The following is a 57,671-nucleotide window of genomic DNA, read 5'->3' as shown; positions in this document are numbered from 1 at the left end:
CCCTCTCGCGCATATTTGGTTACTTCGATATGAACTTTGGTCACTAAAGGACATGTTGCATCAAAAACTTTTAAGCCACGACGCTCTGCTTCTTGTTGAACTGCTTTTGAAACGCCATGTGCACTAAAAATAACAATATTATCATCAGGCACTTCGTCGAGTTCATCGACAAAAATCGCACCACGCTGACGTAAATCATCCACCACAAATTTGTTATGTACCACTTCATGGCGGACATAAATAGGTGGATTAAAACATTCAAGTGCACGATTGACGATGGCAATTGCACGATCTACACCTGCACAAAATCCACGTGGATTGGCCAATACAATTTCCATAGAACCCTCAATACTCACTTATATGCTTGGATAAATTTAGCCGATACCACACAAACAAATCATAAAAACCGTTAAAAACTGTTTTGTTTGTGTGCCGTCTACTCTAAAATAGAGAAGATATTTTATCATATCAGGAAAAATATCATGTCGGGTCTATTGTTTGTCGTTTCTGCGGCATCGGGAACAGGCAAAACATCTCTCGTTAAAGCGCTACTTGAACGTGTCAGTAATTTGCATGTTTCAGTTTCTCATACGACTCGTGGTCAACGACCTGGCGAACTCGACGGTGTTCATTATCATTTTACTTCAAAAGAAAACTTTCTTGATCAAGTCAATCAAGGTGGTTTTATTGAATATGCTGAAGTTTTTGGTAATTATTACGGTACTGCTCAAACCACAGTCAAAGAGCAATTGGCAAAAGGTCATGATGTACTTTTAGAAATTGATTGGCAAGGTGCGGAACAAGTTCGTAAGATTTTTCCTGAATCTAAACAAATTTTTATTCTCCCTCCTACACAGTTTGACTTACGTCAGCGTTTGTCTAACCGCGGTACAGATTCTGTCGAAGTGATTGAACATCGTTTAAGCTGTGCCGTTGCTGACATGCAGCAATATGTTAATTTTGAATACATTATTATCAATGATGATTTTAATAAAGCTTTGCATGATCTAGAGTCTGTGATTAACGCCAATCGCTTAAAAATCCAGCAACAGGCAAATCGTCATCAAGTATTGATTGAAAAATTAATCACACCTCAATCTTCACAATCTTAAGTTAGCTGTCGATTAAAACTTGAGTCTATCGTGAAAGCATTTTATACTTCACAGTCTATTTAAAAAATTTGTATTCAAACGAGAATTCTTATGGCACGCGTAACCGTTGAAGATTGTTTAGACCATGTAGACAACCGCTTTGAGCTTGTACTAGTGGCAAGCAAACGCGCGCGTCAATTGGCACGTCAAGGGATCGAACCTACTGTTGAGTGGGACAATGACAAACCAACTGTTGTTGCATTACGTGAAATTGCGATTGGTCATGTGACTAAAGATATCTTGAAGCAACGTGATCAAGATTATCAAACCTCTAGTCTTGACCTTGCACTTTCTGCAAACAATCTCAATCTTGAAGGTTTTTCTTTCCAATAAGTTAAATTTTCTTAAAAAGCCTAGTTTTTATACTAGGCTTTTTTATTGCAAATTTATCGTAAATAATTTTGCCAACGCATCGACAAAATCCTAAATATTTGTTAAAAAAAATAGATATTTTTTATTTCTAGAAATTGACAAGTGACTCAATATGCTTTTCATTAAAGGATTGGGAAAAACAGTTCAAATTCGCAATTAATGATAGGTGTTTTATGCCAGGCCAAGAGGTCAGCCAAGCCAAGCAGCAGCTCAATGTGATTATCGACGCTTACTTAAAACCGAGTGATGTCGAACGGGTTCTTGCGGCTTGTGATTATGCTGATATTGCGCATGATGGCATTACCCGTAAAAGTGGTGAACCTTATATTCTCCACCCTATTGCCGTGAGTTGTATTTTAGCCCATATGCGTATGGATCCTGAAACACTGATGGCTGCATTGTTACATGACGTGATTGAAGATACAGATTTTACTAAAGAAGATATTACTGAAAAGTTTGGTCGAACCGTCGCCGAGTTGGTTGATGGTGTCACCAAACTCAGCCATTCCAGCGATAAAGAATATAATAAAGCAGCATCATTTCGTAAAATCTTACAAGCAACGCTACAAGACCCCCGTGTAATCATTATCAAACTTGCAGATCGTTACCATAATATGACGACACTAGATGCGTTACGCCCAGACAAGCGTGCTCGCATTGCCCAAGAAACGTTTGATATTTTTGTTCCAATGGCTCGCCTAGTCGGCATGAATGAAATGGCGGATAATTTAGAACATCTTTGCTATCAAAATCTTGACCTAGACATGTATAACGATGTGCAAGCATCTTTATTAAAAACCAAGCCTGAACGATGCAAATATCAGTCGATATGGGAACAGAATCTTGTTGATTTATTAAATAATTATAATATTTTGGGTCGTATTAAGAAGAAAAATAATAATATTGAGTTACTGCGCCACTTTGTTAAAAATGAAATTGATCTGCAAGAACTCACACATAGCCACGCTTTTGAAATTATTTTGCAAAGCATCGCTGACTGTGATCGTTTTGTTGATGCACTACGTGAAAATTTTCAAGTTCTCTCTTATGAAGATCATATTCGTCGCCCTCTCCCTGGTGGTAATCAATCTTTAATGATTAAGCTTAAAGGTGAGCGCACAACATTATCATTAACCATTCAAACCGAGCTTATGCGTAAAGCTGCTCGCTTTGGCGTAGTTTTAGGTGAAAATGCACCTCAAGCTTGTCGTTCCGCAATTCAGGCATCCATGAAGAATTTAGATATTCTTGTTGGTGGTGAATGTGCAAAAACTACATTTAATGATTTGCTTGACTATTTACATCAAGAAAAAATTTGGGTTTATACCCCGCATGGTCAACTGCATGAACTTCCTCAAGGTGCAACAGCTGTTGATTTTGCCTATTCAGCCAGTTTATTTCTAGGTAATCATGCTGTGGGTGCTAAAATTAATAATGAAATCAAGCCACTTTCTACACCTTTGGCTAGTGGACAAGTGATCGAAATTATTACCGATGTCTTAGCAACACCAAATCCTGATTGGCTCAGTTTTATTAACACTCAAAAAGCACGTCGCGCGATTCAAAATATTCTGCGAGATCAAGATTTAGAGGAACAACGTTTAGTTGGACAACAAGCTTTAAATCGTGCACTCAAACTCTTTAATCGTTCTGTAAAAGATTTATCAGAAGCAGATTGGATTGATTTACTACAATGGCGTCATATTCAGAATAAAGATACTCTATTTGAACAAATTGCTGTCGGTGACTTACTACCACAATTGGTTGCTAACCATTTATTTGCACAATCACAACCTAGCGACCACACCGTTTCTGAACGCTTAATTCAAGGTACTGAAGGGGTTGATGTTAAGTATGCACACTGTTGCAATCCTGTGTTTGGTGATCAAATTCAAGGACATTTATCACGTCGAGGCTTAATTGTACATCGCGCACGTTGTCACAACCTGATCCATGAACAACACTTACATCCTGAAAATATCATGTCTTTACAATGGACATCAGAACAAGAAGAAGATGTTAACTTTAATGCGTATTTAAGCATTGACCTTGTATTGAACGATGAACAAATCTCAGAACTGATTTATCTATGTCGTAAAGCAAAAACAGGGGTTGAGTCCGTACGTTCCCATGAAGATAAAACTTATGTCAATATTGTGGTGAATAATCGTAAACAGATTGCTCAAATCATTCGTGAGTTGCGTATGCAATTTGGCTTCCCTCGCATTGAACGCTTATCTATGCCGATTGTCATCAATGACAACATTAAAGCTAAAGCTTGTTAATTAAATTTAATCATCAGTTTAATCGATGTCGCTTTCAAGTATCCCCTTCATCCATTATGATGAAATGAGTTGAAATCAAGGAGAAATCAATGTCCCGCCAAGTGATCCACACTGAGAATGCCCCTGCTGCTATTGGTACTTATTCACAAGCTATTTTAGTAGACAACACTTTATATCTTTCAGGGCAAATTGGCTTAGATCCTTACAGCATGGAACTTGTAGAAGGCATTGAAGCACAAATCCGTCGTGTTTTTGACAATATCAAAGCCGTTTGTGAAGCTGCTGGTGGTTCTTTGGCAGATATCGCTAAACTCAACATTTTCCTTACCGACCTTTCACATTTCCAACTTGTTAACCAAATTATGGGTGAATACTTCGCACAGCCTTATCCAGCTCGCGCAGCTTTAGGTGTTGCAGCTTTACCTAAAAATGCATTGGTTGAAATGGATGGTATTGTCATCATTAGCCAATAAGGCTTTTGAACAACATAAAGTAAGTTTATGATTTTCAATATGTTTAAAAATTAATCAAAAATACTACCGATCAGGTGGTATTTTTTTATTCAAAAACCCAATAAAGATAAATTATTTTTTAAATGAATTTTATTGACAAATGGTAATAATTATCAATAATACTAGTTATCGCATTTAACTTTGTGGTTTACTCTCATGTACGTTTGTTTGTGTCGTGGTATTACAGATCAAGATATTAAAGATGCTGTGGCTAATGGTGCAGAAAGCTATCGTGAAATTCGCGACCTTTTAGATTTAGGTACTTGCTGTGGGCGCTGTGCACCAGAGGCAAAAAGTATTATCAATGAAGAATTGGCAGAAATTGCCGCACGCATTTCGATTGCTGCTTAACATTTATAAATCCCTCAAATAATCATAATAAGTTTTACATGATCTTCGGGTCATATTCCTCCCCCGCTTCGACTCAAAGCGGGTTTATTTTTGGTTAAATTAAACATTATTAAAAATATACCGATTGTTTTTGATTGCGATTTTCATTTGCTGTTCCATAAATCACTCGAAACTATTGATAAAGTTGATTAAGATAACAACATGGATTGCCTTAAGTTTTTTTAAGGCACACAACTGAATGGAGCTTTGACCATGAAAGGCAATCGAGACGTTATAAACCAACTTAATCAAGTGCTTTATCATCATTTGACAGCAATCAATCAATATTTCCTACATTCACGTATGTTTAATGACTGGGGAATTGAACAACTCGGTTCAGCTGAATATAAAGAATCGATCCGCCAAATGAAGCATGCCGATAAAATTATTGAGCGTATTCTATTTTTAGAAGGTTTGCCAAACTTACAACATCTTGGAAAACTTTATATTGGTCAGCATACCGTTGAAGTTTTAAACTGCGATGTACGTAAAGTGAAAGAGAATATTGAAGCACTTAAAGCAGCTGTTGATTTGGCTGAAAAAAATCTAGATTACGTCACTCGTGATTTAGTTCAAGAGATTCTTGAAAAAGAAGAAGAATACTGGGATTGGACAACCACTCAACTTGACCTAAGCGAAAGTGTTGGGATTGAAAATTACATTCAAAGCCAATTGTAATCTTAAAATCTCCCCTAACCCTGAGCCATATATGGCGCAAGGAAAAGAGGGGGAACTATTGAGAATTTAAAATAATTTTAGATTCCTTGCGTAGCTGTGCTGCTTATCCCTCCTTTGTCAAAGGTGAGGAGTACACTCCGCAAGGGAGAGGATTTAAAAAGGCCTAACTAATCAGCATTATCCATAAATTGGGGATTTTTATGACCAATTTGCAATTATTTTACTGCTGAAACAGCTAATAAATCTTGATAAGAACTTTCTTGACCATGTAATGTTTTAAGAATCCACAACTGATGTTCAGCTTCAGCCTTTTTACCATTAAATGCTAAAACTTGCGCATATTTATAAATATCGTATTTAGAGGCTAGATTTGCCACCATTCGTCCGATATGTTCAAGCTGTTGATCAGATACTTTGCTATATGGATTAAAACCAATCCACCACACACGTTCTTTAAACTGTGTAAGTAAGAAAATATCCTGCTTCATCACTTGCTGTTGTGCTTCAGTCAACGCTGTTTTCTTATTGATAAAAACACTTTGTTGACGATATAAGACATAGTCACGGTAAATTACCCCGATTAGAACAAAACCGATTACCACAATACTGACGGTCATCGCTGGCTTAAGTTTAATTGTAGGCAAATGAGGGTACTGTGCCTGAATAAAACCAAGGACTAAGCCCAGTGGTAGCAAGAAATAAGCATAATGAATTGGGTATTCCAATAAGGCATGAATCAGAATGGCACACACCATCAAACTTGCAGCAATGGATACAGGATCTTTAACACCACGATTCAACCAAAACAGCCAACACACCACATAAACAATGATCATCGCACCAATTGGAATGCCATTCCAAATCAGTAAATCTAGAACTACGTTATGTGCTGTTTTATACCACTCATGTGAAGGATATAAATCAAAAGCAGCGATTTGCGCCATCCCAGTTTGATTCCAGCCATAACCGAACCAAGGCTGTTGTGTAATCGCAATCAGAGCCTGATTCCACATATCTAAACGCAGATACCCCGATGATGCTCTTTGTACAACTGTCGCTGTTTGAGTGATATCTTGCGCGGTGAATGATGCAAGCCACTGGTTAAACATAGGTAAGCAGGCAATTAATGCAATAAATACACCTACCCAAGCCAATAACTTCGCAAAGCTAAAGCGTTTGCTTTGACCAAATTGTTTAATCGTTAAATAAACAAGGGTAAATATACACACCACCCATGCTGTACGTGATTGGGTCAATGCAATCGTCAGTAGAAAGATAAATGATGTTGGAATTAAAATCATACTTGGCAATATTCTCTTTTCGTAGAAATATAAACAAGCAAATAATCCCATGCAGATAAAGGTGGCTAGGTTGTTTGGTTGTGCAAAGTTTGCATATACCCGATTTTCACGCAAGCGATTCATGAATAAACTAAAATAATCACTCAGCCCCAACCACTGACAAATTGCAATAACACTCGAAAGAATTGCCCCAAAAAATACAACAAGACAAAATATTTTAAAGACCTGCTCCCTTTGTCCTTTTTCACCCACTGCTAAGTTATAACCTACAACCACCATTAACCAAAACATGCTGATATAAGCAGCACACAACAAAGCATTACTAAAATAGAGAATTTCACCAAATCCCCATTGAACCAAGGGAATAGCTAAAATAGGTAAAGCCAACAATTGTGGCTTGGGTATCTTAATGTCTTTATTGATAAATGTTGAAAGCAACACTAGAGCCGCAAGAAAAGTCAGCACTTCACTACCAAAAGTTGTCCATGGCATTTTATGGATTGGGAGAAGCCATGCGAGTAGAAGTAAAATAGCTGAAAGAATATAGGGAGTGGCTTTCATAGATAAAAAAACAAAGAAAAACTGAGCGTATTATACGCTCAGTTTCGGGAGGTTTTGTGTTATTTCAAGAAAAGTCGAATATGAATTATCTAAATTCCATTGCATAAAAAATCATAATTTTCGCCAAGTTAGATTTGTAATTAAATAGATCACTTTAGACTTGAATTGTTATACACTTTATTTAAATATTTTGTATAATCCACAAACTATAGCGTTAGGATTTGATGCTCAATGTATTCACTACAGAATTTAAAAAATATTAAAATAGCAGTTCTTGGTTTAGGATATGTAGGATTGCCTTTGGCATTAGCATTCAGTAAAAAGTTTGACGTTGTAGGTTTTGATATTGATTCTAAACGTATTAGTGAATTACAGCAACATAAGGATCATACACTTGAATTAGAGTTAGAGGAATTAGAGCAACTAAAAAAAATAACAATATCATCAGACACAGAGGAACTATCAAAATGTAATTTTTATATAGTTACAGTACCAACACCCATTGATAATTTTAAACAACCTGACCTAAAGCCTTTAATACAAGCATCAAAGACAATTGCTCAATATCTAAAAAAAGAAGATATCGTTGTTTACGAATCTACTGTTTATCCAAGCGCAACAGAAGATATCTGCATTCCTGTTTTAGAACAATTCTCTCAACTAACTTTCAACGAAGATTTTTTTGTAGGTTATAGCCCAGAGCGAATTAACCCTGGTGACAAAATAAGAAAATTAACTAACATCAAGAAAGTTACATCTGGGTCCACTCCTTCAGCAGCAGAATTTATTGATCAAGTTTATTTACAAATTATTGAAGCTGGAACCTATAAAGCTCCATCTATTAAAATAGCCGAAGCAGCTAAAGTCATTGAGAATACTCAGCGAGATGTCAATATCGCCTTAATGAATGAGCTTTCATTAATTTTTAATAAACTTGGTATTGATACAGAAGAAGTCTTAAAAGCAGCAGGAACAAAATGGAATTTTTTACCGTTCCGACCTGGCCTAGTTGGTGGCCACTGTATCAGTGTTGATCCTTATTATTTAACGCATAAAGCACAATCTATCGGCTTACACCCAGAAATTATTCTCGCAGCTAGACGGTTGAATGATCGTATGGGAGAGTATGTAGCGACACAGCTTATTAAAGCTATGGTAAAAAAACAAATTCAAGTCGTCGGCGCTAATATTTTAGTCATGGGCTTATCTTTTAAGGAAAACTGTCCAGATATCCGTAATACTAAAATTATTGATCTAATCAAAAGTCTTAAAGATTACGACTTAAACTTGGATATTTACGACCCGTGGGTTGATTCAGATGAAGTTAAAAGAGAATATGGTCTACAACCAATTCAGCAGATTAAAGAGAACTATTATGATGCAATCGTGCTTGCTATTGGACATCAAAGATTTATAGAGCTTGGTTATGAGTCGATTAAAAGCCTAGGTCGAGAACAATGTATACTTTATGATTTAAAATATATTTTTGAATTAAATCAATCCGATTTGAGATTGTAGACATAAATATGCTCACAAAAAAACGAAAGAAAGTTCTTATCGTAACTCGTAATCTTCCACCTTTAATCGGTGGTATGGAACGATTGAACTGGCATATTGCTGATGAATTAAGCCAAGTTAATCGTGTCGAAATATTAAGTCATACTGATGCTCGTAATCTTGCACCTAAAGATTGCCTCTTTCATAGTGTTCCTTTAAATCCTCTACCTATATTCTTATTATTTGCCTTTATCAAAACTTTTTGGATTTGCTTAACTTTGCGCCCAGATATACTTTTTGCAGGCAGTGGTTTAACGGCTCCTATTACTGTTTTTTGGGCCAAAGTTTTTAGGAAAAAAAGTGTTGTATATATTCATGGGCTTGATATAGGCACAAACCATAAACTCTATAACCTATTGTGGATTCCATTCATTAAAAAAGCTAATGTATTAATCGCTAATAGCTCAGCAACATATAATATTTGTATAAAAAAGGGAATTAAGTCTACTAAATTAAAAATTATCCCTCCTGGTGTAAGCTTTCCACCTCAACCTAGAAATATGCAATTAATTCAACAATTAAAAGAGCAATACCAATTAAATGGAAAAAAAGTTCTTATTTCAGTAGGACGGCTTACTCAAAGAAAAGGTTTAAATGAATTTATTGATTATAGTTTTCCAAAGATAGTCAAAAATATTCCCAATGTAGTACTAATCGTTATTGGTGACACTCCAAATCAATCCCTAAAGAAAACACTACAATCTAAAGAACTTATTTTATCCACAGCACAGAAACATAACGTTCATGACAGAATTATCTTCATTGGGAACATAAATGATGATCAAATTCTTTCAAGTTTTTATTACTTAACTGACATCCATATCTTTCCAGTCAAATATATTCCTGATGATCCTGAAGGTTTTGGTATGGTTGCAATTGAAGCTGCTGCTCATGGAACCCCTACTATAGCATTTGCAACAGGAGGAATCATTGATGCTGTAGAACATCAGCAAACAGGCTTTCTTGTGGAAAAAGAAAATTATAATGAATTCTCAGAAAAAGTCGTTAAACTTCTACTAGACGAAAGTTTAATTTCACAACCAGAATGTAAAAACTATACAGAACGGTTCTCATGGCCTAATTTATCAAAAAAAATCAATAAAATATTAGAGTAAATTTTATGGATATACTTTTCATTGGTAAACGTTTCTATACAAATAGAGATGCTTATTCTGAGAAATTTGGACGTATTTATCAATTACCGTACCATTGGTCTAAAAAAACAAAAACAAAACTATGGTTAATTGATTACCATACTAAAGAAAAAATTGAAGATACAGATGACCAATTGAAAATTTCTTCAACCGCAATTTTCAGCTTTTCTTTTATATTCAAGCTAATATCTATTATTATATTTGAACGACCTAAAACAATTGTAGCAAGTGGAGATTGCTATATTGGATTATTAGGTTTAATTCTATCAAAAATATGTTTCTCTAAATTCGTTTTTGATGTTTATGATAAATATGATGCATTTAAAGGCTATAGAAATTTTGGTTTTAAAAATTTATTACTATTTTTAATAAAAAACTCAAAAATTAACTTTTTTGCAAGTAAATTATTAGCTAAAGAAATTCATTGTAATATTCCTTACAAAATTATTCCAAATGGAATAAACTATCACAACTTCATAATATCTACAAAAAATTCTACTAGAGAGAAATTAAAGCTAGATCAAGAGATTTTAATTATAGGCTACATTGGTAGTATTGAATATGAAAGAGGAATAACCGATTTAATTCATGCTGTTAAAACAATAAAACAAGAAGACCAGTTTAAAAATTTAACATTACTAATTGCTGGAAAGAACTCGCACAATATCAATTTAGATTATGACTTTATAAAATATTTAGGAAATTTGAATTTCAATGAAGTTCCTTCGGTCTTATCTGCTTGTGATATTTTAGCAATCCCTTATAGACGATCAGAACAAATAAACTACGGTACTTCATGTAAAATTGTTGAATATATTGCCACTCAAAAACCTATTGTAGCAACTGAAAGTGCAAATATCTTAGAGGATTTCCCAGTATATCAAAACCAACTGCCGAATGACTATTTAGCAAAATGCAACAATATAAATAGTCTCATTGAAACAATTAAAAAACAAATAACACAACCTATTATATTAGAGTGTATTATAGAAATGAGCTGGGATACTATTTCTGATAAAGCATTAAATTCTCTTATGGAAGAAAGATAACAAAAACCTTTTTAATATTTTTGATAAAAAAATTAAATACTGGAGTGATTTACATTTTTCTGTCAACAATTGAATTCTAAAAATTTCAGTACAAGTACCAATAATATCTTCAGTACTTACTCCTTGGGTACCAAACTCACCAACAATAGCATCAATAGTCTGCACTATCACTTTATTATTACAACATTTTTTAATAAATAGCTGATCAGCGGCTATAGGAAACTTATTTGAATAAAAACCATATTGGTTATGTAAATTTGTTCTAATCAGAACACCTAAAGCATGACAAGAAATATATGCAGTTTGTGCATACAACCAAGGCCATTTTTCTTTAGAAATAACTTTATGATTATTTTTCATGATTGAAGCTGTTATTAATTCTGAGTTACTTGTTATAGCCTTTTTGTAATCATGAACAGCATTATTAAAAAAAATATCATCAGCTCCAGCAACTAAATAATACTCTCCCGAACAAGCTTTTATCCCCTTATTTAAAGCATCATAAATACCAAAATCAGGTTCGGAGATAATTTTTATATTTAAATCATTTATTGTCTTTAAAATTTCCAATGTTCGATCCGTTGAAGCACCATCAACTACTACCCACTCAAAATCTTTATCTTGTTGACTTCTTAAACTTTCTATTAAATTTCGAATGCAAGATTCAGCATTATAGACAGCAGTAATTACACTAATTTTGTATTTGTTATCTTCTATCATCATTGTAACCTTCCGTACAAATCCTCAAACCGCTGAATATCATCTTCACTTAAATAAGAACCTGTTTGAATTTCTATTAACTCTAATGGGATACATCCTGGGTTTTCCAAAGAATGAATTTCCCCAATTGAAATATAGGTTGATTCATTTTCACTTAGTAAAAAGCTACTATCCCCTTTTCTCACTTTTGCAGTTCCTTTCACCACAATCCAATGTTCCGCTCGATGATGATGCAGTTGCAGAGATAATTTTTCACCTGTATTGACAGTAATACGTTTGACTTGGTAACGAGAACCAACATCTATGCATTCATATTTACCCCAAGGCCTAAAAGCTTCCTGATGTACTGAAACTTCTGTCCGGTCATTTTTTTTCAAAATTTGCACAATTTCTTTTACATGTTGCATATAACTCTTATTTGCAATTAATAGAGCATCTTTTGTCTCTACAACAACTAAGTTTTCAACACCGAGTAAACTAACTAGTTTATTAGTTGCATAAACCAAATTATTTTGACTATAAAGTTGTATCACATCTCCTTTTATTACATTAAAATCTTTGTCTTTTTCTTGAATATCCCAAAGCGCTGACCAAGAGCCAATATCACTCCAACCCGCATCTAATTTCACCATCAGCAAATCTTTCACTTTTTCGATTAATGCATAATCAATCGAAATATCTGGACATTGTTTAAATTCTTTTACGCCTATACGAATAAAATCTAAATCAACTTTGGCCTGCTCATATGCTTTAATACATGTATGCTTTATGCCTTCAGCATACTGATCGATCAAATTTAAAAACCCATCCAAATCAAACATGAACATACCACTATTCCATGCATAATCGCCTGTTTGTAAATATTCTTCAGCTTTTTTTAAGTTTGGTTTTTCTACAAAGCAATCAACTCTGTAAATTGCTTGAAAATCAGTCGATTCACTATATTTAATATAACCATAGCCTGTTTCAGGATATTCTGGCTCTATTCCAAATATAACAATTGAAGAATCTTTGAGATAATTATAAGCTTGCTCAATGTTCTGTTTGAACGCAATAATATCCTGAATTTCATGATCAGCCGAGAGTACAAATAAATTCACCCTCTTTTGTTGATATTTCTTTTGTGCATGTAGTGCTGCAAGTGTGATTGCTGGAGCTGTATTTCGACCTACAGGTTCTAAAATAATATCTGCCTGTTCAATAGCAATTTCACGTAGCTGCTCTGCCACAATAAAACGATGCTCTTCACCACAAATAATAATTGGATCGACAAAAGGTAAATCTAAATTTTTAAGTCTTAAGATTGTATTTTGCAATAGCGAATGTTCATTCAGTAATCTTAGAAATTGTTTTGGGTAGCTACTTCGAGATAATGGCCACAAACGAGTACCAGTACCTCCCGCTAAAATCACAGGAATAATCATCCATTTTCCCCAAATTAGACTTGTCTTAATTGATTTTCATTTTCTAGAAACCAATCATACGTGATTTTTATTCCTTGTTTTAGCCCAATTTTTGATTTCCAACCTAAATTATTTATTTTCTGACTATTTAGGAGTTTACGAGGTGTTCCATCAGGTTGAGTTCCATCAAAAATAAGCTGTCCAGTATAACCAACAATCTCTTTGATTACGCTTGCTAATTGTGAAATAGAGACTTCCTCGTTGGTCCCAATATTAATATGAGACATCATTGGACTGACACATTGTTCATAACTTTCTAAATTCAAATTCTGTAGATATACACAGGCAGCTGCCATATCATCTACATATAAGAATTCACGTAATGGGTGCCCTGTTCCCCAAATGACGACTGAATTATAATGATTCTGCTTTGCTTCATGTATACGACGTATCAATGCTGGAACGACATGACTATTCACTGGATGAAAATTATCATTCACCCCGTATAAGTTTGTTGGCATTACACTTCTATAATCACGACCATATTGGCGGTTATAACTTTCACACATTTTTATGCCCGCTATCTTTGCAATAGCATAGGGCTCATTTGATGGTTCTAAATAGCCAGTCAGCAATTCAGTTTCGGCAATAGGTTGCTGAGCAAACTTAGGATAAATGCACGAAGATCCGAGAAATAGTAATTTTTGCACATCATTCACATGAGCAGCATGAATTACATTATTCTGAATCATTAAATTTTTATAAATAAAGTCAGCAGGGAATTGTGAATTTGCTCCAATCCCTCCTACTTTTGCAGCGGCTAAGTAAATTTGATCAATTTGGTTCTGCTTAAAAAAATGATTAACAGCAAGCTGATCACTCAAATCTAGCTCTTGCTTAGATGCAGTTAAAATTTCACAATCTGAATTTTGTGCAAGCTGTTTAACAATTGCTGAACCTACCATTCCATGATGTCCTGCAACAAAAATACGCTGTGAACTCATATTTTACTTTTCCAAATGAACATCAAGGGTATAACCATGTTCTTTTAATAATGCATTTTTTTGAGCAAGCTTTAAATCATGTTGAACCATTTCAGCACATAATTCTTTTACACTTATTTGGGCTTTCCATCCCAACTCACGTTCTGCTTTTGATGCATCACCCAATAAAGTTTCAACTTCAGTAGGTCTAAAATATCTTGGGTCAACACGCACAACAATTTGCCCTACCTTTAATGCTGGACAGCTTTCAGAACTAAGTGACTCAATAACTCCAATTTCATTGACTCCAAAACCTTCAAAACGCAAATGAATACCTAGCTCCTCAGCAGACCACTCTACAAACTGGCGAACACTATATTGCTCACCGGTTGCAATCACATAATCTTGAGGATGTTCTTGTTGCAACATCATCCATTGCATTTGTACATAGTCTTTTGCATGCCCCCAATCTCGTAATGCATCCATATTGCCTAAATATAAACACTCTTCTAGTCCCACTGCCATATTAGCAAATGATCGAGTAATTTTTCGTGTTACAAAGGTTTCTCCACGTCTTGGAGACTCGTGGTTGAACAAAATTCCATTACAAGCAAACATACCATAAGCTTCACGATAATTGATTGTAATCCAATAGGCATAGAGTTTAGCCACAGCATAAGGAGAACGAGGATAAAAAGGAGTAGTTTCTTTCTGAGGAGTCTCTTGCACTAAGCCATAGAGTTCCGACGTCGATGCTTGATAAAACTTAGTTTTCTTCTCTAAACCTAAAAAACGAATAGCTTCCAATAATCGTAAAGTTCCTAAAGCATCGACGTCTGCGGTATATTCAGGGGACTCAAAACTAACTGCCACATGCGATTGCGCAGCCAAATTATAAATTTCATTTGGTTGTACTTCATTGATAATACGAGTTAAATTTGATGAATCTGTGAGATCACCATAATGAAGTACTAAACGCTGATGATTTACGTGTGGATCTTGATAAATATGATCAATCCGTTGGGTATTAAAGTTTGAAGCACGACGCTTAATCCCATGAACTTCATAACCTTTTTCCAACAAAAATTCTGCTAAATATGAACCATCCTGCCCTGTAATTCCTGTGACGAGTGCTTTTTTCATTGCGGCTCCATAACTTTTTCATATAAAGCTCGATATTTTTCTGCAACAACAGAATAAGAAAAATTATTAACAGCAAATTGTCGTGAATTATTAGATAAAATTTCATACCGTTGATCATTTTCTAAAATCCACGCTATTCCTTTAGCAAAATCATTTATATCGAATGCTTCAGCTAAATAGCCTGTTTTACAATGCTTTACAATATCTGACAGTCCACAAGTATCAAAAGCAACTATAGGAGTCCCACTAGCTAGTGACTCAACACCTGTATTAGGCAAATTGTCTTGTCTCGAAGGAATCAACATAATATCTGCCGCACTATATAGTAAATTTAAACTCACATCATCATATAAATGCCCCATATAATGAATTGGAAAGCCTAAATTAATTGGTTCCTTTGGTTCAAGCTGTCCAAAAACAACCAATTCAATTTCATCAACTTGTTCTTTTAATACTTGCAAAGCCAATAATAATAAGTCAAAGCCCTTTCTTAAATCACTCCATCCTCCCATAGCACCAAATAGCAACAATTTTTTATTTTCTGGTAATGTCAATATTGAACGAGCGTAACCTTTGTTTATAAACTTCCACTGATCTGTATCAATCGCATTAGGAATAACAGTAACTGACCAGCCTTTCATTAAATAACTTGATTTCACACAATCAGCTAACCAATGGCTAGGAGTAACAATATGAATTGGTCTTTTCCAAAACTTACACTTCCTATTCCAAGTCCAACGATTTAAATCAAAACCTTCCTCATTATTAGGTCGATTACATTTTACATACCCATCTTTATAGCGATTATCTTCGGTATAGTGCTCAGCACCACAGAATGCCCACATATCATGTAATGTCCAAACTATTGGTTTGGTTATCTTTCCAATTTCCTTAATTGAAAGCATTTCACCTTGTATCCAATGTAAATGTACAATATCAGCATTACTATTATTAATTTCCCTATCTCTCCCTGATGAAAAAATTGCAGGTGAATGAAGAATAAGGTTCTTTGTTCTTAATAATTGATTTATCATTTTTGATATCAGTCTGTGTATTTTTTTAATTAAATCATAAATTAAACTTTTAGATGTTTCCACAGTCCAATCCTCTGAGACAGCATTATCAACTTGCATTGTTGAATTTATATCAACCATACGTAATGCGTGATGAATACGATAAGCTGCGCGAGCAGCACCGCCATGAAGATCAGATTTATTAAAATGTACAATTTTCATCTACTAATTCTTTTAAAAAAATTTAGGCTTTTCTTTAATATTTCTAGAAAGGGAAATACTAATTTAGATATCAATTCAAATAAACGAATCGTATACCAATTGGGCTGAACAGTTTTAATCTTTTGGTAAATTGTTGCATGACTTCCATCTAATAACCCTATTTTTTTCAATCCTATAAGTTTTGCAAAAAAAGGGAAAGAATATCTTAAATGAAAAGTTCGAGGTAAATGGCATTTGATCATAGGAAAAAAAGCATTGGCTATTACTAAATAGCCACCTTCTTTTACACTACCAACCATCTCCGAAAAAACTTTTAGCGGATCAGGGACATGTTCTAAAACATCTGTAGAAACTAAACAATCATATTTTTTAATTAAATTTTGTATAAATTTAATATTATCAAATTCAGCTATTCTTTTTAAACCAAATTCACTCGGATACGGCTCATAGACATCTACATTTATTTTGGCATCTTTTATTGCAACTAAACGAGCCAAGGTACAAAACCCTCCTCCATAATCTACAATATCAACAAATTCTTGCATAATCATCCAATTACCAATACTATGCCTATGTTCCATAGATATTGGATCTTGTTCAATGAAAAGTCCATTCAATAACCATACAGGATGTGAATAAAAAGCGGTTATATATTCCCAATTTAACTCTTTATTATCACACCTCATGTCATCCCATATTAAATCCATTAAATACCACATTTGCTCTAAATCATTAAGTCCATCTTTTTGTCTAGATAATAATTTACCAATCTCTTCAGCTTCATATGGATTCAAACCACTATTTTGGAAATCAATATTCATTATAAACTCACTAATGGAAATATAAACTCTATATTTACTATTTTATTTTCTACCTAATTTTCTACCTATAGATATTCTAATTTTTTTGATTAGATTTCTCAGGACATCCCTTGAAATAGTATTATTATAATAGTTTCGAATTAATGCAGTTGCTTCTTTCGAACTAAAAATTTCATTCGACCTTATATTTATTCTCTTCAAATTAAGCTCACCTTCTAAATAAGTATTTTCTTTTGTGCAATTAGTGCCTGTACCATCATGCCCAAAATTTTTTACAAATGTTTGCGTAGGATTTAGGCATAATCCGTTATGTTCAAATATTGTTGCATACCAGAAAATAGCCCACGTATCTATTTTCCCTTCCATGTTAGCAAGTATTTGGCTCCAGAATATACCCGAATTATCCAAATCAAATTGTTTAATTTGCACCTCAGACCACTCTTTAATAAGGCGCTCAGGGTTCTTTTCGAAGTTTTCCCATCTGCTTTTCCATGTTGCCCATCCCCAACAATTCATAGTATTCCAAAAAAAGAACTCACCTAATTCGGCTGAATCTATTGGATAATTCCAACCACTTATATGCCAAACTTTGGCTTTATCTTTATAAAAAGATAATGCATCATTCATAAAATATAAAAAATAAGGGCTAGTCAGTAAATCATCCTCAACGACTATGATCTTATTATATTTGTTTATAATATTTGTTACACCATCAATAATTGATTGAGCTAGTCCCCAATTATATTCTCTCTCAATAATTGTAATTTTCTTAAATCCTGTAATAGTTTTAAGATATTCTCTAACTGTTTCTACATCTTTAATATTTTCATCATTTTTTGCCCAATCACTAAAAATAAATAACTCACTTTGATTTGCTAATGTATTATTTTTTAAAGCATCAATAGTTCGCTTAGTATGCTCTGGACGATTATATACAAACAGCGCTATTGGAGCTAATTCATCAATATTAACCATAACGCCTCAATCCATAACATAACGAAATTTCTCAAGCATATCATGAATTCCAATGACCTGATCTTGTGTTAAAGCCTGTTTAATAAAAACAGCCTGTCTACCACTAAATTCTGTCAAACAAGCAAAGCTTTCAACAATATGATATTGAGGTCTATTTATATAATCGTCAAATATAATTACTGTACCTATTGGTGCTTTTAATAGACACGTTAAAAAACAAGCGACTCGAAACCTACCATCAATTAAAACTAAATCAGGTTTTAAATTTTTCCCCCATAGTTGATCTGTATAATCTTTAAAATTCTCTCTTTTTTTATAATCTATTGGTCTTCCCCAATCACCAACAACACCTACATCTATGTAATTTATATCTAGTTTTTTAGAAAAATTTGCTCTTTTTTCAACCAAATCAACCCATTCACTTGAAGAATCGATAGAAATTACAAAACAGTTTGTATTTTTTAAAACATAATTTGTACTTAAACCACATCCATACTCACCATACACTTTACAGTCCTGAATATATTTTTTAAATAATAAAGCATTTTGCTCCCCATCAAAAAGTGATGATTGACTCTTAGCCGCAAATTTCATTATGAAATTAAAAATAATTGGTGGCGTAAATGCTCTAAATAATCGGAATATAAAAACTGGCTTATCATTTACCATATAAATCTCCAAAACCAATACTTAGAATATTAGAACAATTTGCAACAGCACTTTCCCTATGCGCAATGATTACTATTGTCATTTTTCCATTTAGACTTTGAATTGCTTCATTTACCGCTTTTTCTGTTTCCGTATCTAAGGCACTTGTCGCCTCATCCATGAAAATAATTTGTGGTTGCTTATATAATGCACGCGCAATCCCCAAACGTTGTCTCTGTCCACCAGACAATAAGATACCACGCTCGCCAATTACGGTATTGTAACCATCTTTTAAATTTTGAGTAATAAATTCATCGATTTGTGCTAGCTTCGCTGCATTTTGTACAAGATGAAAATCAATTTGTTCTTTTGGAGTACCAAAAGCAATATTTTCAGCCACACTCATATCAGCTAAATATATAAATTGAGGAACATAGCTCACTAAACTTTGCCAACTTTGAACATTCCGTTCATTTATCTCTCTACCATCAATCTTTAATATTCCAGATGTCGGTTGCAATAGCCCTAGCATAATGTCCATTAATGTACTTTTTCCAGAGCCACTTTTCCCTGTAACCCCCAAACTGGCATTTTTTTCTATTTTAATATTAATATGATTTAAAATTTGTTTCTCTGGGTGGTTAGGGTATGCAAAACTTACATCAATCAATTCTATTTGGTGATCAAAATTGATTATATCACCTTTAACTTTTTGACCATTTTTAATTTCATTTAGCTCAAACTCTTGAACGACGCCATTCAGTATATGCTCAGAAAACTTATATGTTGTTATTGCACGATAAATATTTTGTGCAGCAGGTAACATTCTATAGGCTGCTACACCATATAGCCCAATTACTGGTAGGATGACTCCTACACTATGATCTTGTAAAACTAAAAAAATAGCTAAAAGAATTAAACAACCATAACCTATAGTTTCAATTATATGAAGCGGAATTTGTCCTAAAGATTCCTGTGACGCATAATGTCTTGCATATATTCTTGAATTACGGTCAAACCTATCATAATAATAATCATGCGCATGATTAATCATCACATCTTTGATACCACCAAAGACTTCCTGACAACTTTGATATCGCTCTTGGTTAGCTTTTGAGAACTCTTGACTTATTTTCTTCATAAACTTTTTTACAACTAAAAACATCACTGTATAAAAAGTAATGATGACGCCTGCAGTTGTAAATGCCATAAGTGGATCATAAAAAATAAGTAAAACAATCATCGCAAGGACTATCAATCCATAAGATAAAATTGTCAGTAATGGCTTAAGTATGCCCCAAACAACTTGATCTACATCATTCAACAAAATTTTTGTCAAATCTGCGCTATTACGTTGGATAAAAAAACTATAATTTTGTTTTAAATAAATATCGAGTAACCGACTTGCAAAATAGTGCCGCTGTAAGCTTGAAAAACGATTCAGACTATATTGTGTAATAATTTTCAAACATGCTGAGAAAACGACTATTACAAGTGAAACACTTCCCAAGTAAACAATGAATTGATTGGTATTCTCAGCACTCAATAAAATATATATTTTTTTTAATAAAAAATTTTGTTGAGCACTTTCAGGATTTGCCAACACTGACAAAAAAGGCATAATTGAAACTACACCTAAAGACTCAATAATCGTCATAAATATTACAAGTACAGTAACTATACCCAATTTACGCTTATCAAGTGGTGTTAGCATTTTCCAAATATTTGACAATGTATTATTCAAAACAAAACTCACTCATCTTTTTTATACATCAATGCTGTAATTTGCTCTGAAATCAACCCCATTAAAAATATCATGATGCTTCCAGTGTAAAGTAAAGCACTCATATTGGTAAAGCGACTATATTCATACAATGTATAACCATACCAAGCTGTTGCCAATATAAATAACGCTACCGCAAATGGCAAAAACATCTTTAAAGGAGAATACAATGTTGCGATTTTAAAAATAATGAGAAAAAAACGTACGCTATCTTTAATTGGATGAATATGACTTTTACCTATACGTTTTGCTGCATGAATTGGAATATAAGCAACCGAATATCCTGCTCGAAAAAAAGCCATCGTACTTGTTGTTGGGTACGAAAAACCATTAGGTAATAAGTAAATAAATTCTTTAAACTTTTCAGCTCGCACCGCTCTAAAACCAGAAGTCAAATCTTCAACTTTATGGTCTGACATGTAAGTTGCCAAATTATTATATAAACTATTTGCAACACCACGACCCACGCTTGCTTGTGAACCTTTCTGTCTTGCCCCGACAACAAGATCATAGCCCTCTTCAATTTTTGCTATGAGCCTTGAAATATCATCAGGGTCATGCTGTCCATCGGCATCCATAAAAATAATTACATCACCTAAAGCATTTCTCGCCCCAGTTTTAATTGCAGCACCATTACCCTTTGAGTAAGGATGTGAAATAACTATAGCTCCTGCTTGTTCAGCAATCTTCTGCGTATCATCTGTTGAACCATCATTAACAACAATAATTTCATAAATAAAATCTAACTGCCTAATTTTATGAATGGTTTCTTTAATTGCGCCTGCTTCATTTTTTGCTGGAAGGACTACACTATATTTCATTTCCGTACTATTCATCAGGCTCGTCCTTATGCATAGAATCAAAGTGACTATCTACTTGCAAGTCACGCTTCATTGTATTTTTGATCTTTTGTAAACCGACATCATTTTCTAATTGTACTTTATACATAAGTTCAATTTCTGCAATCAATTTCAAGGCCAGAAGTCTATACCCTTTATTACCCAAGTCAGCTGCCAATGCTAACGCTGAGCTAGCATTTTTATATTCTATTGCAGCTTGTTTATATTCTGCATATCCAGAGTCAACTTGGTTTAATGCAATCAATAATTGAGCTCTCAAGTATATAGACAATGGATAAAAATCAGGATAATTTCGATAGTTCTGATTCCTTTCCACTAAGTCTTTTAATAAATTAGATGTTTCTAATGCGTATAATTGCGTTAACTTTTGATCATTAGTAATTTGACCCACTAATCCTCTAAGCCCCCAAACTGAGGCTCCATCTGCTTTTTGATTCAATAATTGCTTTTTGATTGCGGTTAAATCCGAAATATTTCCTTGATTTATAGATATTTTCTGTTGAAACAACTGAATCATTAAACCTGCATCAGGATGACGTTGTATAGCATTTTCTAAGATATAATTAGCTTCATCAATTCTCCCATGCATGAGCAAGATTTCAGCAAAACGGCTTTGTGCTCTTACAGATTGTGGGTTATTTTGCGCCCAATAGATTTGAAGCTTAGTCGTATCAGACCACAATGTTGCACGTTGCCATGTCATCCAAGCCAATAGGGTTATGATAAAACAACTGATAATGATCGCTACCTTAGGATTTACTTTTTCAGATAAAATAAATAACCCTAATGCCAAGGGTAAAAACAAAAAAATTGCTGCAATATAATTACGATGTTCAAAATACAACTCTAAACCAATAAAAGTTGATTCAATCAAATGTGCTGCAAAGAAAAATAAAATTGCCAGTGCATATAAAGGATATTTTTTTCTCAACCATAAAGCTGATAAAAATAAAAAACTCAAAAAGACAAAAGAAGTTAATGTTGTAATGGGTTCCAACCACCCTCTTGAAACAATATAACCATCTTGGAATAGACCATAACCTTCTATTTGTGGAACAAATAACCGATACAAATAATCACAAAGAATACGCCCCTCACTCCATAATCGCTCTATTTGATTAAAATTACGAAATGGCCAAGGATTCTCTGCAAAATTAATTTCACGCATCAGCAGCAAAGCTATAGCCAATGATGGTAACCACAAGCAAATAGCTCTCCAATACCATATTGGTTTATTTATTTTCGTTGGGTTACAAAATTCGATCACCAAGATTAGCAATGGAAGTAAAGCACCATTTTCTTTACTATAAGTTGCTAAAATCGTCGCACAACCAATAGAAATTGTCATAACCACGTACGCTATTCGCGGACGAATTGAAATAGACTCTCTTGCTTTAAAATATCCCAGCATTCCCAATAAACTAAACAATAAAGGAAGCTGCGCCATACGTTGGATGACATACAATGTTGTTGAAACAAAAAGAGGATGTGATAACCAAAAACTACTAGATAAAAGTGCAATCCATACTGCTTTTTTTTCTACATAACCGTAACTTCGCAATATGAGATATGTTACATAAAAAAGTAATACACCACAGACTAAATGAATGAATAGATTCACCAATTTAAAGGAATAAGCACTATGGGGCCAACTTTCAGCTTGAAATATAAAAGTGCCTAAAGCGATTGGACGCCCTGTCGGTCCTGAAAACCCACTAATAATAAATTGTTTAGCATCATTCCATTGGCCTGATTGTGCAAAATGCGTTAATCCACTAAGATTTGGTTTATCATCAAATAAAAAACCACCATTTAAACCTGACCAATAAACCAATGCTGTTAGTAAAACTACACCAAACAGCCCCCCAATAGATAAAATTCGTGAATTTGACATATTTATTTAAATCATTTCTAGTTTGTATATAAAAGCACAATTGAGTGTTCAACAAAATATAAAACTCAAGAAAAAGAGGCTCTTTTGAGCCTCTTTTTAAACATTTAAACTTGATATAAATTATGGCAAGTTAGCTTTTGGTAACCATTTTTTAATACCACCATCATTAGTTACAACGATCGAACCATTTTTATTTGTTTTCGCTACAACCCTCTTACCTTGAACTTGGTCAGCAATACCTGTTGCATATACAATAGTAATTACACATTCACCGTTATTAGGTGCAACATCTGTTACTTTTACAGATGCTGCATATTTACCGTGTGCACTACTACTACCACAAGTACCATTTTGAAGGTCATCTGCGATACTTGTTTTTAAACCGTCTGCCAAAGAAAAACCTTCAGCAGCTTGACCACGAGCAATATAGTCTTGATAAGCAGGGATTGCAAATGCAGCCAAAATACCGATAATCGCAACAACGATCATTAATTCAATAAGTGTAAAACCTTTTTGAACTGATTTCATAACATTTCTCCAATGTTTTAAAAATTTTTATAGCTTTAACAAGCAAATTTATTTGACTGCTTCGTGTGGAAAAAACAAGCAATCATGAGATAACAATTTCATTCTAATTGGAATGTAATGCTTTACAAGATTTTTTTTAATTCTTATTTTTTTACGTAATTTCTCGTTAAAAAGTGACATTTCTTGTCACTTTTTCCGTGACCTAATTCAAAATTATTGGAGTATTTGTCAATTCATTCATTATATCAGCTTTGTTTTGCTCTTGCTGATGATTATAAAATAAATTCAGTACTTTACCGATTTCTATCACCCCATTTTCGAGTGCAGATCGGTATTGTTTACTTTTAAGATCAATAATAATTTGATCACAAATCTGCTGCCATATTTGCTGTGTCGTTGCTTGATTAATCCCACGATCTATCACAATTTCAACAGCTTGCTCACATAAATTTAGATATAACAACACCCCACTATTATATTCGGTATCCCACACACCCAATTCTGCAAAAAGTTGCTGCGCTCTTAAACGTGTATTTTGCCGATAAGCTTGATGGCTCGGAATATGTCCTTCAATCACCACCTGTATTTCGCCAACATGACCTTGCTCGGCTTGTTTAACAGCTTGTGCGATAGCTTGTTGGTCTTGTTTTGAAAAATAACGCTTAGATGCGGGCATATAAAAAAAGTGCTTTAACCAGCGTTTAAAACTCGGTTGCATCTGTTCCTGTAATTTAGGTTCAGTCAAAATTTCTGTTGTTTCAGTTTTCGTTACCATGAGCCTGATGCACCTCCACCGCCAAAACCTCCACCGCCCCCACTATAGCCCCCACCGCCGCCAAAACCACCACCACTGCTTCCACCTCCACGTCCACCACCAGATAAAAACATTTGGAAAATCAGTTGTGCGAATGAGGTTATTAGCAAGAAAAATATTCCAAAACCTAAAACCAAACTCATTCCAATACCAGAACCATAGATGAGTCCTGCTGCAAAAGCTGTCACACCAGCCACAGAAGCGCTTAAACGATTTCCAATAACAAATGATGCAAATATCCCGATAATCAGAATAATCATCGCTGTGGTTAATGTCCTGTCTTTGGCTTCTTGCTCATGAGTCGCTTGAGCTTGTCGCTCTTTCAATTCATCGGCTGCCTGCTTAGCAATCTCAGGATCTAGATTGAGAATACGTTCAATTTCATTTACCCCTGCCTGTAAACCTGATGCATATTGCCCTTGTTTAAAATAAGGTGTGATTTGATTACGAATAATCCGACTCACCACAATATCGGGCAATACACCTTCTAAACCATAGCCTGTTGCAATATGAATTTTATGATCATTTACTGCAACTGCAATCAACAGTCCATTATCTTGTTTCGCTGAGCCTAATTTCCATTGTTCAGCAACACGCATGGCAAAATCAAAAATATCTTCTTGTCCTGTCGTTGGTACAATAATAATGCCGACTTGTGCTTTGCCTTGACGGTAAATATCTCGAATTTGCTGATCTAAATTTTGTTTTTCCGCTGCTGAAAGGATATTGGCTTGATCTACAACAGGTTGATTTAGAGTTGGAATATTTCGAGTTGTTTGGCCCTCTGCCATATCATTACTGACTTGAGGTAGATCCTGAGCACTTGTTGATGGATGGGTATTATTTGCAGCTTGTTGTGACGATGGATTAACTGCGTTCGGTCCAAGCACATTGGGTAAGTGTGTATTTGGAGCAACTTTACCCAAAACAACAGCATCTTGTACGTCTTGATCATCTGTTGCCGTTGCTGTTTCAGCCCAGGCAATCGATTGAACAGAAAAAATCAGTCCACAGAGTACAAGTAAGTATGTACTCAGTTTGTTAAATTCTGATTTTTTTTGCCATTCAATCATACTTTATCCTTATTTTAATAATTCACAATCATGAACGTTCTACCTATGCACAGCAGAACGTCATAAATGTGTAAGCAGTTTATTAGTTAAAATTAACTGTTGGTGCTTTTGATGCGCCTGCTTCTGCGCTAAAGTTTGGTTTTGCTTTCATTCCAATCACTTTTGCAGTCATTGCCTGAGGGAACTGACGTACATAAGTATTATAGTCTTGTACAGATTCAACATAACGCGTACGTGCAGTACTAATACGGTTTTCTGTCCCTTCCAACTGCACTTGTAAATCACGGAACTGTTCGTTGGCTTTTAAATCAGGATAGTTTTCGGTCACAGCCAATAAGCGAGACAAGGCTCCTGTCATTTGTGACTGAGCTTCTTGGTATTTTTTAAATAATTCAGGATCATTTAATACTTCTTTATCAACTTTTAAGCCCGCAACATTGGCACGTGCTTCAGTCACTTCAGTCAGTACTTTTTCTTCATGTGTTGCATAACCTTTTACTACATTAACAAGGTTAGGCACTAAGTCAGCGCGACGTTGATATTGGTTTTCAACTTCTGACCATGCTGCAGTCACAGATTCATCTTTGGCTTGCAATGTATTATAGCCACAGCCTGAAAATGCCAAAGTACTCGCTAGTGTAAGTGCTAATAGGCCTTTTTTCATTGAATTGATCATTTATTTATTCCTTCAAAGCTATTTATTTGTATTTGTTGATTTATCAGCATTCTATACAGTTTTATTCAAAGTTTTGTTTAATTTCTGCTATTTCAGTCACAAATTTGAATTTCATATCAGATCATTAGTAAATATATTTTTATAAATCAATATACTAGATTAACATTTAAATATCTGATCAGAATTAATTTAAGCATTATTGGCGATTGATATAACTTTTGTTTGATTACTATTTTGATAAGAAATTAAGCTTGAAGATGAAGAAACAAAATTTTAGCTACAAAAAAGCCACCCTCAGGTGGCTCATTTTTAGATCAAGAAATTATTCTTCATCTTTTTTTGCTTCATCAGTTTCAGGTAAATCCTTGACTGCTTCTGCAATAAGACCAAACATATAATTACCATATGCATTGGTTTTATCGTAATGGAAACGCAAACGTGGCGTTATGCGTGTTTTAATGCGACGACTCAATTCATGGCGTAAGAAACCTGACGCTTTATTCAAAACATCTAGCGTTTCCTTATTTGCCGCTTCACTTTGTTCATCGCCTAGCTCACGCCCCATAACAGTGACATAAACTTCAGCATAACCCAAGTCTGGACTAACCTTTACCGCAGAGATGGTCACTAGACCACCTAAGCGAGGATCTTTCAGCTCTTGGCGAATCAGTTCAGACAACTCACGTTGTACTGTATCCGCCATCCGCTTAAGACGTTGACTACCCGCCATTAAAGACTCCGTTTAATCAGCTGAACATCATAAACTTCGATTTTATCAAGTGCTTTGATGTCTTTGTAGCCTTTCACTGCAAGACCACATTCCATACCTGCACGAACTTCTTCAACCACGTCTTTATAACGACGAAGAGATTCAAGCTCACCTTGGAAGATAACTACATCATCACGAAGTACACGAATTGGTTTATTACGGTGTAATACACCTTCAAGCACCATACAACCTGCAGCTGCACCAAATTTACTTGAATGGAAAACTTCACGTACTTGCGCAACACCCAAAATTGTTTCACGGTGTTCAGGTGCAAGTTTACCGCTCATTGCTGCTTTAACATCATCAATCAATTGATAGATAATGCTGTAGTAACGAATGTCGATACCATCTGCATCCGCTTTTTGACGTGCAGCACTGTCCGCACGCACGTTAAAGCCAAGAAGTACCGCTTCAGAAGATTCAGCAAGTGTCACGTCAGATTCAGTGATTGCACCTACACCCGATCCAATAACACGAACTTTAACTTCATCAGTTGCAAGCTCAGAAAGAGCCACATGTAATGCTTCTAGAGTACCACGTACATCTGTCTTCAATACGACGTTTACGATAGGCACATCTTTCTTGCCCATAGACGCCATAATATTTTCAAGACGCATTGCACTCTGACGCTCAAGACGTTTTTGACGTTCACGATCCATACGCGCATCGGCCACTTCACGTGCTTTTTTCTCATCGTTTACAACAAGAACTTCATCACCTGCCATTGGCGCTTCTGGAAGACCCAAAATTTCCACAGGAATTGAAGGACCAGCCGATTTAATACGCTTACCATTTTCATCCACCATCGCACGAACACGACCATAAGATGCACCAGCAAGGACTAAATCACCCACATTCAAGGTACCGTTTTGAACAAGAATAGAGGTTACCGCACCACGGCTATTATCTACACGTGCTTCAATAACAACACCTTGCGCCGCACCTTCTTCAGATGCTTTCAACTCTAACAATTCAGCTTGAATCAAAATAAGATCAAGAAGTTCGTCAATACCTTGACCAGAGTGTGCTGAAACCATTGCTACTGGTACATCACCGCCCCATTGCTCAGGTACGATTTCTTTGGTTGTTAATTCATTCAATACGCGATCTGGATCAGCAGATTCTTTATCCATCTTGTTGATAGCAACAATGATTGGCGTACCAGCAGCACGCGCATGATCGATTGCCTCAGCAGTTTGTGGCATTACACCATCATCCGCTGCAACAACAAGAACCACGATATCAGTTGCTTTCGCGCCACGAGAACGCATAGCAGTAAACGCTGCGTGTCCAGGTGTGTCTAAGAAAGTAATAATCCCTTTCTCAGTTTCAACATGGTAAGCACCAATATGTTGAGTAATACCACCTGCCTCGCCTTGAGCCACTTTAGCACGACGAATACGATCTAGAAGTGAGGTTTTACCATGGTCAACGTGACCCATGATTGTTACCACTGGGGCACGTGTTGTTTGTGCACCACGTGCTTCTTCTGCCGCTTCAAGTAAGTTATCTTCAGCTTGAGTATCCGATACACGAACTGGGTTATGCCCCATTTCTTCAACAACAAGTGCTGCAATATCTTGCTCAATCGCTTGGTTTTGAGTAACCAACTCACCCATTTTCATGAGTGATTTAATCACTTCACGAACTTTAACCGCCATTTTCGCAGCAAGATCAGCAACAACAATCGTTTCGCCAATTTCAACATCATAAACTTGTTTCTTAACTGGTTTTTCAAAGCCATGCTTATTTGCTTGGCTGGTTTTTAAACCACGCTTATGATGATTTGAGCTAAAGCTTTGCTCTTCTTGGCCACGACGACCACCTTTCTTCACTGGACGTGTATTGGCTGTATTCGTACCACGTTTGATTTCACGGTCTTCTTTAGCAAATGAGTCTTCATAAGCTTGACCAACAAGACCAGCTGCCAATGGAGAGTCATCTACCACGCGAATCGTCGTCGTTGAATCATCAGAAGAATACTTAGACGCCATTTGACGCATTTGCTCAAGTGTACGTTGTTGAGCTTCTTCTGCAGATTTACGACGTGCTGCTTCTTCTGCGGCTTTCAATTGAGCAGCTTGAGCTTCACGCGCTTTCTTTTGCTCAGGTGTTTCAACTGCTTTTACTGTTGCTTTGGTAATTGGCTTATTTGTTGATTTGCGTTTTACCACAACCGCTGCTTTTGGTGTTTCTTTCGCAGCAGTTTGTTGTTTCGCAGCCGCACGCATTTTCTCTAAATTCGCTTTTGCTGAACTTTCAGCTTTTTCACTATCTTTAGATGCAGTTTCTACTACTGGTGCTTTTTGTGTTGCTTTTACTTGAGCATCTGCTTGCGCTTTTGCTAAAGCTTCAGCTTTAATTTGCTCAGGATCAGGCTTAGTAAACGTATGTTTCTTGCGAACTTCTACGTTAATGGTTTTCGCCTTACCCGAAGTACTGGCTACTTTAGCAGTACTGGTTGTTTTACGTTTCAACGTGATTTGTCCTGCATGTCCTGTGTCTTGGCCATGTGATTTTTTCAAATGGTTGACTAGAACACTTTGCTGTTCAGTAGAAATTTTATCTTCTGCCTTTTTTTGCGGCAACCCAGCTTCACGCACCTGATCAAGGAGCTTTGAAACAGGAAGTCCTACGCTGACCGCTAACTCTTGAATTGACTTATCTGTCATGTATTACCTCCTAGTTAAACCATGATTCACGTGCTTTCATAATCAACTGACCTGCTTTTTCAGCACCTAAGCCTTCGATATCTGCAATATCATCAGTTGCTTGGTCAGCCAAGTCATCGACTGTTACCACACCATGAGCTGCTAAAGCCTGTGCAATTTCAGAAGTCATACCTTCCATCGCAACAAGTTCTGGACTCGGGTCTTGAATATCTTCTTGCTCTTTTAATGCATCAGCTAAAGCAGCTTCTTTTGCACGGCTTTGTAGTAATTCAACAATATCTGCATCCAACTCGATTTCATCGAAGGTTTCTGCAGGTACATAAGCAATCTCTTCTAGTGAAGTAAAGCCCATTTCTACTAAAGCCATTGCAAGATCTTCTTCAATATCAAGACGTGTTACAAACATATCCAAATATTGTTGAGCTTCATTTTGTTGACGAGCACGGTACTCATCTTCAAGCATCATATCTAACTTATAACCCGTTAATTCTGACGCTAAACGAACATTTTGACCTTGTGAACCAATTGCACGGGCAAGCTGATCACTGGTAGCGAAGATAATATCTGCAGTATGCGCATCTTCATCAATCACAATACCCGATACATCTGCAGGCTCTAAAGCACTTGCGATATACTGAGCAGGATCATCCGACCATACAACTACATCAATACGCTCACCATTTAACTCTGATTGTACCGCTTGGATACGTGTACCACGCATACCAATACATGCACCCACAGGGTCAATACGATGATCATTGGTTTTTACAGCAATTTTTGCACGAACACCTGGTTGACGCGCAGCTGCTTTAATTTCAATGATTTCTTCAGAAATTTCAGGAATTTCCTTCTTCATTAAAGCAATCAGCATTTCAGGCTTTGCACGTGACAATAATAATTGTGCACCACGACCTTCACGATTTACATTATAAAGGATTGCATTCATACGCTGTTTTGGGCGAAGAATTTCCTTTGGAATCATCTCTTCACGCGCCAAATACGCTTCAGCATTGTCACCTAAGTCGATGATAAAGCCATCTTTGGTTTGTTTTTTCACTTCACCGTAGATTAACTCACCCACTTTAGACTCATAAGCATCTGCAACCAAAGCGCGCTCTGCTTCACGAATCTTTTGAACAATCACTTGTTTTGCAATTTGAGCCGCAATACGACCAAAATCAATTGAAGGTACTTCGAGTTCACGAATATCACCAATTGACCATTTTGCAGGATCAACATCAGAAATCGCATCTTGACATGCAGGCATTTCATGATCTTCATCAGCAACGACTTCCCATTGACGGAACGTACTGTAATCACCTGTTTTGCGATCAATTTCTACTCGTAACTGAGCTTCTTCCGAATTCGTTCCTTCGTAGAATTTCTTTTTAGTCGCCGCAACCAAAGCCTGTTCTAGCGCTTCGAAGATTGCTTCACGACTCACACCTTTCTCATTACTAACCGTTTCAACGACGGTGAGAATTTCACGTGCCATAAGTCACCTATATATTCAGATTTCTATTTCTGGATTAATCCTGAAAGATCAAATTTGCCTTGTCTATATTATTACTATCAATCTCAATTACTTGCTGCTCAATTTCGACTTGGATGAATTCATTCTCTACATCTACAGCAACCAATTTTGCTTGAAACTTACGACGATTCTCAACCGCAGCGATCAAACGGAATGCAACTTGTTGACCGATATAATTCTGTAATTGAGCCAGTTGAAAAAATGGACGATCCCAACCTGGTGATGACACTTCTAAAGCATATTCACCTGAAATTGGATCATGTACATCCAAAATTGCACCAACTTGCTGAGTCACACGCACACAATCCTGCACACCAATACCACGACCCAACTCCACCTCACCGTCTTCATTCATAACAGGTTCAGCATTTTCTGGAACATCTTTATCAATATAGATACGTAATAAAGACTTTTTGCCTTGAGGAATAAATTCAATTCCCCAAAGTTCTACATTACAAGCTTGCACTGCAGGAGTAATTAAATCTTGGAGTGCTTGAGTTTTATTTGATAGCTTCATTTACTCTCGTCATATTTGTGCGATTCAATCGCTCATTGGACTAATTCAAACTTACTATAGTGAAGCATGTCTTTTTGACCAATTGATGTCCACACTACACGATAAGCCAATAAAAAAGGGCGTAATCGCCCCTATTATCGCACAATAAACCATAGGTTCATTATGCAAAAAGACCCACCTATATGTGAGCCCTTTAAGAAACTTGGTAGCGGGAGCTGGATTTGAACCAACGACCTTCGGGTTATGAGCCCGACGAGCTACCAGACTGCTCCATCCCGCATCAACGTTGCAAAATTATACACAAGAATTAAAAAAATTTCAATCAAACTTGATGTGTTGAAAAATGATTTTCTTGCTTGATTAAGTTGCACCTTAATCAAAATAAGTAGCTTTTCTACCTATTTTTTAAAACTTGGTAGCGGGAGCTGGATTTGAACCAACGACCTTCGGGTTATGAGCCCGACGAGCTACCAGACTGCTCCATCCCGCACCGATACTGCATTTTGTATACACATAAATAAAATTTAAATGCTTTAATTAAGTTGCATCTTAATTAAATTGGTAGCGGGAGCTGGATTTGAACCAACGACCTTCGGGTTATGAGCCCGACGAGCTACCAGACTGCTCCATCCCGCACCGGATACTGCAAATTCACACACAAAATAAATTTTTCAATTTAAATGTTTTTAATTAAGTTGCATCTTAATTAAATTGGTAGCGGGAGCTGGATTTGAACCAACGACCTTCGGGTTATGAGCCCGACGAGCTACCAGACTGCTCCATCCCGCATCAATGTTTTTTAGCTATATACCAACAATCTGGTTCATTGTTGGTGCGGAAGGGGGGACTTGAACCCCCACGCCCGAAAGCACTACCACCTCAAGGTAGCGTGTCTACCAATTCCACCACCACCGCAGCTGTGACGCATTCTAGTAGTTTGTGAGCAAAATTGAAAGGTTTAATTTCAAAAAGCTATTTATTTTGGTGCATTTGGCGAAGTTTCGTTCGCATTTGACTGAACTGGTGCCGCTGGTTGAGTTGTTGTCTGTACAGTTTTTAAGCCATAAGCATCCGAAGTTTGCTGTTTTGCAAACACTGCTAAAGTTAAACTCGTTACAAAAAACAAGGCTGTTAAAATTGCAGTTAATCGCGTCAAGAAACTTGCTGATCCTGATGCACCAAACACGGTAGCAGCACCACCGCCACCAAAAGATGCGCCTGCATCAGCACCTTTACCATGCTGTACAAGAATAAGTACAATCATGAGTACAGCCAAGATGATGTGTACAACCAGCACAAAACTATGCATGCTGAACTCCTATTATTCTGTTTTAGCAAATGCTTGAGCAATTTTATAAAATGACTCAGCATTAAGTGATGCACCACCAACAAGTGCACCGTTGATATCTGGACAAGCGGCTAACTCTACTGCATTTTCAGGTTTAACACTACCACCATATAAAATAGCTGTACGTTGACCTTCTGTTGTAATTTGAGTTAAACCTTCTCGAATTTTAGCATGCATTGCTTGGGCATCTTGTGGAGAAGCGGTTTTACCTGTTCCTATTGCCCATATTGGCTCATAAGCGATCACAATATTGTGCCATTGTTCAGGTTTTACAACCGCAGCTAAGTCACAAATTTGTTGCAATACGATCTGTTCAGCTTGCCCTGCTTCGCGTTGCTCCAAGCTTTCACCAACACAATAGATGATATGAAGATGTGCATTCAAAGCATTGCTAATTTTTGCTTTAATTTTTGTAACATCATCACCAAAGATTTCACGGCGCTCTGAATGACCAACCAATACATAGTCAATTTGGCTGTCTTTGAGTAGCTCTGCACTCACCTCACCCGTATATGCACCTGTTCCAGCCATTTGCGACACATCTTGCGCAACGACTTTTACAGCAGGCGATACATTTTGAAGGGATTGCTTTACTGACAATAAAGCAATAGAAATCGGTGCAACACCAATATGACATTGTTGTTCTGTAATAGGTGCATCTTGTAAAAGCTGTTTTAAATCTTGTATAAGTTGCTGTGCATCAGCCTGCATTGGGTTCATTTTCCAATTGCCGACAACCCAAGGAATAATGTTCGAACCCGACATACATCTAACCTTTTATCGAAAATGTGCACATTCTACACGGAATTTTCAATTTTAAAGCATTTTTTCTTTATCAATTTAAGCATCTCATTTAAAGTCATCGTGTAGAAAATTATAGGAAATATAAATCATTTCATGGATAATGATTAAAATTCTAATTGGCTCAAGTTATCATACAAATATCTTTGTAGAATAATGCGTTTAATTCTAGATATTTTTACTGATAATCGTATAATTTTCGTATTCAAATTATAAAATGAAATTTAAGGTGTTTTGGGGATGTCTATACAGAATGGTTCACTTAGGTTTTCAGGATATATTCGCCGCATAGTGGATGAAGGCTTCTTATCTGCACAGCAAATGAAAGATGCACTGGAAAGTGCTCAAAAAATTAAAATGAGTACTGTTGAGTACCTGATTGAAAAATCAAACCTTAAACCCTTACTCATTGCAGAAATGATCTCCTCTGAGTTTGGAGAGCCTATTCTTGATCTGGACAGTTTTAATCCAGATATGTTTCCCAAAGAGGTTGCAGATAGCAGCTTATTTGCTAAACATCATCTTGTACCACTTGTCCAACGTGGCAATATTCTGTATGTCGCAACCAGTGACCCGACCAATATAGAAGCACTTGACGCCATCCGCTTTAACTGTGGTTTGAGTATTGAACCGATTATTGTGGAATACGATAAATTAGAAAAAGTTTTAAATAAACATTTTACAGTAGAAGAAAGTTTTAACTTTGGCGATGAAGATTTCGATGTTGACATCATTGCAACCAGTGATCAAGAACCCTCAGAAGATGACGAAGAAACATCTGAAGATGAAGCACCAATTGTTAAATACATCAACAAATTATTGATCGATGCAATTCGTATGGGTGCATCAGATTTACATTTCGAACCCTATGAAAAATCATATCGTGTGCGCTACCGTGTAGATGGTGTACTTAGAACAATTACTAACCCACCCTTACAGCTTGCAAATCGTCTCGCTTCCCGTTTAAAAGTCATGTCTAGAATGGACATTTCTGAAAAACGTGTTCCACAAGATGGTCGTATCAAACTAAAACTCTCAAAAACTAAGGCAATCGACTTCCGTGTCAATTCATTACCAACCTTATTTGGTGAAAAATTAGTATTACGTATTCTAGATCCATCAAGTGCCATGTTAGGTATCGATGCTTTAGGATATGAAGAAGCTCAGAAAGCCTTATTTATGGAAGCCTTGGAAAAACCGCAAGGAATGTTATTGATTACAGGCCCTACAGGTTCTGGTAAAACAGTTTCTTTGTATACTGGTTTAAATATCCTCAATACAGAAACATCCAATATTTCAACAGCCGAAGATCCTGTCGAAATTAACTTAGAAGGCATTAATCAGGTCAACGTCAATCAAAAGGTTGGTCTAACCTTTTCTGCTGCATTGAAATCTTTTCTACGTCAAGATCCAGACATTATTATGGTCGGGGAAATTCGAGATTTAGAAACGGCTGAAATTGCAATTAAGGCAGCACAAACGGGTCATATGGTCATGTCAACATTACATACCAACAGTGCACCAGAAACCCTCACCCGTTTACGTAATATGGGCGTACCTTCATTCAATATTGCGACATCTGTAAACCTAGTCATTGCGCAACGACTTGCAAGACGTTTATGTAACCATTGTAAAGCACCCGTTGAAATACCAAAACAAAGTCTGTTAGAACTAGGCTTTACTGAACAAGATTTAAGCAATCCTGATTTACAAATTTTTCAACCTGTTGGTTGCTCAGAATGTCGTGAAGGCTATAAAGGTCGCGTAGGGATTTATGAGGTAATGAAAGTAACACCTGAGATTTCAAAGATTATTATGGAAGATGGCAATGCCTTACAAATAGCGGCTGCTTCTGAAAAATTGGGGTTTGATAATCTCAGACGCTCAGGCTTAGTAAAGGTCATGAATGGACTAACTTCTTTACAAGAAATTAACCGCGTGACAAGTGAATAAATATAATCAATATTCAAGGAAAATCTTATGGCAGCGAAAAAAGCTCAAATGATGCCTACATTTGCTTATGACGGGGTAGATCGTAAAGGGGTCAAAATCAAAGGTGAACTTCCTGCTCGAAATATGGCACTTGCAAAAGTGACTTTGAGAAAGCAAGGAATTACCATTAAAACCATTCGAGAAAAAAAGAAAAATATTTTCGAAGGTTTAATGAAAAAAGGCATTTCAACACTTGATATCACCATCTTTACGCGTCAGCTAGCCACCATGATGAAAGCTGGCGTACCTTTGGTACAAAGCTTTGAAATTGTTGCGGAAGGTTTAGAGAACCCTTCTATGCGAGAAGTGGTACTCGGGATTAAAGGTGAAGTTGAAGGCGGAAATACTTTTGCTGGTGCGTTAAGAAAATATCCACGTTATTTCGATAATTTGTTTTGTTCTTTGGTTGAATCAGGTGAACAATCGGGCGCTTTAGAAACCATGTTGGATCGTGTTGCAATCTATAAAGAAAAAAGCGAATTACTAAAACAAAAAATTAAAAAAGCCATGAAATATCCAATTGCAGTTATTGTGGTTGCAATCATTGTGACCATTATTCTGATGGTCAAAGTTGTGCCTGTATTCCAAGATTTATTTAGTTCTTTTGGTGCCGAACTCCCTATATTTACCCAAATGGTAGTGAATATGTCAAATTGGATGCAAAGCTATTGGTTTATCTTAATTTTAGTAATCGCTATTTTAATCACAGCATTTTTAGAAGCTCAAAAACGCAGTAAAAAGTTTCGAGATTTTCTTGACAGAACTGCATTAAAACTGCCTATTTTCGGGGATTTGGTCTATAAAGCGATTATTGCTCGCTATAGTCGTACACTCGCAACCACCTTTGCGGCGGGTGTGCCCTTGATTGAAGCATTAGAATCGACAGCTGGCGCAACCAACAACGTGGTTTATGAACAAGCCGTGATGAAAATTCGTGACGATGTTGCAACAGGTCAACAATTAAATTTCGCCATGCGCGTCACCAATCGATTCCCGTCAATGGCGATACAGATGGTTGCGATTGGCGAAGAGTCAGGTGCGTTGGATGCCATGCTCGATAAAGTAGCAACGCATTTTGAAAACGAGGTAGATAATGCTGTTGATGGTTTAACCTCTATGATGGAGCCCTTGATTATGGCGATATTGGGTGTGCTAGTCGGCGGTCTTGTGATTGCGATGTATCTTCCAATTTTCCAAATGGGTTCAGTTATCTAATGCAAGAGCTAATCACCTTCCTTATCCAATCCCCAACAGCACTCTATCTAACTGTTGGGATTTTAAGCCTGTGTATTGGTAGTTTTTTAAATGTTGTTATTTTTAGAACACCAAAAATGATGGAACAAGAATGGCAACAAGAATGCCAAATGTTACTGCATCCTGAACAAGCGATTATTGATGAATCAAAGCTCAGCTTAAGCCAACCTGCTTCAACCTGCCCTAAATGTAAAACCCCAATTCGCTGGTATCAAAATATCCCTGTTATCAGTTGGTTGGTTTTAAGAGGAAAATGTGGTTCTTGTCAAAACCCGATTAGTTTCCGCTATCCATTCATTGAAATACTAACTGCGGTTTGTTCTTTAACCGTTGTAGCTGTGTATGGACCAACCTTACAAATGGTTTTTGGTGTCTTGCTGACATGGGTCCTTATTACCTTAACTTTTATCGATTTTGATACACAATTATTACCCGACCGTTTCACATTAACTTTGGCGGGAATCGGTTTAGCTGTGAATGCTTTTCAAATCTATACCTCCCCTGCCTCCGCGATTTGGGGCTATATCATCGGTTTCTTGTGCTTATGGGTGGTTTACTATTTATTTAAAATAGTCACAGGTAAAGAAGGGATGGGCTATGGTGACTTTAAACTCCTCGCTGCGTTAGGTGCGTGGATGGGGCCATTAATGTTGCCGTTAATTATTTTACTGTCATCATTGGTAGGCTCTATTATTGGGATTATTTTGCTCAAAACACGTAAAGAGAATCAACCCTTTGCATTTGGGCCTTATATTGCAATTGCAGGTTGGATTGCATTTTTATGGGGTGAGCAAATCATGAAAGTGTATTTAGGTCAATAGCTTAGATTCTTAGGTCGATAGTTTAACAGTCTAAATACTCACCAAATCGTGTTTTAAAGGATCTCGTATGACATTTATCTTGGGTTTAACAGGTGGAATTGGGAGCGGAAAGTCTGCTGCAAGCCAATGGTTTGAAACACAAGGCATTCAAGTGATCGATGCGGATATCGTTGCACGAGAAATTGTCGAAAAAGGCCAACCTGCTTTAACACAAATTAAAGATACTTTTGGCGATTGGGTTTTACTTGAAAATGGTCAACTCAATCGTCGTGCATTACGTGATCATATTTTTAAAGTACCTGATGCTCGCCACCAGCTCGAACAAATCACCCACCCTGCTATTCGTAGCGCTATTATTCAACAATTAGCAGATGCAACGAGCTCCTATGTGATTTTGGTTTCTCCCCTGTTATTTGAAACCAATCAGCATCAATTAACTGACCACACTTTATTGATTGATGCCAGTGAAGAGTTACAAATCTTACGTGCATCGCAACGTGATGGCCAAACGATTGATCAAATTGAAAAAATCATTGCCGCTCAAATGCCTCGTGCAGAAAAGCAAAAAATAGCCAATGATATCGTGCTCAATGATGGTCATATTGAGCATTTATATGCCAAATTAGAAGCACTACACCAACAATATCTCATACGTTCAAAGCAATAATTTCTTGGTTAAGCTTATTTTATTGTCGCTGTTTTTGTTGATCTAAGCCTTGTTGTAAACTGTCTTGATGCATAAACCATCGCCAAGGTTGCAATGCCCCAATTCCCATACCAATCAAACCACAAAGAATCGCACCACTTAATGGTTCATTGAGTAAAGGGACAGCAATAATTGCGGCGATAAAAGGCGCTAATGTAACAATACTTCCCGTTTTAAATGCACCTAAACGCTTAATTGCTTCAACATAAGCCAAGGTTGCAATAATGACCACAAAAATGCCATGAAATAATGTTTGCATAATCAAATGTGGCATCGTAACTTGATCAAGCTGTTTAGGTAAAAACACCAAATAAAAAGGTACATAAACAACTGCTGACCAAATTGCCACACCTGCCATAGAGTGCCAAGCTGATAACTTCCATTGACGAAGTAAAACAGTAAAGATCCCCCACCAAATCGCACTGATAAAAAACAGTAAATCACCAAAACCAAATGCAACCCCAGTTTCTTGATACATCAAAAAACTCATCCCTGAAATTGCAACCAACATAATCACTAAGCTGAGCCATGTATGTTGATCAAAGGGCTGTTTGAATAAAAGAAAGCCTGCAAGAGCTGTACATAAAGGAATGCAGCCATTTAAAAAAATTGCTGCATGTGCTGCTGGAACATAAAGAAAGGCGCTATAACAGGTTAAACAATAAATAACCCCACCGATCATGGCTAAAATGAACGGCTGTTTTTTAAATAGAAAAGCAGTATCTTTTTTGTAAATTAAAATCGGCATGAGGATACAGAATGCCAATGTAAAACGTAGCGCTGCTATATCCCAAGCACTGATATGCCAAAGTACATTCAGACGTGATGTAATGGTAAACCCACCCCAAATACACATCGTGATCACGACATATATATAGCCTTGGGTGCGGGTGTTCATCATGATCATTCTCAAATCAAAAAAGAGTATAAATGGGAAATCAATTACCCATTTATCGACAATAAAATACGGATCATAAAATTAATTTGATTGGCGCTGGCGGCAGGCCTCATACAACGCCATACCTGTTGCAACACTGACGTTTAAGCTTTGCAAATTACCTGACATTGGAATAAATACCGTTTGATCACACTGCGATTGGGTAATTGGTCGAAGCCCTGTATCTTCTGCGCCCATGACCACACAGATCGGGGTTCCTGTAAAATCAAACTGTTGAATAGGTAATGCCTTTTCATCCAACATCGTTCCAACCACACGTACATTATAATTTTCTTTAATATGACCTAAAGTTCTCGCTAAATTTGTCACTTGAATAAATTTAACTTTTTCAGCACCACCTGCAGCAACTTTACGGGCTGTAGGTGTTAGTGTTGCAGAACGGTCACGTGGCACAATCACCGCTTCAATACCCATTGCTGCCGCAGTACGAATACATGCACCTAAATTATGTGGATCGGTAATATGATCCAAAGCCAACAATAAAGGATGCTCTGTTGACTCTAAAATTTGATCTAAATCTTTTTCATTTAATGTCGGAAGAGCTCTCACAGCAGCAACGACACCCTGATGAAAAGGTTGACCTGCCAATTTTTCCAAACTGTCACGACTGGCTTTTTGTATGCTAATACCGAAAGGCTCAGCTAACTGTAGAATACGCTGTAAGCGTTGATCATCACGACCTTTTAAGGTAAATAAAGTTAAAACTCGTTCTGGTTCCAACTCCAATAATGACTCCACAGAATGAACGCCATAATAATATTCGGGCTTCGCCATGAACGACCTCTATTCGTAATACAAGGGTAGAAATGAAAAATCCTGCAAAGCCAACTTTACAGGATTCTATTTGATGCTTTAGTTTAACCGATTTGCACTAAAATTTGTTTGTCTTATTACTAAACACATGAATTTCAAAACACGTTAATTTCAAAGTCTGTTGTTTCGCAATAAAGATAACCATATTTTAAATCAAACCATTAACCTTCCAAATGACAGACATAATCCAATACATCATCTGTTTCGATTTTAAAACGACTATTGCCTGGCACATAAAATGATTGGCCCGCACGGAACAACTCACTTTCTTCACTGTCAGCAATTTTCACACGACATTCACCTGAAATAATTTCCATACGTTCAGGCACATGCGTTTCAAACGTCAAAGCTTCTTCAGTTGGAAGAATAACCCCTAAAGTCTTTTTAGTTCCATCTTCAAATTGCACTGTATGACTAATGCACAAGCCACCAAAATATACATTTGATTTTTTTACCACTGATACATGATCGTACTGAGTTGACATGCGTATTCTCCAGATAATGCGCATTTATATAAATTATGATCAAGCTAGTTTAATGTTGCGATTCAAACTAATCAATCTATGTTTTCAACTGGATGTACTTCTACTTTCCAATTCTGTTTTTCAATCTGTTTGGCATAAAATCTTGGCATATCTAACTCTAATTTACCAGCGGATGCTTGTGCCAAATAACGACAAATCTGCTGTTTTTCTTGATTATAAATCGCCCAGTAAATCTGCTTATCCTGAAGATCATGGATAACTATTTTAGATGAACCCTCATTCATTCCAACATGAAACTGCGCTTGAGTTTCATAGTCGTTATACTGATGAGCCTTTGGAAAATCCACACTGTTTTCATCAAAATGATAACGATCGTGATTCAGTACACTCTGCTTTACGATTGGCCAAATACAAAACCGCAGAAAATGTTGGTCTGCAACACGATTATTTAAATAATTTCCAGTATCCAAGAATTCTAGAATTTTTGTTTCCAAATCACTCACAACACCCTGACAACCACCCCACATACCCGCTAGAATCAGTTCTGTATGCGAATAATAGTCATGCATAATATGGAACCACCGATCACTCTTTAGCCATTCATTGACAGCCGCTTGCTCACGATAAGATACCAATGAATCTGCATCACGAATTAAAAATCGTTTTACAGTTGGATCATCCATCACCAAGAAACGCCAAAATAGCCCTGAAATTTGACGTTGTTGCTCATTGACCACAATGACTTGTGCGCCTTTTGCAAGCAAGCGCTGTACAACATCCTGAGGAACACTATGGTCTATATAAAAACGACAAATCCAATCAGGGTAAATTTCTTTAGCTAAGCCCACATTGATTACAGAGGTTTCACAATAACGCGGATTTGAACCAAATAAGGAAAAGGCAATAATATTTTCAGATGGATTTTCAGGATTAAATGGCAGTGGTGACTCAGCAAACAGTGCTATAGCCGCTTGATCTTTGACTTGTTTTTTCTTACTGTCTATAGCCAATCGGCCATATTGAGTTAACTCTTGTAGTTTGTTTAAAAAATAACAGACCTCAGCTAAGCCATCATAAATATTGGTGTCTATGGTATTTGGACTCAGTTTTATGGCTTGTTGATAATGTATATATGCATCTTCATAACGCTTTAAACGTAATTCAGTAAAAGCTAAATCCATCATAATAACCACATGATGTGGCATCAGTTTTGCCACCTCAGAAACAGCTTTATAGGCTTCTAAATAGTTTCCTTGTGCCGTTGAACGTTTAAACTCTGCTGACAATTGATCCAGCTTTTGTTTTAACTGGGTTATATTCGTTTTATTGATGCGCTGTTTAATCGGCGCCTTGGGTAAAGGGAGTTTCATTTTCATATTAAAATTATTTAGAATACTTAGAATTGCTTTATATTAGAATATTTTCTGACTTGTGACAAAAACAAAACTTCACTATCTTAGAACCTCATCGTTCGCAGCTTGGATGCGTTTATGCTGACACACTTAAATTTAATGAATTTTGCCTTGGCTGATAATCTTGCTATCGATATAGAGCAGGGTTTTAATGTCCTTACTGGGGAAACAGGCGCTGGTAAATCATTACTCTTAGATGCTTTATCGGCATGCTTAGGCGAACGGACAGATACCAATTATGTTCGCTATAATGCAGAAAAGGCAGATGTGACTGCTGTTTTCAGCTATCAGGCCAATAGTCCTGAAGCAGAATGGTTAAAAACCCATGAGTTGGATGATGAATCAGGTGAGATCCATCTACGACGCGTTATTTTTGCCACAGGTCGTAGTAAGGCTTGGATCAATGGCCGACCAAGCAGTCTGGCTGAATTAAAAGAAATTGGACGTTTACTGGTTCAACTCTATAGCCAACATAGCCAACAACAATTACTCGAACCACCCTACCCAAAGCACTGGCTAGATCGTTATAGTAATTTCCATCAACCTGCGCAAGAAGTGCGTGAAAGCTTTAATGCTTGGCAAAAAAATATTCGAACGCATCAAGCCGCTATTGATGCCCAAGCCAATCGTTTACAACGTATTGCTACTTTAGAGTTACAACTTGAAGAACTCGAAGATGTGATTCGCATTGATTATAAAGAAATTGAACAAGAATTTGACCGTCTAAGCCATCATGAACATATTATGCAAGACTGCGGATATAGTCTAAATGTCCTAGATGAGTCAGAACAAAACATCAGCCAAGAAATATCTTCAATCATTCGTCGCTTAGAATCGCATGCAGGACGGAGTGAACAACTGACTGAAATATACAATTCTCTGGTTAATGCACAAAGTGAAATTGAAGATGCTGCCGCAAATTTACGTCAATTTATTGATCGTCAAAGTTTTGACCCTGAACGTATGGATGAATTGAATACTCAATTAGAAATTTTTCATCGTTTAGCACGTAAATATCGTATCCAACCCGATGAACTCAAACAACAGTTTGAAACTTGGCAAGCTGAATTGGCTCAACTCCATCAATTGCAAGATCCTGAAACTTTAGCCGAACAAGTTGAGCTTTCACACCAAACCTTTTTAGAAAAAGCACAATATCTCGATCAAATTCGTCGTGAAGCAGCACTGCCATTAGCCAAACACCTCACCGAGCAAGTCAAACAACTTGCACTTCCAGAAGCACATTTTGAATTTAAATTTGAGCCTCTAGAACAAGTCTCTGGTGAGGGACTCAGCTTTATTCAACTGCTCTTCACAGCAAATAAAGGGATTCCAGCGCAACCCTTAGCTCGTGTCGCTTCAGGTGGTGAATTATCTCGAATAGCCTTAGTCATGCAGGTCATGAATGCAGAGAAAACCGAAGCCGAGGTTTTAGTCTTTGATGAAATCGATGTCGGAATCAGTGGTGGTACAGCGGAAATCGTGGGTCGTTTATTGGCAGGTTTAGGACAGCATGTTCAGATTCTGTGTATTACTCATCAAGCTCAAGTTGCAGCACAGTCTGATCAACATCTATTAGTGAAGAAACAACAAACCGATCCTGCCAGTAGTACCATTATCGAATTAGAAGAAGATGCACGCATTCAAGAACTCGCCAGAATGACCGGCGGTGTTGAAATTAGTGAGACCACGTTGCAACATGCAAAACAACTTCGCCAATTAAAATTTCAGTAAATAATTTAAATTTGACGATATTCACCTTAAAAATTATTTGGTGAATATCGATTTGTCTAGTATGTTGAAATTTGAATATGGCAAATCGACATAACGTCAAGACTGAAAAGAAGATTTCATCAATCAACAGCAGGAGCAGTTCATAGGTGACCAAACAATATCTTTCACATCGCTGCTTGATTGCCCCACCTGATTTAGCAGATGATTTTTTTGCAAATACCGTGATTTATATTGCTCGGCATGATGAAGACGGCGCTCAAGGTATTATTATTAATCGTCCTGCGGGAATTCAGGTCAAAGAGTTACTCAATGATTTGGAAATAGCAGCAGATCATGTCCGCCCACATGAAGTCTTACAAGGGGGGCCGTTACGCCCTGAAGCTGGCTTTGTATTATACACAGGACAACCGACGTGGCATTCTTCAATTGCTGTGGGTGAAAACCTGTGTATTACCACCAGTAAAGATATTTTAGATGCGATTGCACATAATGAAGGCGTAGATCGTTATCAAATCGCTTTGGGTTATGCAAGTTGGTCAAAGAACCAACTTGAAGAAGAAATTGCCAAAGGTGACTGGTTGATTTGTGATTCTGATATGGATTTGGTCTTTAATTTACCTTATAACGACCGTTGGGATGCTGCATATCGTAAAATAGGCATTGATCGTACCTGGTTATCTTCTGAGATTGGACATGCCTGATTTAACAACGCCACAACTGATTATGGCTTTTGATTTTGGAACACAAAAAATGGGGATGGCGGTAGGCTCATCCCTCATACACAGTGCAACACCATTGGCACTTTTTCCAATGAAAGATGGAATCCCCAATTGGGATCATTTATTAAAAATTGTTAAACAACATCAACCCAGTTTATTTTTAGTGGGTTTACCACTCAATATGGATGATTCAGAATCTGAATTATCAACCCGAGCACGAAAATTTGCACGTCGTTTACGTCATCAAACCAATATTGAAACACTCATGGTCGATGAACGCCTCACTACGCGTGAAGCACGTGATGAATTGGAACATTATCAAATGCAAGGGCGTGCTAAAAACCTAGCAGCAGATAGTATTGCCGCAGCATTATTTATTGAAAGTTGGTATCGATCTCCTGTAGGAACTACGCCTTAAGCAATAAGCTTAAAGCTTTAAGCTTTAAGCTTTAAGCTTTAAGCTTTAAGCTTTAAGCTTTAAGCTTTAAGCTTTATCATGATGATTTTCATAAAAAAACCCATCTTTCGATGGGTTAAAATTTGATGAGAAGCAACAATTGAACAGAATCTATAGACTCTAATTGTTTTTACGCTCTAGAATATGAACGGTTGCTGTCCGCCCTGCGACAAAAGCCAAAGAATCATGTGGTGCGTCATCTAAAACGATTTTAACAGGTACACGTTGCGCCAAACGTACCCAACTAAAGGTTGGATTTACATTTGCCAATAATCCTGATGATGTGGTCCGCTCACGATCTTCAATCCCAGATGCAATCCCTTGAACATGACCTTGATATTTTACAGAGTCACCCATTAACTGAACGGTGGCTGGATCACCTAAATGGATTTTATTCAGCTTAGTTTCCTCAAAGTAACCAACCACATAAAGTTGTTTACGATCCAATAAAGCTGCAACAGCTTGCCCAACTTTGACATAATTACCTACGCGCATATCAAAATTTGACAATGTACCATCGGCGGGTGCAACCACTTCGGCACGATTCAAATTTAACTGTGCTAAATGCAAATTACTGTTTGCCGCTTCGATTAAGGCTTTCTGCTGTTTAATATTGGCTTCAGACTGCTGTATTGCCGCTTCAAGTTGTTGATGCTCTGCATGCGATTGATCGCGCTGAGCAAACACTTGATCTTGCTCTTGTTTTGAAATCGCACCATCCATCAAATCTGAATAGCGTTTTGCATTTTTATCCGCCAAATTTATATTGGCTTGTGACTTAATCACATTGGCTTTGGCCTGTGCCAAACCTGCTTCTGCTTCTGCAAGACCTGATTTCGCTTTGGCTAAATCAGACTTAGCTTGCTCAACATCTAAAGCCTGACGTGCTAAATCAATTTTAAAAAGAATCTGACCTTTTTTCACAGTTTGGTTGTCCTGAACCAAAACTTCAGTTACCAATCCTGAAATATCGGAAGACACTTGAATCACATCACCACGGATACGACCATCTCGAGTCCAAGGCTCAGCGTTATAATAGTCCCAGACATGGACGATACAAAATATAGCAATCAATAACACCACAACAAAACTAAATGGTCGTATTATTTTCCGCACATCAAACGTTTTCATGATTTACCTATTCTTTCATCAAATTTTAAAATTAAACTTACAGTCCTAAGCCAATAAATAACCAGTGCATACCGCACAATAAAATCAAATACACACACAAATTAAAAATTGCAGGAAAAATGATCCAATTCTTTTCAACCAAATAGTCCAAACCAATGACCACAACTTTGAACAGGATATAGGCCAAAATTGCTTGAATTAAAAATGCAGGAACATAAACACCATAAATATTAAATTCACCCATTTTATGCTCCGACGAATGTCACTGAATCTGTATTAGCTCCAACATGTTGGTGACAAATACTGTTTCGAATATTATTCACTGAAATTTCTACACGCAGACGGATATCCCCATCCCCAACCGTTTGAACATCGCTAAGCACTTGATCAAACATTGTAAGCAATGCTGCAGGTACCTTTTGACCAAATTGATTGACTTCACGCTGTGCTAACCATTGATCCAATAATTGTTGTAATTCAACTATTGAATGTCTCACTGGTGCTTCTGGAGATAACTTTTTTACAAGCTCTTGTAATCGAGTTAAATCAACCACTGCGCTGGATTCAATCAAAGCATTGTTAATTTCTATTTTTAACTGTTCAGACTGTACAGGCTTAGTATTCAGTACGCCAATACGGTCTAACATACTGCGTAAATGGATTCTAAAACCAAGACCATAAGGTATTTCAATCGCTTCTCGCATGGCTTTATAATGTCTTGCTAAGATCCGTTGCACAGTAATGTCAGGTGACATAGAACGCACCACATGCACCACAAATATCGAAATAATTGGGCCAAAAATCGTACTGATAGAAAAATCAAAATAAGCAATTTGATCCATGGCATAACGGTTTTGTAGTCCTAAGCCCATCACCGTATTCATAATTAAAGGCAGCCCTAATCCATTGAGTGGAGGATGCGAATACAACATGATGCAGAATATGATGAAAGGCGCTAAAACCACCATCAATTCCCAAAACGTAGTCACATGTGGGAAAATACCAAAGGCATAAATAAAGACCAAAATTGCACCGTAGACACTGGCTCGAATAAATACTTTAAGAGCAGGTACAGGATCATCTAAAAAGGTTAAAACACACGCAGTAATTGCCGCCATTTCGGCCAACATGAACCCTGTTTTCCAACCACTATAGATCCAAATCACACATGCAATGATAATGGTTAAAAATGCTGACAAACCGCCTCGCACAGCAACACCATAATCTCGATGTAAACTCGGATAAGCTGTGGTCAAAGGTGCAATCATTTTAGGAAGTGTATTATCCCCGACCTGTATACGTTGCCAAATCAGCTTTTCCGCACGGAAATTTTGAATGAAATGGCGAATATCCATTTTCAGACTACCTAAAATAACCTGCTGTTCAGGCGTCGCATGTTGCGCAATGATCTGAAACTTCTGCTCAAATGTTGCGGGTAACTGTCTAAGCTGATTTTCCTCAATGGCATTTTTATCATCTAAAAATACATCTACATCATCATGTAATGCTTGAAGATATGGTTTATAACGCAGATCAATTTGATCCAACTGTTTAATTCTTTCAGACATCGCAACCAAATTAGCGACCAACATCGTGACTTGGTGTAACAACTCTTGCAATGGTTTGGTCATGCCTTTAAATTTGGATTTCTCATAACTCAAATGCACAGCCATGGTATGAATATCAGAAGTATCTCGGGTGATCCCTGCTAATAGTTGCGTGTAATTATCTAAATGTTGATGATTCGATAAAATTGAATCAAAAGCCTGTTTGGTGTCTTGTAAAGTTTTCGTTACTCGTACTTGTACAACAGGACCTAAATGCATCGGGAAAATGGTGGCTGTTACAACAGCACTACAAACAACACCTAAAGAGATTTCAATAAAACGCCCCAATGCCATATCAAAAATTGAAATTTTATCGATATAGTAAATAGAGTTAAAACAAATAATCACAGCGGTATAACCAGCCAACATCACCACATAACTTCGTGGTGAGCGATCAATTAAGGAAAGATAAAGACATACACCAACCCATGAGGCCAATACAAAAGTAAATAATAATGGGGTATTGATTAAAAAAGGCATGATGGCGACCGCAAAAATCGCACCAAATAATGTTCCCAATAAACGATAAATACTCTTAGAAGCCGTCATACCTGAGTAAGGATTGGCAATAACAAAAACTGTACCTATTGCCCAAATGGGATTACTCAGATCAAGTGCAAATGCAATATAAAGCGCTAGCATGCCTGCGATAAATGTTTTAGTCGCAAAAATCCAATCCAATTTATTGGGTCTAAAAGCCAATAGTGGTTTGATTAATAACATGAATGCGGCTCGCTATAAGCTAAATGATATGTAGTTCTTCCACTGATGTACTTGTTCGGCTTAAAACAATCCTGATGTTTTCCACACGACCAAAAAACCGCACCATTTAACATTTAAACAGTGAGGTCAATCTTGAAAAACGATCAAGTAAGAATTTTAGAAAACGATAAAACTGATTTCTGAGTACAACTTTGAGAAGAGAAGAAATTCAATTTATCGTGAAATTTAAGATTATTAATACACCAAAACTTCACATTTGAATATTCTTTAGACTAATTTTGACAATAAAAATATAATTAGTCAAATAAAATATCTTATTTTGATAATTTGTTAATTTTTTAATAGACAATATAACTTAATTTATATAACTTTCTCTAATACTGAGTTAAGTTACTCATTTTCAAACTATCTGTAATTAGAATACAAATTACGCTGATTTTTCCTGAACAATTTGTTATAACGTAACATTAGCTTTTATTTTTTGATTCTCACTTATTGAGTAGGTCATTCATGGCTCTTTCTAGTTTTGGCAAAATTCTCACTGTACTAGATTTATTTTCAGTATCTCGCCCTGTCATCAATGTTGATGTGATTTGTGAAGAGTTAGGGTTATCTAAACCCACCAGTTATCGCTATTTAAAAGAATTGGTCTCAGCTGATATTTTACAACGCCTAAGCGGTACTTCAGGCGATTACACATTAGGCCCCAAAATTGCGGTGATGGATTATATTTCTAGAACCACAGATCCCTTGGTACAGATCAGTAAACCATTCATGCAAGAAATTTCTGAGCGGACTGAACTTTGTTGTTTATTGACACATCTAAATGATGATTATTGTATTGATATTCATCATGAAGTATATCGTGATGAAACATTGCTCAGTTATGGTCGCGGTTGTCCACGCCCTGTTTATATGGGTTCATCACCTAAAGCAATCATGGCACATTTGTCCAAACAAAACATTCATCATTATTACACACGTTTTCAAACGCAATTGGCAGAAGTAGGTTTTGCTGAAGATGAAGAAACTTTTGTCAATAAAATGAAGAAAATCAAAAAACAAGGGTATTATTTCTCTCAAGGTGAACTTGACCCTAATGTTTCTGGTTTATCCATTCCTGTAAAATTTTCGAGTAAAGAAGCACCTTTGGCACTCACAGTGCTTGCCTCTAAAAATCGCTTTGAATATGTTAATTTGCAGAAACTGATTGAAACGTTAGAAGATTCAGCAGCGCAAATTGAAAAACGTTATCAAGCACTTTCTGAAAATCATCAACTTTCTGAAATCAACACAAATGCCAAGATCTTTTGATCTTGATGATAATTTAAACAAAATTTTACAATGAATATTCTTGTGCATTACACATAATTCTCATATGATGATTATGTTCTTCAGTAGCACATGGTATAGCGGTTATTTCCTCGGAAATAATCGCGACTCAGAGTAATGCCAATCAGCTTTATTGCTGGCTGGCATTTTTTACGCCTTTTAGATTCTGTGATTAGCATGAATCGCAGATCAAGTATCCGAGTGATTGACTAACATTAACAAACTAATCCGAATGAAAATAACGAAAAGTCAAGTTCACACGTGGTTCAAATACACGTAAGGACTTTGCAAGGCGATGTTTCCAATAACGTTGGGTCTGCCCTTGCATAACAATCAGTTGTCCACTTTGTAACAGTAAATCAACTTTTTCAGCTTTCCATTTATGTTTAAAACTAAATTTACGTGTTGCCCCTAAACTCAATGAAGCAATCACAACGTCTTGATTGGGAGAAATCAATGAAGGTTCATCATCACTATGCCATCCAACAGCTTGCGTACCATTTTCATATAAATTGGCAAGGCATGAATTATAGTGGTGTCCTGTTAAATGTTCGATATGTTGTTTGAGTCGAAATAGCGCTGGCTGCCAAACATGCGCTTGTTTGGCCATACCTGAATAATGATACTGATAATTTTCATCACCATACCAAACCACCTTACGTTCAGTTTTGTAGTATTGACCATGCAAGAAAACTTCATCTTGTTGCCACGCCAAATGTTGTAAAAAATATTTTAAGTATTGGTCACTTTGCGCCGCATCTAAAATTAAGCCATAGTCGGTTACTTGCCCATCACAAGGCAGTAAGTTGTCTATGGCTTCAGGTTCAAATAATTCGAGATTCATCGCACAAAAATCAAACAGAGATTGACCAAAACAATGGATGAATTTTTTATGAGAAACAAGTAATTTTCTTTGTTAAATTTTAACTAAAAGCACAAGAATAAATTTATAAACAATAACGATACCCTAGCTTTATAGAGGATTTATAAGAAACTACTCAACAAATAATCTTGGAAATTAACTTAGTCTCAACCAATAGCTTTTCATTCTGATCTGCTGTGATTTCGACTAAGTATTTACCATTAGAATAGAAAATAGAGCCATCCTTTAAAGCAAAACTCATCACTCCCTTTTTTAAAGTGCTCATATCACCTGAAGGGGTCATTTTGACCAACTCCCAAGAGTTTGGAATCATGCCCGGATATTTTTCACCTGCACTTTTATTACGCTCTAAATTCTGTTGAGCCTTAATCAGATTTCCTTCAACGAATAATTCTTCTTCAGACTTTTGTTGTGCCTTGGCAGGATTATTCCCAGAAGTGGTTTTTAATGACTCACCTGTATAACGTTGTGTAAAGAAATCTAACCAGCCCACCATTGCTCGAATAATTTTAAAAGGTGCAAAAATAATATCTTTCAAAGAAGTGAGCGGTGAATTCCGCTGCCCCTCTCTAGAATATGGACGCTTGAGGAAATATAAGTTTCCAAGGTGATCCATTTTGGGTTTAAAGAAATCAAATTTAGGATCTGCGACCACAGTGGTTAAATCCCCTGTCCCCATATCTAAATGACAAATTTCCCGAGGACCATAAGCGATACCATGCTCAGCATAGGCCAAACCGCAAGAATCATAATACAATTGCATCGAATCTCGAGGATCAAACATCGGATTGGAGTCCTGACAATCACCTTCCGTCAAATACTGAGTTCGATTGGCATCCAAAGGTAAAATACAAATATGGCGTTCCAAACCTTGGGTATTGACTGAAAGTGCTAAACGGCGTTTAGACTCATCATAGGCAATATCTTGAACCACAAAATCATTTTTACGCAGCACTAAACCTTCAGCTTCTTGCAAGTCTGTTAACGACTTAATATGAATTGCGGTACCTTCTTGTAAGCAGGCACTATAAATCATTTTTTGATCTGAAGTTATCACGGCATCAGTTGGAAAAATATAACGTAAATCTGCTTCATCCTGTTGTGTATAGGCCCCCATAAATTGAGCACCCGTACCTTTCGTTTTCCATTCTTTACGTTGTTGGATTTCCACCAAGTTCTTTTTATATTGCTCCACAGATTGGCATGGAACAGTAATATTTTTATTTCCTTCTAATAAACATAAGTTTTCATTGGATAAATAAAGTAATGGCGGCATGTATAATCCTTCTCTTCACGAACAACGGGTACTTTTTCTAAATTTTCCCGTTTCAATTCATTTTTATGGTCTTCATTCAAGCGCAATATAGCATAATCTATTCATTCAACATGCATTCTATGCTCGAATACATTGTTTAAGTTTCAAACACTCCAAAACCAATAAAGCCTTTCTCTAAGGAAAGGCTTTATTAGAAAATAATCAGTATCAAGGCTGTTTTAAATAAGGCCATGCTGCTTTTAAGTAAATAAACATCGACCACAATGTTAAAATAACAGCGGTATACAACAAAGCATAAGCCAGTAATTCAAGTGGTTGCCAATTCAATAAAAATACCGTAATTGCAATCATTTGAAATGCTGTTTTGTATTTTCCAACTGTAGATACAGCAACATTGGTACGCGCACCTAATTCTGCCATCCATTCACGTAAAGCAGAAACAGTGATTTCACGTGAAATAATCACAATTGCAGCAAAGGCCATTGCGATACTCGGTTGCCATTGAACCAAAACAATTAAGGCAGCCGCAACCATAAGTTTATCTGCAACAGGGTCTAAAAAACGCCCAAACGCAGAGCTTTGATTTAATGTTCGTGCAAGATAGCCATCAAACCAATCTGTGATTGCTGCAATAACAAAAATTGCTGTCAAAACAATATGACGTGTCATACTGCCCTCATGCCCACCTACACCAATCGCAGGTGGCCAATACGCAATCACTAAAAAAACTGGAATTAACGCAATACGAGCCAGCGTCAAGATATTTGGAATATTCAGGATACGACCTGTAGTCATAGACACCGCCAGTGAGTCCCCTTCTACCTGAATTCAGGCAAAATATAATGTAGAGTAATCCTCTATTTCGTCAATACTTTATACGATTCACAAGAAACTGTCGACTAGGCAAACACAGTAACAGTCTGTCTTGCAATTGCGATCAGTCGATTTTGCGCATCCCACAAATAAGCATGCTCAGTTGCATAACCATGTGCAGCATGATCAGTTACCACCTTATACTTAAACCAATCATTTAAATCACACTCTATGGAATGAATAAAAGTCATATGCCATGTCAATGTACTGGCCGGTGCAGGTTTACGAAACATAGATAGCACACCCGGTGGCCAAACATCCATTAAAGTTAATAAATCCGCTGTATTCATTTTCCGATGGGCATGTTCCGCTGGGTCAAAACGACACCAACCTGCAAAATCAGGTTGTTTACTCGCTGACATTGGATAATGACCTTCTGTCCATGCCAATTGAAAGTTTTTGACGCACTCAGGAAATGGCAAATATTTAGGAACAATATTGGCTTGCTCAATGGATGGAAAATCAGGTGCTTGTGGTTCTAATGCCACCTGAATATTTGATTCACGCTGCTTACCAAAACTGGCAATTAAAATACTTTGTACCGCATCATTTTGCCAAAGACGTACTTCTATCGTTGTAACTGACTTGCCTTGTCTAAGGATCTCAGCCGTTAAGCGAGCTTTGTTTTGTTCAACTGGCCCAGCGAGCGTAACACTACAGCTGAGTAGCTTCTTCTCTGGATCTGCAATTGTAACAATCGCCTTTTGTATCAGCATACCTGCAACTAAACCACCAAAGATTGTTCTGCCTTGTAGCCATCCTTGTGGTATATCAACCCATTCACTCAGTTCAATTTGTTGAAACAATGGTTCTAAAGACATACTTTTGCTCTGAATTGCGATCCTTCGAGCTACTGTTTCATATTTTTAATGTGATGAAAATGGTCTGTGACTCAAGCGTCAATGAGCACTTCAGCTAATGACCTGAGCTAAGATATTATAAACATTCAAGATTCAAATTTAATGGTGTACCTATCCACGTTGCATATTGTGTATGTGCAAGGTATTCATTCTCAAGCAAAGGATGAATTAAAATCGAAAATCCATGAAAAATTTGAGTTAAAACGTACTTTACTTGCGCGAATTCATCCTGCGAAAACTCCATTTGAAACATAGGCTTGGGTAAAGGCCCTACAGCTTTATATAACAATCTGCTGACTGTAACTGAACCAGATAAGACTTCCTGAAGTCTCAAGTGTAGTTCCTGAACTTGAGCTGTCTGATCAAGTTCAAAAAATACATGTGCATGGTATTTCATCTTTCAAATTCCCTTTCAGAAAAATTGAATTGTGAATATTTCAATTTAGAAATTTTTAGACATACAACAAGATCATCACTCATTAAATATATATTTCAAAAAAAGAATTTATCTTACTCATGCAATACTTTATAAATCATTCTTGCCATTACATCACCCAATCCTGGAACAAACTTTAAATCATTTTCAGAAGCTTTTAATACACCTTGAATGCCACCAAAATGTGTAAGTAAATCACGACGACGTTTCGGTCCTAACCCAGGAATGGCTTCTAATACTGATCCACCACGACGTTTATCACGTTTAGCGCGATGTTTGGTAATCGCAAACCGATGCGCTTCATCACGTACCTGCTGGATCAAGTGTAAAGCCTTGTGATCCTCAGCTAACTGAATTTTTGTTCCATCAGTAAAATGTAAAGTTTCAAGTCCGGGTTTACGCCCTTCACCTTTAGAAACACCCACCATGAACGCTTCTAAACCTAACTCCTGCATTACTTCCATTGCCATATGTAATTGACCTTTACCACCATCAATCAGTAGCAAATCGGGGAGCATGGCTTTTTTATAACGGCGAGTCAGCGCTTGGCGCATCGCCGCATAATCATCCCCCGGCGTGATTCCATCAATTGCAAATTGACGATAGTCTCGCTTACGTGCTCCCCCCGCATCAAAAACCACACATGATGCAATGGTTGCCTCGCCCATGGTATGCGAAATATCAAAACATTCGATACGGTCAATTGGACGACCCGTGACTTGTTCAAGTTGATGAAAACGTTCATTTAACTCTAAATGATTGGCGAGCTTTCCTTTGATGGCATGTTGTACATTCATCTCTGCCAATTCAAGCCATTCTGCACGGGTTTCCCGCACACTGTGTTTGACTTGGATTTTCTTCTCAAATTGCTGATGTAGCGCTTCTTCTAATTGTTGTCGATCAGGAATTTCTACATTGACAATCAATTCTGTTGGCACTTCATCCGCCACTTGGAAATAGAAATTCGCCATAAAATCTGACAGCATTTGTCCTAAATCATCACCTAACATGTCAGGAAAATAACTCTTCCCACCGAGCATTTTGCCATTTCGGACGTGCATAATCTGTACGCAAGTCACGCCTGCTTGATATGCAATGGCCAGAATATCGGCTTCACCTTTCACTTTATAAATCGCTTGCTGGGCTTGGACATCACGTAAAAGTGCCATTCGATCACGATAAAACACTGCTTTTTCAAATTCTAAATTTTCCGCAGCCTGTTCCATTTTTTGAATCAATTCCTGATTCAACTCTTTGGTATCACCATTTAAAAAGCGGATCGAATTCTGCACATCTTCATTATAGGCTTCTGGGCTAATCAAACCGACACAGGGTGCCGTACAGCGTTTAATTTGGTATTGCAAACATGGACGTTTACGTTGTGAGAAATAACTATTTTCACATTGGCGTACATTAAATAATTTTTGTAAAACCAGTAAGGTATCTCGTGCATTATATGCACTTGGGTACGGGCCAAAGAATTTACCCACTTGATGTTTCCCCTTACCACGCCCCGAAGCAATCCGTGGGTAAGGTTTATCCGCAGAAACAAAGATATAGACATAAGATTTATCGTCCCGCAACATAATATTATATGGCGGGCGATGTAACTTAATCAGGTTCTGCTCAAGTAACAATGCTTCCGTTTCTGAACGGACAACCAAACTTTCTATATTATAAATACGTGCAACCAAAGCCTGAGTTTTGGGATGCTCAATGGTTTTGACAAAATAGCTCGAGACACGATTTTTAAGATTTTTGGCTTTGCCGACATAAAGTAACTCACCCTCTTTCCCCAGCATTTTATAGACACCAGGAAGTGTGGTCATATTGGCTAAAATCTTTTCGATATTTTCTCGTGCGTTTTCGTTCACAACTGACTCATGATTTATCGTTAGCCTACATGATGTAATGCTTTAAGCTTATTTTTCAAGTTCTCATTCAAAATATCTAATCAAGCTTTAAAATATTAACCCACATCTGACAAATAGATCGAATACTGCAAATTTCGCCATAACATATACATTTCAGCTGATTAAATTTGAGCATTCTGACGCTGTACTGCCTGACAAAATAGTTGTGGATTGCGTGGAGAAACTAAAATTTGTTTGGCTTTACCATCTTTTAAATAACGAATTTGTAAACGATCTAATGATAAAGCTGGAGAAGAAATTGAATTATTGGTTTTCGAGATTTGCTGAATCGTACTCAATGGAATCACCCACTTGAAAAACATACAGCGAATCGTCAAGATATCATTTTGAATAGAATAACGTGTATTTAAAACAGGCCACCACATCACTGCAATGGTGAGCAGATATACTGTCGTATGCTCAGGATATTCAACCATTGTCCCTTTTGCATACATCGTCAGTAATAATTGCACAAGCAAGCCTGTCATCGCAATCAAAAAGCCCAACACCCACCAATCAATTTTAGAATGAAATTTCTGCATATTTATCCCCAATCTACTTTCATTCTAACTGAAATGACGACTCGAACACTCACGATAAAAAACTAATTTTTGCAATAAAAAATGCATTTATGGACTAATGCTGATCAGTTAAGAGTAATTTAATGATTTGATTACTCATTTAATAATCTCCCCTAGCCCTGAGCCATATAAGGCGCAAGAAAAACAGGGGGAACTATTGAGAATCTAAAATAATTTTAGATTCCTTGCGCAGCAGTGCCACTCCCCTCCTTTTCCAAAAGTGAAGAGTATGCTCCGCAAGGGGGAGGATTTAAAAATTATTAACTGACTGATATTACCCTTAGCGACGCTTACTATTCAACGTCATTTAAAGTCATCAGTTCTTTAAATAGCGCTCAAAAATTTCAGAGAAATCATAATGATCAATCTCTCGAATACGCTGATTGGTATATTCTTCAACTTGATGTGCCGTTTGGTTAATAATTTCAGGTAAATTTAAAATAGCCTGCTCACTTAACTCACGCAAATTAAACATTTTTTGAATATTTTCATTAAGAG

The 57,671-nt window shown here is 36.7% G+C and carries 54 protein-coding genes, 5 tRNA genes and 1 pseudogene (1 of these 60 running past the window's edge); 17 read left to right on the top strand and 43 right to left on the bottom strand.

Annotated elements, in window-relative coordinates:
* On the bottom strand, positions 1-338 hold the 5' end (the start) of the coding sequence (gene ispH, locus D7V20_RS09045; RefSeq protein ID WP_120383967.1) for a 4-hydroxy-3-methylbut-2-enyl diphosphate reductase. It extends 613 nt beyond the left edge of the window; the window shows 338 of its 951 coding nt (coding positions 1-338); it begins with the start codon at positions 336-338; the stop codon falls past the left edge of the window.
* Between the two features lie 144 nt (positions 339-482).
* Between ispH and gmk the strand changes: the two genes are divergently transcribed.
* The 6 genes from gmk to bfr all read left to right on the top strand — a co-directional run bounded on the left by gmk (position 483) and on the right by bfr (position 5,388).
* A complete protein-coding gene (gmk, locus tag D7V20_RS09040) occupies positions 483-1,112 on the top strand; it encodes a guanylate kinase (RefSeq protein WP_120383966.1) in 630 nt (209 codons plus the stop codon).
* 90 nt (positions 1,113-1,202) lie between these two features.
* Positions 1,203-1,484: a DNA-directed RNA polymerase subunit omega gene (rpoZ, locus tag D7V20_RS09035; RefSeq protein ID WP_004718302.1), complete on the top strand. Its 282-nt coding sequence runs from the start codon at positions 1,203-1,205 to the stop codon at positions 1,482-1,484.
* A 212-nt stretch (positions 1,485-1,696) separates the two neighbouring features.
* Complete coding sequence (locus D7V20_RS09030) at positions 1,697-3,808, top strand: RelA/SpoT family protein (RefSeq protein WP_120383965.1); 2,112 nt, start codon at positions 1,697-1,699, stop codon at positions 3,806-3,808.
* A gap of 89 nt (positions 3,809-3,897) precedes the next feature.
* Positions 3,898-4,281 carry a RidA family protein gene (locus tag D7V20_RS09025; RefSeq protein ID WP_120383964.1) on the top strand — a complete coding sequence of 128 codons (384 nt, stop codon included), beginning with the start codon at positions 3,898-3,900 and terminating at the stop codon, positions 4,279-4,281.
* Between the two features lie 195 nt (positions 4,282-4,476).
* Positions 4,477-4,671 carry a bacterioferritin-associated ferredoxin gene (locus tag D7V20_RS09020; protein ID WP_089605897.1) on the top strand — a complete coding sequence of 65 codons (195 nt, stop codon included), beginning with the start codon at positions 4,477-4,479 and terminating at the stop codon, positions 4,669-4,671.
* 252 nt (positions 4,672-4,923) lie between these two features.
* Positions 4,924-5,388, top strand: coding sequence for a heteropolymeric bacterioferritin subunit Bfr (gene bfr / locus D7V20_RS09015; RefSeq protein ID WP_120383963.1), 465 nt, complete (start codon positions 4,924-4,926; stop codon positions 5,386-5,388).
* A gap of 215 nt (positions 5,389-5,603) precedes the next feature.
* On the opposite strand, the gene D7V20_RS09010 is transcribed toward bfr, so the two are convergent.
* Positions 5,604-7,250, bottom strand: a complete 1,647-nt coding sequence (locus D7V20_RS09010) for a PglL family O-oligosaccharyltransferase (protein ID WP_120383962.1) — start codon at positions 7,248-7,250, stop codon at positions 5,604-5,606.
* Positions 7,251-7,481: 231 nt separating this feature from the next.
* Between D7V20_RS09010 and tviB the strand changes: the two genes are divergently transcribed.
* The 3 genes from tviB to D7V20_RS08995 are packed head-to-tail and all read left to right on the top strand — an operon-like array spanning position 7,482 to position 11,010.
* Positions 7,482-8,768 (top strand): Vi polysaccharide biosynthesis UDP-N-acetylglucosamine C-6 dehydrogenase TviB, encoded by a 1,287-nt coding sequence (gene tviB, locus D7V20_RS09005; RefSeq protein ID WP_120383961.1) that lies wholly within the window; start codon positions 7,482-7,484, stop codon positions 8,766-8,768.
* 8 nt (positions 8,769-8,776) lie between these two features.
* Positions 8,777-9,922: a glycosyltransferase family 4 protein gene (locus D7V20_RS09000; protein WP_120383960.1), complete on the top strand. Its 1,146-nt coding sequence runs from the start codon at positions 8,777-8,779 to the stop codon at positions 9,920-9,922.
* Between the two features lie 5 nt (positions 9,923-9,927).
* Entirely contained in the window at positions 9,928-11,010 is a 1,083-nt protein-coding gene (locus tag D7V20_RS08995; RefSeq protein ID WP_120383959.1) for a glycosyltransferase, read from the top strand.
* Here D7V20_RS08995 and D7V20_RS08990 read toward each other — a convergent pair.
* The 26 genes from D7V20_RS08990 to tpiA form a co-directional block, all read right to left on the bottom strand.
* Positions 10,984-11,733, bottom strand: a complete 750-nt coding sequence (locus D7V20_RS08990; protein WP_120383958.1) for a glycosyltransferase — start codon at positions 11,731-11,733, stop codon at positions 10,984-10,986. The genes D7V20_RS08995 and D7V20_RS08990 overlap by 27 nt on opposite strands.
* A complete protein-coding gene (locus tag D7V20_RS08985) occupies positions 11,730-13,154 on the bottom strand; it encodes a mannose-1-phosphate guanylyltransferase/mannose-6-phosphate isomerase (protein ID WP_120383957.1) in 1,425 nt (474 codons plus the stop codon). The genes D7V20_RS08990 and D7V20_RS08985 overlap by 4 nt, the downstream gene beginning before the upstream one ends.
* A 14-nt stretch (positions 13,155-13,168) precedes the next feature.
* A complete protein-coding gene (gene fcl / locus D7V20_RS08980; RefSeq protein ID WP_120383956.1) occupies positions 13,169-14,137 on the bottom strand; it encodes a GDP-L-fucose synthase in 969 nt (322 codons plus the stop codon).
* 3 nt (positions 14,138-14,140) lie between these two features.
* Positions 14,141-15,259 (bottom strand): GDP-mannose 4,6-dehydratase, encoded by a 1,119-nt coding sequence (gene gmd / locus D7V20_RS08975; protein WP_120383955.1) that lies wholly within the window; start codon positions 15,257-15,259, stop codon positions 14,141-14,143.
* Positions 15,256-16,494 carry a glycosyltransferase family 4 protein gene (locus D7V20_RS08970; protein WP_120383954.1) on the bottom strand — a complete coding sequence of 413 codons (1,239 nt, stop codon included), beginning with the start codon at positions 16,492-16,494 and terminating at the stop codon, positions 15,256-15,258. Before D7V20_RS08970 ends, gmd begins: the two co-directional genes overlap by 4 nt.
* Positions 16,491-17,315: a class I SAM-dependent methyltransferase gene (locus tag D7V20_RS08965; RefSeq protein ID WP_120383953.1), complete on the bottom strand. Its 825-nt coding sequence runs from the start codon at positions 17,313-17,315 to the stop codon at positions 16,491-16,493. The genes D7V20_RS08970 and D7V20_RS08965 overlap by 4 nt, the downstream gene beginning before the upstream one ends.
* Positions 17,316-17,357: 42 nt before the next feature.
* Positions 17,358-18,290 (bottom strand): glycosyltransferase family protein, encoded by a 933-nt coding sequence (locus D7V20_RS08960; protein WP_213072506.1) that lies wholly within the window; start codon positions 18,288-18,290, stop codon positions 17,358-17,360.
* Between the two features lie 6 nt (positions 18,291-18,296).
* On the bottom strand, positions 18,297-18,959 hold the full coding sequence (locus D7V20_RS08955) for a hypothetical protein (protein ID WP_120383952.1): 663 nt from the start codon (positions 18,957-18,959) through the stop codon (positions 18,297-18,299).
* The gene (locus D7V20_RS08950; RefSeq protein ID WP_120383980.1) at positions 18,949-20,682 is read right to left on the bottom strand and encodes an ABC transporter ATP-binding protein; all 1,734 of its coding nucleotides are present in this window, start codon (positions 20,680-20,682) and stop codon (positions 18,949-18,951) included. Before D7V20_RS08950 ends, D7V20_RS08955 begins: the two co-directional genes overlap by 11 nt.
* A gap of 8 nt (positions 20,683-20,690) precedes the next feature.
* Positions 20,691-21,557 (bottom strand): glycosyltransferase family 2 protein, encoded by an 867-nt coding sequence (locus D7V20_RS08945; RefSeq protein ID WP_235831615.1) that lies wholly within the window; start codon positions 21,555-21,557, stop codon positions 20,691-20,693.
* The gene (locus tag D7V20_RS08940) at positions 21,550-23,475 is read right to left on the bottom strand and encodes a hypothetical protein (RefSeq protein WP_213072505.1); all 1,926 of its coding nucleotides are present in this window, start codon (positions 23,473-23,475) and stop codon (positions 21,550-21,552) included. Before D7V20_RS08940 ends, D7V20_RS08945 begins: the two co-directional genes overlap by 8 nt.
* A 120-nt stretch (positions 23,476-23,595) precedes the next feature.
* Complete coding sequence (locus D7V20_RS20305) at positions 23,596-24,003, bottom strand: pilin (RefSeq protein ID WP_120383951.1); 408 nt, start codon at positions 24,001-24,003, stop codon at positions 23,596-23,598.
* 202 nt (positions 24,004-24,205) lie between these two features.
* Positions 24,206-24,778: a TPM domain-containing protein gene (locus D7V20_RS08930; protein ID WP_120383950.1), complete on the bottom strand. Its 573-nt coding sequence runs from the start codon at positions 24,776-24,778 to the stop codon at positions 24,206-24,208.
* Positions 24,772-25,890 carry a TPM domain-containing protein gene (locus tag D7V20_RS08925; RefSeq protein ID WP_120383949.1) on the bottom strand — a complete coding sequence of 373 codons (1,119 nt, stop codon included), beginning with the start codon at positions 25,888-25,890 and terminating at the stop codon, positions 24,772-24,774. Before D7V20_RS08925 ends, D7V20_RS08930 begins: the two co-directional genes overlap by 7 nt.
* Before the next feature lie 82 nt (positions 25,891-25,972).
* Positions 25,973-26,554 (bottom strand): LemA family protein, encoded by a 582-nt coding sequence (locus D7V20_RS08920; protein ID WP_407923940.1) that lies wholly within the window; start codon positions 26,552-26,554, stop codon positions 25,973-25,975.
* Between the two features lie 334 nt (positions 26,555-26,888).
* Positions 26,889-27,296: a ribosome-binding factor A gene (locus tag D7V20_RS08915; RefSeq protein WP_120383948.1), complete on the bottom strand. Its 408-nt coding sequence runs from the start codon at positions 27,294-27,296 to the stop codon at positions 26,889-26,891.
* Positions 27,296-30,007, bottom strand: coding sequence for a translation initiation factor IF-2 (infB, locus tag D7V20_RS08910; protein ID WP_120383947.1), 2,712 nt, complete (start codon positions 30,005-30,007; stop codon positions 27,296-27,298). The genes D7V20_RS08915 and infB overlap by 1 nt, the downstream gene beginning before the upstream one ends.
* A gap of 10 nt (positions 30,008-30,017) precedes the next feature.
* The gene (gene nusA, locus D7V20_RS08905; protein WP_120383946.1) at positions 30,018-31,502 is read right to left on the bottom strand and encodes a transcription termination factor NusA; all 1,485 of its coding nucleotides are present in this window, start codon (positions 31,500-31,502) and stop codon (positions 30,018-30,020) included.
* Positions 31,503-31,536: 34 nt separating this feature from the next.
* Entirely contained in the window at positions 31,537-32,058 is a 522-nt protein-coding gene (rimP, locus tag D7V20_RS08900; RefSeq protein ID WP_120383945.1) for a ribosome maturation factor RimP, read from the bottom strand.
* 203 nt (positions 32,059-32,261) lie between these two features.
* A tRNA-Met gene (locus D7V20_RS08895) sits at positions 32,262-32,338 on the bottom strand.
* A 133-nt stretch (positions 32,339-32,471) separates the two neighbouring features.
* Positions 32,472-32,548: transfer RNA gene (locus tag D7V20_RS08890), tRNA-Met, on the bottom strand.
* Positions 32,549-32,617: 69 nt separating this feature from the next.
* Positions 32,618-32,694: transfer RNA gene (locus D7V20_RS08885), tRNA-Met, on the bottom strand.
* A gap of 76 nt (positions 32,695-32,770) precedes the next feature.
* Positions 32,771-32,847, bottom strand: a tRNA-Met gene (locus tag D7V20_RS08880).
* Between the two features lie 41 nt (positions 32,848-32,888).
* A tRNA-Leu gene (locus D7V20_RS08875) sits at positions 32,889-32,973 on the bottom strand.
* 61 nt (positions 32,974-33,034) lie between these two features.
* A complete protein-coding gene (gene secG / locus D7V20_RS08870) occupies positions 33,035-33,367 on the bottom strand; it encodes a preprotein translocase subunit SecG (protein WP_120383944.1) in 333 nt (110 codons plus the stop codon).
* Positions 33,368-33,379: 12 nt separating this feature from the next.
* Positions 33,380-34,171: a triose-phosphate isomerase gene (gene tpiA / locus D7V20_RS08865; protein WP_120383943.1), complete on the bottom strand. Its 792-nt coding sequence runs from the start codon at positions 34,169-34,171 to the stop codon at positions 33,380-33,382.
* Positions 34,172-34,447: 276 nt separating this feature from the next.
* Here tpiA and pilB point away from each other — a divergent pair, with 276 nt between their 5' ends.
* From pilB to coaE, 4 genes are all read left to right on the top strand, one after another.
* A complete protein-coding gene (pilB, locus tag D7V20_RS08860; protein WP_120383942.1) occupies positions 34,448-36,160 on the top strand; it encodes a type IV-A pilus assembly ATPase PilB in 1,713 nt (570 codons plus the stop codon).
* A 27-nt stretch (positions 36,161-36,187) separates the two neighbouring features.
* Complete coding sequence (locus D7V20_RS08855; RefSeq protein WP_120383941.1) at positions 36,188-37,414, top strand: type II secretion system F family protein; 1,227 nt, start codon at positions 36,188-36,190, stop codon at positions 37,412-37,414.
* Entirely contained in the window at positions 37,414-38,274 is an 861-nt protein-coding gene (locus tag D7V20_RS08850) for a prepilin peptidase (RefSeq protein WP_120383940.1), read from the top strand. The genes D7V20_RS08855 and D7V20_RS08850 overlap by 1 nt, the downstream gene beginning before the upstream one ends.
* Positions 38,275-38,341: 67 nt before the next feature.
* The gene (coaE, locus tag D7V20_RS08845) at positions 38,342-38,941 is read left to right on the top strand and encodes a dephospho-CoA kinase (protein WP_120383939.1); all 600 of its coding nucleotides are present in this window, start codon (positions 38,342-38,344) and stop codon (positions 38,939-38,941) included.
* A gap of 19 nt (positions 38,942-38,960) precedes the next feature.
* On the opposite strand, the gene D7V20_RS08840 is transcribed toward coaE, so the two are convergent.
* The 4 genes from D7V20_RS08840 to D7V20_RS08825 form a co-directional block, all read right to left on the bottom strand.
* Entirely contained in the window at positions 38,961-39,881 is a 921-nt protein-coding gene (locus tag D7V20_RS08840) for a DMT family transporter (protein WP_120383938.1), read from the bottom strand.
* Between the two features lie 78 nt (positions 39,882-39,959).
* Complete coding sequence (gene rlmB, locus D7V20_RS08835; protein ID WP_120383937.1) at positions 39,960-40,712, bottom strand: 23S rRNA (guanosine(2251)-2'-O)-methyltransferase RlmB; 753 nt, start codon at positions 40,710-40,712, stop codon at positions 39,960-39,962.
* Positions 40,713-40,912: 200 nt separating this feature from the next.
* The gene (gene ppnP, locus D7V20_RS08830) at positions 40,913-41,236 is read right to left on the bottom strand and encodes a pyrimidine/purine nucleoside phosphorylase (RefSeq protein WP_010114126.1); all 324 of its coding nucleotides are present in this window, start codon (positions 41,234-41,236) and stop codon (positions 40,913-40,915) included.
* A 71-nt stretch (positions 41,237-41,307) separates the two neighbouring features.
* Positions 41,308-42,612, bottom strand: a complete 1,305-nt coding sequence (locus D7V20_RS08825) for a tetratricopeptide repeat protein (RefSeq protein ID WP_120383936.1) — start codon at positions 42,610-42,612, stop codon at positions 41,308-41,310.
* A gap of 114 nt (positions 42,613-42,726) precedes the next feature.
* On the opposite strand from D7V20_RS08825, the gene recN reads away from it, so the two are divergent.
* From recN to ruvX, 3 genes are all read left to right on the top strand, one after another.
* Positions 42,727-44,382, top strand: a complete 1,656-nt coding sequence (gene recN / locus D7V20_RS08820; protein WP_120383935.1) for a DNA repair protein RecN — start codon at positions 42,727-42,729, stop codon at positions 44,380-44,382.
* Between the two features lie 146 nt (positions 44,383-44,528).
* Positions 44,529-45,083, top strand: coding sequence for a YqgE/AlgH family protein (locus tag D7V20_RS08815; RefSeq protein WP_120383934.1), 555 nt, complete (start codon positions 44,529-44,531; stop codon positions 45,081-45,083).
* The gene (gene ruvX, locus D7V20_RS08810; protein ID WP_120383933.1) at positions 45,076-45,519 is read left to right on the top strand and encodes a Holliday junction resolvase RuvX; all 444 of its coding nucleotides are present in this window, start codon (positions 45,076-45,078) and stop codon (positions 45,517-45,519) included. The genes D7V20_RS08815 and ruvX overlap by 8 nt, the downstream gene beginning before the upstream one ends.
* A 159-nt stretch (positions 45,520-45,678) precedes the next feature.
* On the opposite strand, the gene D7V20_RS08805 is transcribed toward ruvX, so the two are convergent.
* From D7V20_RS08805 to D7V20_RS08795, 3 genes are read right to left on the bottom strand one after another with little or no spacing between them, the layout of a single operon-like run.
* Positions 45,679-46,689 (bottom strand): HlyD family secretion protein, encoded by a 1,011-nt coding sequence (locus tag D7V20_RS08805; protein WP_120383932.1) that lies wholly within the window; start codon positions 46,687-46,689, stop codon positions 45,679-45,681.
* Between the two features lie 37 nt (positions 46,690-46,726).
* A complete protein-coding gene (locus D7V20_RS08800; RefSeq protein ID WP_120383931.1) occupies positions 46,727-46,933 on the bottom strand; it encodes a DUF1656 domain-containing protein in 207 nt (68 codons plus the stop codon).
* 1 nt (position 46,934) lies between these two features.
* Positions 46,935-49,019: an FUSC family protein gene (locus D7V20_RS08795; RefSeq protein WP_120383930.1), complete on the bottom strand. Its 2,085-nt coding sequence runs from the start codon at positions 49,017-49,019 to the stop codon at positions 46,935-46,937.
* Positions 49,020-49,529: 510 nt separating this feature from the next.
* On the opposite strand from D7V20_RS08795, the gene D7V20_RS08790 reads away from it, so the two are divergent.
* Entirely contained in the window at positions 49,530-50,333 is an 804-nt protein-coding gene (locus D7V20_RS08790; protein WP_120383929.1) for an IclR family transcriptional regulator, read from the top strand.
* Positions 50,334-50,574: 241 nt separating this feature from the next.
* Here the strand turns inward: D7V20_RS08790 and D7V20_RS08785 are convergent, their stop codons facing one another.
* The 8 genes and pseudogenes from D7V20_RS08785 to D7V20_RS08750 all read right to left on the bottom strand — a co-directional run.
* Entirely contained in the window at positions 50,575-51,195 is a 621-nt protein-coding gene (locus D7V20_RS08785) for an alpha-ketoglutarate-dependent dioxygenase AlkB family protein (RefSeq protein WP_120383928.1), read from the bottom strand.
* A gap of 154 nt (positions 51,196-51,349) precedes the next feature.
* Entirely contained in the window at positions 51,350-52,510 is a 1,161-nt protein-coding gene (locus D7V20_RS08780) for a hypothetical protein (RefSeq protein ID WP_120383927.1), read from the bottom strand.
* Positions 52,511-52,717: 207 nt separating this feature from the next.
* Complete coding sequence (gene pgsA, locus D7V20_RS08775; protein WP_120383926.1) at positions 52,718-53,305, bottom strand: CDP-diacylglycerol--glycerol-3-phosphate 3-phosphatidyltransferase; 588 nt, start codon at positions 53,303-53,305, stop codon at positions 52,718-52,720.
* A gap of 104 nt (positions 53,306-53,409) precedes the next feature.
* Positions 53,410-54,204, bottom strand: coding sequence for a thioesterase family protein (locus tag D7V20_RS08770; RefSeq protein WP_120383925.1), 795 nt, complete (start codon positions 54,202-54,204; stop codon positions 53,410-53,412).
* 115 nt (positions 54,205-54,319) lie between these two features.
* Positions 54,320-54,640, bottom strand: a complete 321-nt coding sequence (locus D7V20_RS08765) for a DOPA 4,5-dioxygenase family protein (protein WP_120383924.1) — start codon at positions 54,638-54,640, stop codon at positions 54,320-54,322.
* Positions 54,641-54,753: 113 nt separating this feature from the next.
* Positions 54,754-56,553 (bottom strand): excinuclease ABC subunit UvrC, encoded by a 1,800-nt coding sequence (gene uvrC / locus D7V20_RS08760; RefSeq protein WP_120383923.1) that lies wholly within the window; start codon positions 56,551-56,553, stop codon positions 54,754-54,756.
* A gap of 161 nt (positions 56,554-56,714) precedes the next feature.
* Positions 56,715-57,134 carry a PH domain-containing protein gene (locus D7V20_RS08755; RefSeq protein WP_120383922.1) on the bottom strand — a complete coding sequence of 140 codons (420 nt, stop codon included), beginning with the start codon at positions 57,132-57,134 and terminating at the stop codon, positions 56,715-56,717.
* Positions 57,135-57,489: 355 nt separating this feature from the next.
* A pseudogene (locus D7V20_RS08750) lies at positions 57,490-57,671 on the bottom strand (PH domain-containing protein); the annotation flags it as partial.

Origin of the sequence: Acinetobacter rongchengensis, from assembly GCF_003611475.1 — a bacterium.
Taxonomy (GTDB): domain Bacteria; phylum Pseudomonadota; class Gammaproteobacteria; order Pseudomonadales; family Moraxellaceae; genus Acinetobacter; species Acinetobacter rongchengensis.
This window is presented reverse-complemented; position numbering and strand designations above follow the sequence as displayed.

What these genes read in the sequence shown, in the direction of transcription:
- gmk (WP_120383966.1), top strand. Translation starts at nt 483, where the DNA reads ATGTCGGGTCTATTGTTTGTCGTTTCTGCGGCATCGGGAACAGGCAAA.
- rpoZ (WP_004718302.1), top strand. Translation starts at nt 1,203, where the DNA reads ATGGCACGCGTAACCGTTGAAGATTGTTTAGACCATGTAGACAACCGC.
- D7V20_RS09030 (WP_120383965.1), top strand. Translation starts at nt 1,697, where the DNA reads ATGCCAGGCCAAGAGGTCAGCCAAGCCAAGCAGCAGCTCAATGTGATT.
- D7V20_RS09025 (WP_120383964.1), top strand. Translation starts at nt 3,898, where the DNA reads ATGTCCCGCCAAGTGATCCACACTGAGAATGCCCCTGCTGCTATTGGT.
- D7V20_RS09020 (WP_089605897.1), top strand. Translation starts at nt 4,477, where the DNA reads ATGTACGTTTGTTTGTGTCGTGGTATTACAGATCAAGATATTAAAGAT.
- bfr (WP_120383963.1), top strand. Translation starts at nt 4,924, where the DNA reads ATGAAAGGCAATCGAGACGTTATAAACCAACTTAATCAAGTGCTTTAT.
- D7V20_RS09010 (WP_120383962.1), bottom strand. Translation starts at nt 7,250, where the DNA reads ATGAAAGCCACTCCCTATATTCTTTCAGCTATTTTACTTCTACTCGCA.
- tviB (WP_120383961.1), top strand. Translation starts at nt 7,482, where the DNA reads ATGTATTCACTACAGAATTTAAAAAATATTAAAATAGCAGTTCTTGGT.
- D7V20_RS09000 (WP_120383960.1), top strand. Translation starts at nt 8,777, where the DNA reads ATGCTCACAAAAAAACGAAAGAAAGTTCTTATCGTAACTCGTAATCTT.
- D7V20_RS08995 (WP_120383959.1), top strand. Translation starts at nt 9,928, where the DNA reads ATGGATATACTTTTCATTGGTAAACGTTTCTATACAAATAGAGATGCT.
- D7V20_RS08990 (WP_120383958.1), bottom strand. Translation starts at nt 11,733, where the DNA reads ATGATGATAGAAGATAACAAATACAAAATTAGTGTAATTACTGCTGTC.
- D7V20_RS08985 (WP_120383957.1), bottom strand. Translation starts at nt 13,154, where the DNA reads ATGATTATTCCTGTGATTTTAGCGGGAGGTACTGGTACTCGTTTGTGG.
- fcl (WP_120383956.1), bottom strand. Translation starts at nt 14,137, where the DNA reads ATGAGTTCACAGCGTATTTTTGTTGCAGGACATCATGGAATGGTAGGT.
- gmd (WP_120383955.1), bottom strand. Translation starts at nt 15,259, where the DNA reads ATGAAAAAAGCACTCGTCACAGGAATTACAGGGCAGGATGGTTCATAT.
- D7V20_RS08970 (WP_120383954.1), bottom strand. Translation starts at nt 16,494, where the DNA reads ATGAAAATTGTACATTTTAATAAATCTGATCTTCATGGCGGTGCTGCT.
- D7V20_RS08965 (WP_120383953.1), bottom strand. Translation starts at nt 17,315, where the DNA reads ATGAATATTGATTTCCAAAATAGTGGTTTGAATCCATATGAAGCTGAA.
- D7V20_RS08960 (WP_213072506.1), bottom strand. Translation starts at nt 18,290, where the DNA reads ATGGTTAATATTGATGAATTAGCTCCAATAGCGCTGTTTGTATATAAT.
- D7V20_RS08955 (WP_120383952.1), bottom strand. Translation starts at nt 18,959, where the DNA reads ATGGTAAATGATAAGCCAGTTTTTATATTCCGATTATTTAGAGCATTT.
- D7V20_RS08945 (WP_235831615.1), bottom strand. Translation starts at nt 21,557, where the DNA reads ATGAATAGTACGGAAATGAAATATAGTGTAGTCCTTCCAGCAAAAAAT.
- D7V20_RS08940 (WP_213072505.1), bottom strand. Translation starts at nt 23,475, where the DNA reads ATGTCAAATTCACGAATTTTATCTATTGGGGGGCTGTTTGGTGTAGTT.
- D7V20_RS20305 (WP_120383951.1), bottom strand. Translation starts at nt 24,003, where the DNA reads ATGAAATCAGTTCAAAAAGGTTTTACACTTATTGAATTAATGATCGTT.
- D7V20_RS08930 (WP_120383950.1), bottom strand. Translation starts at nt 24,778, where the DNA reads ATGGTAACGAAAACTGAAACAACAGAAATTTTGACTGAACCTAAATTA.
- D7V20_RS08925 (WP_120383949.1), bottom strand. Translation starts at nt 25,890, where the DNA reads ATGATTGAATGGCAAAAAAAATCAGAATTTAACAAACTGAGTACATAC.
- D7V20_RS08920 (WP_407923940.1), bottom strand. Translation starts at nt 26,554, where the DNA reads ATGAAAAAAGGCCTATTAGCACTTACACTAGCGAGTACTTTGGCATTT.
- D7V20_RS08915 (WP_120383948.1), bottom strand. Translation starts at nt 27,296, where the DNA reads ATGGCGGGTAGTCAACGTCTTAAGCGGATGGCGGATACAGTACAACGT.
- infB (WP_120383947.1), bottom strand. Translation starts at nt 30,007, where the DNA reads ATGACAGATAAGTCAATTCAAGAGTTAGCGGTCAGCGTAGGACTTCCT.
- nusA (WP_120383946.1), bottom strand. Translation starts at nt 31,502, where the DNA reads ATGGCACGTGAAATTCTCACCGTCGTTGAAACGGTTAGTAATGAGAAA.
- rimP (WP_120383945.1), bottom strand. Translation starts at nt 32,058, where the DNA reads ATGAAGCTATCAAATAAAACTCAAGCACTCCAAGATTTAATTACTCCT.
- secG (WP_120383944.1), bottom strand. Translation starts at nt 33,367, where the DNA reads ATGCATAGTTTTGTGCTGGTTGTACACATCATCTTGGCTGTACTCATG.
- tpiA (WP_120383943.1), bottom strand. Translation starts at nt 34,171, where the DNA reads ATGTCGGGTTCGAACATTATTCCTTGGGTTGTCGGCAATTGGAAAATG.
- pilB (WP_120383942.1), top strand. Translation starts at nt 34,448, where the DNA reads ATGTCTATACAGAATGGTTCACTTAGGTTTTCAGGATATATTCGCCGC.
- D7V20_RS08855 (WP_120383941.1), top strand. Translation starts at nt 36,188, where the DNA reads ATGGCAGCGAAAAAAGCTCAAATGATGCCTACATTTGCTTATGACGGG.
- D7V20_RS08850 (WP_120383940.1), top strand. Translation starts at nt 37,414, where the DNA reads ATGCAAGAGCTAATCACCTTCCTTATCCAATCCCCAACAGCACTCTAT.
- coaE (WP_120383939.1), top strand. Translation starts at nt 38,342, where the DNA reads ATGACATTTATCTTGGGTTTAACAGGTGGAATTGGGAGCGGAAAGTCT.
- D7V20_RS08840 (WP_120383938.1), bottom strand. Translation starts at nt 39,881, where the DNA reads ATGATGAACACCCGCACCCAAGGCTATATATATGTCGTGATCACGATG.
- rlmB (WP_120383937.1), bottom strand. Translation starts at nt 40,712, where the DNA reads ATGGCGAAGCCCGAATATTATTATGGCGTTCATTCTGTGGAGTCATTA.
- ppnP (WP_010114126.1), bottom strand. Translation starts at nt 41,236, where the DNA reads ATGTCAACTCAGTACGATCATGTATCAGTGGTAAAAAAATCAAATGTA.
- D7V20_RS08825 (WP_120383936.1), bottom strand. Translation starts at nt 42,612, where the DNA reads ATGAAAATGAAACTCCCTTTACCCAAGGCGCCGATTAAACAGCGCATC.
- recN (WP_120383935.1), top strand. Translation starts at nt 42,727, where the DNA reads ATGCTGACACACTTAAATTTAATGAATTTTGCCTTGGCTGATAATCTT.
- ruvX (WP_120383933.1), top strand. Translation starts at nt 45,076, where the DNA reads ATGCCTGATTTAACAACGCCACAACTGATTATGGCTTTTGATTTTGGA.
- D7V20_RS08805 (WP_120383932.1), bottom strand. Translation starts at nt 46,689, where the DNA reads ATGAAAACGTTTGATGTGCGGAAAATAATACGACCATTTAGTTTTGTT.
- D7V20_RS08800 (WP_120383931.1), bottom strand. Translation starts at nt 46,933, where the DNA reads ATGGGTGAATTTAATATTTATGGTGTTTATGTTCCTGCATTTTTAATT.
- D7V20_RS08795 (WP_120383930.1), bottom strand. Translation starts at nt 49,019, where the DNA reads ATGTTATTAATCAAACCACTATTGGCTTTTAGACCCAATAAATTGGAT.
- D7V20_RS08790 (WP_120383929.1), top strand. Translation starts at nt 49,530, where the DNA reads ATGGCTCTTTCTAGTTTTGGCAAAATTCTCACTGTACTAGATTTATTT.
- D7V20_RS08785 (WP_120383928.1), bottom strand. Translation starts at nt 51,195, where the DNA reads ATGAATCTCGAATTATTTGAACCTGAAGCCATAGACAACTTACTGCCT.
- D7V20_RS08780 (WP_120383927.1), bottom strand. Translation starts at nt 52,510, where the DNA reads ATGCCGCCATTACTTTATTTATCCAATGAAAACTTATGTTTATTAGAA.
- pgsA (WP_120383926.1), bottom strand. Translation starts at nt 53,305, where the DNA reads ATGACTACAGGTCGTATCCTGAATATTCCAAATATCTTGACGCTGGCT.
- D7V20_RS08770 (WP_120383925.1), bottom strand. Translation starts at nt 54,204, where the DNA reads ATGTCTTTAGAACCATTGTTTCAACAAATTGAACTGAGTGAATGGGTT.
- D7V20_RS08765 (WP_120383924.1), bottom strand. Translation starts at nt 54,640, where the DNA reads ATGAAATACCATGCACATGTATTTTTTGAACTTGATCAGACAGCTCAA.
- D7V20_RS08755 (WP_120383922.1), bottom strand. Translation starts at nt 57,134, where the DNA reads ATGCAGAAATTTCATTCTAAAATTGATTGGTGGGTGTTGGGCTTTTTG.